The 57671-nt window shown below is 61.3% G+C and carries 46 protein-coding genes (2 of these 46 cut by a window edge); 13 read left to right on the forward strand and 33 right to left on the reverse strand.

What is annotated here, in order from left to right:
- A protein-coding gene (gene codA, locus B5F98_RS04895) for a cytosine deaminase (protein WP_087369991.1) crosses the window boundary here: on the reverse strand, positions 1-465 show its 5' portion. It extends 774 nt beyond the left edge of the window; 465 of the gene's 1239 nt are visible here — the first part of the coding sequence; it begins with the start codon at positions 463-465; its stop codon lies beyond the left edge, outside the window.
- 21 nt (positions 466-486) lie between these two features.
- Positions 487-1728 carry a cytosine permease gene (gene codB, locus B5F98_RS04900; RefSeq protein ID WP_087369993.1) on the reverse strand — a complete coding sequence of 414 codons (1242 nt, stop codon included), beginning with the start codon at positions 1726-1728 and terminating at the stop codon, positions 487-489.
- Between the two features lie 599 nt (positions 1729-2327).
- Between codB and B5F98_RS04905 the strand changes: the two genes are divergently transcribed.
- Both B5F98_RS04905 and B5F98_RS04910 read left to right on the forward strand, forming a co-directional pair.
- Complete coding sequence (locus B5F98_RS04905; protein WP_087369995.1) at positions 2328-6845, forward strand: beta-N-acetylglucosaminidase domain-containing protein; 4518 nt, start codon at positions 2328-2330, stop codon at positions 6843-6845.
- A gap of 77 nt (positions 6846-6922) precedes the next feature.
- A complete protein-coding gene (locus B5F98_RS04910) occupies positions 6923-10888 on the forward strand; it encodes a family 20 glycosylhydrolase (protein WP_087369997.1) in 3966 nt (1321 codons plus the stop codon).
- A gap of 100 nt (positions 10889-10988) precedes the next feature.
- Here the strand turns inward: B5F98_RS04910 and B5F98_RS04915 are convergent, their stop codons facing one another.
- Both B5F98_RS04915 and B5F98_RS04920 read right to left on the reverse strand, forming a co-directional pair.
- The gene (locus B5F98_RS04915) at positions 10989-11183 is read right to left on the reverse strand and encodes a hypothetical protein (protein ID WP_087369999.1); all 195 of its coding nucleotides are present in this window, start codon (positions 11181-11183) and stop codon (positions 10989-10991) included.
- 171 nt (positions 11184-11354) lie between these two features.
- On the reverse strand, positions 11355-12503 hold the full coding sequence (locus B5F98_RS04920) for a GDSL-type esterase/lipase family protein (RefSeq protein ID WP_087370001.1): 1149 nt from the start codon (positions 12501-12503) through the stop codon (positions 11355-11357).
- Positions 12504-12685: 182 nt separating this feature from the next.
- Between B5F98_RS04920 and B5F98_RS04925 the strand changes: the two genes are divergently transcribed.
- Both B5F98_RS04925 and B5F98_RS04930 read left to right on the forward strand, forming a co-directional pair.
- Complete coding sequence (locus B5F98_RS04925) at positions 12686-14059, forward strand: MATE family efflux transporter (RefSeq protein ID WP_242961601.1); 1374 nt, start codon at positions 12686-12688, stop codon at positions 14057-14059.
- 287 nt (positions 14060-14346) lie between these two features.
- A complete protein-coding gene (locus B5F98_RS04930) occupies positions 14347-15885 on the forward strand; it encodes an ATP-binding cassette domain-containing protein (protein ID WP_087370003.1) in 1539 nt (512 codons plus the stop codon).
- A gap of 48 nt (positions 15886-15933) precedes the next feature.
- On the opposite strand, the gene B5F98_RS04935 is transcribed toward B5F98_RS04930, so the two are convergent.
- From B5F98_RS04935 to B5F98_RS05035, 21 genes are all read right to left on the reverse strand, one after another.
- A complete protein-coding gene (locus B5F98_RS04935; RefSeq protein WP_087370005.1) occupies positions 15934-16290 on the reverse strand; it encodes a hypothetical protein in 357 nt (118 codons plus the stop codon).
- Between the two features lie 53 nt (positions 16291-16343).
- Positions 16344-17579: an MFS transporter gene (locus B5F98_RS04940; protein WP_087370007.1), complete on the reverse strand. Its 1236-nt coding sequence runs from the start codon at positions 17577-17579 to the stop codon at positions 16344-16346.
- A 95-nt stretch (positions 17580-17674) separates the two neighbouring features.
- Positions 17675-18835 (reverse strand): helix-turn-helix transcriptional regulator, encoded by a 1161-nt coding sequence (locus B5F98_RS04945; protein ID WP_087370009.1) that lies wholly within the window; start codon positions 18833-18835, stop codon positions 17675-17677.
- Positions 18819-19379 (reverse strand): TIGR01440 family protein, encoded by a 561-nt coding sequence (locus tag B5F98_RS04950; protein WP_087370011.1) that lies wholly within the window; start codon positions 19377-19379, stop codon positions 18819-18821. The genes B5F98_RS04945 and B5F98_RS04950 overlap by 17 nt, the downstream gene beginning before the upstream one ends.
- A 10-nt stretch (positions 19380-19389) precedes the next feature.
- The gene (locus B5F98_RS04955) at positions 19390-20886 is read right to left on the reverse strand and encodes a carboxypeptidase M32 (protein ID WP_087370076.1); all 1497 of its coding nucleotides are present in this window, start codon (positions 20884-20886) and stop codon (positions 19390-19392) included.
- A 289-nt stretch (positions 20887-21175) separates the two neighbouring features.
- Entirely contained in the window at positions 21176-21472 is a 297-nt protein-coding gene (locus tag B5F98_RS04960) for a hypothetical protein (protein WP_087230954.1), read from the reverse strand.
- A 64-nt stretch (positions 21473-21536) separates the two neighbouring features.
- On the reverse strand, positions 21537-22022 hold the full coding sequence (locus B5F98_RS04965) for a small multi-drug export protein (protein WP_343219393.1): 486 nt from the start codon (positions 22020-22022) through the stop codon (positions 21537-21539).
- Between the two features lie 4 nt (positions 22023-22026).
- Positions 22027-24867, reverse strand: a complete 2841-nt coding sequence (uvrA, locus tag B5F98_RS04970) for an excinuclease ABC subunit UvrA (RefSeq protein WP_087370013.1) — start codon at positions 24865-24867, stop codon at positions 22027-22029.
- Between the two features lie 30 nt (positions 24868-24897).
- On the reverse strand, positions 24898-25908 hold the full coding sequence (locus tag B5F98_RS04975; protein ID WP_087370015.1) for an aldo/keto reductase: 1011 nt from the start codon (positions 25906-25908) through the stop codon (positions 24898-24900).
- A 12-nt stretch (positions 25909-25920) separates the two neighbouring features.
- A complete protein-coding gene (gene ybaK / locus B5F98_RS04980; RefSeq protein WP_087230963.1) occupies positions 25921-26415 on the reverse strand; it encodes a Cys-tRNA(Pro) deacylase in 495 nt (164 codons plus the stop codon).
- Positions 26416-26423: 8 nt separating this feature from the next.
- Complete coding sequence (locus B5F98_RS04985) at positions 26424-26534, reverse strand: UvrB/UvrC motif-containing protein (protein WP_087370017.1); 111 nt, start codon at positions 26532-26534, stop codon at positions 26424-26426.
- A gap of 112 nt (positions 26535-26646) precedes the next feature.
- Complete coding sequence (uvrB, locus tag B5F98_RS04990) at positions 26647-28611, reverse strand: excinuclease ABC subunit UvrB (protein ID WP_087370019.1); 1965 nt, start codon at positions 28609-28611, stop codon at positions 26647-26649.
- A gap of 24 nt (positions 28612-28635) precedes the next feature.
- Entirely contained in the window at positions 28636-29283 is a 648-nt protein-coding gene (locus B5F98_RS04995) for a JAB domain-containing protein (protein ID WP_242955059.1), read from the reverse strand.
- A 65-nt stretch (positions 29284-29348) separates the two neighbouring features.
- A complete protein-coding gene (gene pyrE, locus B5F98_RS05000) occupies positions 29349-30023 on the reverse strand; it encodes an orotate phosphoribosyltransferase (RefSeq protein ID WP_087370023.1) in 675 nt (224 codons plus the stop codon).
- A gap of 115 nt (positions 30024-30138) precedes the next feature.
- On the reverse strand, positions 30139-31137 hold the full coding sequence (locus tag B5F98_RS05005; RefSeq protein WP_087370025.1) for a WYL domain-containing protein: 999 nt from the start codon (positions 31135-31137) through the stop codon (positions 30139-30141).
- 340 nt (positions 31138-31477) lie between these two features.
- Positions 31478-32221, reverse strand: coding sequence for an NTP transferase domain-containing protein (locus B5F98_RS05010; protein WP_087370027.1), 744 nt, complete (start codon positions 32219-32221; stop codon positions 31478-31480).
- A 23-nt stretch (positions 32222-32244) separates the two neighbouring features.
- Positions 32245-33519, reverse strand: a complete 1275-nt coding sequence (locus B5F98_RS05015) for an O-acetylhomoserine aminocarboxypropyltransferase/cysteine synthase family protein (protein ID WP_087370029.1) — start codon at positions 33517-33519, stop codon at positions 32245-32247.
- 69 nt (positions 33520-33588) lie between these two features.
- Positions 33589-34500 carry a GerMN domain-containing protein gene (locus B5F98_RS05020; protein WP_087370031.1) on the reverse strand — a complete coding sequence of 304 codons (912 nt, stop codon included), beginning with the start codon at positions 34498-34500 and terminating at the stop codon, positions 33589-33591.
- Entirely contained in the window at positions 34497-35987 is a 1491-nt protein-coding gene (locus tag B5F98_RS05025) for a HAMP domain-containing sensor histidine kinase (RefSeq protein WP_087230987.1), read from the reverse strand. The genes B5F98_RS05020 and B5F98_RS05025 overlap by 4 nt, the downstream gene beginning before the upstream one ends.
- Entirely contained in the window at positions 35984-36679 is a 696-nt protein-coding gene (locus B5F98_RS05030; RefSeq protein ID WP_087230990.1) for a response regulator transcription factor, read from the reverse strand. The genes B5F98_RS05025 and B5F98_RS05030 overlap by 4 nt, the downstream gene beginning before the upstream one ends.
- 17 nt (positions 36680-36696) lie before the next feature.
- Complete coding sequence (locus tag B5F98_RS05035) at positions 36697-37038, reverse strand: helix-hairpin-helix domain-containing protein (RefSeq protein WP_087370033.1); 342 nt, start codon at positions 37036-37038, stop codon at positions 36697-36699.
- Between the two features lie 131 nt (positions 37039-37169).
- Here B5F98_RS05035 and B5F98_RS05040 point away from each other — a divergent pair, with 131 nt between their 5' ends.
- Positions 37170-38549: a D-alanyl-D-alanine carboxypeptidase family protein gene (locus B5F98_RS05040; RefSeq protein WP_087370035.1), complete on the forward strand. Its 1380-nt coding sequence runs from the start codon at positions 37170-37172 to the stop codon at positions 38547-38549.
- Positions 38550-38946: 397 nt separating this feature from the next.
- Here B5F98_RS05040 and B5F98_RS05050 read toward each other — a convergent pair whose 3' ends face one another.
- On the reverse strand, positions 38947-39534 hold the full coding sequence (locus B5F98_RS05050; RefSeq protein ID WP_087370039.1) for an ECF transporter S component: 588 nt from the start codon (positions 39532-39534) through the stop codon (positions 38947-38949).
- A gap of 126 nt (positions 39535-39660) precedes the next feature.
- Between B5F98_RS05050 and B5F98_RS05055 the strand changes: the two genes are divergently transcribed.
- The gene (locus tag B5F98_RS05055) at positions 39661-41076 is read left to right on the forward strand and encodes a PLP-dependent aminotransferase family protein (RefSeq protein ID WP_158099788.1); all 1416 of its coding nucleotides are present in this window, start codon (positions 39661-39663) and stop codon (positions 41074-41076) included.
- Here the strand turns inward: B5F98_RS05055 and B5F98_RS05060 are convergent.
- Positions 41039-43363 carry a SpoIIE family protein phosphatase gene (locus B5F98_RS05060; RefSeq protein ID WP_087370043.1) on the reverse strand — a complete coding sequence of 775 codons (2325 nt, stop codon included), beginning with the start codon at positions 43361-43363 and terminating at the stop codon, positions 41039-41041. The genes B5F98_RS05055 and B5F98_RS05060 overlap by 38 nt on opposite strands.
- Before the next feature lie 134 nt (positions 43364-43497).
- Between B5F98_RS05060 and dusB the strand changes: the two genes are divergently transcribed.
- From dusB to B5F98_RS05085, 5 genes are all read left to right on the forward strand, one after another.
- Complete coding sequence (gene dusB, locus B5F98_RS05065) at positions 43498-44469, forward strand: tRNA dihydrouridine synthase DusB (RefSeq protein ID WP_275532882.1); 972 nt, start codon at positions 43498-43500, stop codon at positions 44467-44469.
- Positions 44470-44504: 35 nt separating this feature from the next.
- Positions 44505-45074 (forward strand): sigma-70 family RNA polymerase sigma factor, encoded by a 570-nt coding sequence (locus B5F98_RS05070; RefSeq protein ID WP_242961602.1) that lies wholly within the window; start codon positions 44505-44507, stop codon positions 45072-45074.
- Between the two features lie 23 nt (positions 45075-45097).
- Positions 45098-45775 (forward strand): zf-HC2 domain-containing protein, encoded by a 678-nt coding sequence (locus B5F98_RS05075; protein ID WP_087370048.1) that lies wholly within the window; start codon positions 45098-45100, stop codon positions 45773-45775.
- A 288-nt stretch (positions 45776-46063) separates the two neighbouring features.
- A complete protein-coding gene (locus B5F98_RS05080) occupies positions 46064-48133 on the forward strand; it encodes an elongation factor G (protein ID WP_087370049.1) in 2070 nt (689 codons plus the stop codon).
- A gap of 193 nt (positions 48134-48326) precedes the next feature.
- Complete coding sequence (locus B5F98_RS05085; RefSeq protein WP_343219394.1) at positions 48327-49589, forward strand: hemolysin family protein; 1263 nt, start codon at positions 48327-48329, stop codon at positions 49587-49589.
- A 30-nt stretch (positions 49590-49619) separates the two neighbouring features.
- Here the strand turns inward: B5F98_RS05085 and B5F98_RS05090 are convergent, their stop codons facing one another.
- Positions 49620-50135, reverse strand: coding sequence for a nucleoside recognition domain-containing protein (locus tag B5F98_RS05090; protein WP_087370051.1), 516 nt, complete (start codon positions 50133-50135; stop codon positions 49620-49622).
- Between the two features lie 6 nt (positions 50136-50141).
- A complete protein-coding gene (locus tag B5F98_RS05095) occupies positions 50142-50720 on the reverse strand; it encodes a nucleoside recognition domain-containing protein (protein WP_087370053.1) in 579 nt (192 codons plus the stop codon).
- A gap of 188 nt (positions 50721-50908) precedes the next feature.
- Between B5F98_RS05095 and B5F98_RS05100 the strand changes: the two genes are divergently transcribed.
- Positions 50909-51151 carry an AbrB/MazE/SpoVT family DNA-binding domain-containing protein gene (locus tag B5F98_RS05100; protein WP_087231027.1) on the forward strand — a complete coding sequence of 81 codons (243 nt, stop codon included), beginning with the start codon at positions 50909-50911 and terminating at the stop codon, positions 51149-51151.
- Positions 51152-51260: 109 nt separating this feature from the next.
- Here B5F98_RS05100 and rsmI read toward each other — a convergent pair whose 3' ends face one another.
- The 4 genes from rsmI to recG are packed head-to-tail and all read right to left on the reverse strand — an operon-like array spanning position 51261 to position 56801.
- Positions 51261-52091: a 16S rRNA (cytidine(1402)-2'-O)-methyltransferase gene (rsmI, locus tag B5F98_RS05105; RefSeq protein ID WP_087370055.1), complete on the reverse strand. Its 831-nt coding sequence runs from the start codon at positions 52089-52091 to the stop codon at positions 51261-51263.
- Between the two features lie 13 nt (positions 52092-52104).
- Positions 52105-54282: a Tex family protein gene (locus B5F98_RS05110; RefSeq protein ID WP_087370057.1), complete on the reverse strand. Its 2178-nt coding sequence runs from the start codon at positions 54280-54282 to the stop codon at positions 52105-52107.
- Between the two features lie 15 nt (positions 54283-54297).
- Positions 54298-54684: a C-GCAxxG-C-C family protein gene (locus B5F98_RS05115; RefSeq protein WP_087370059.1), complete on the reverse strand. Its 387-nt coding sequence runs from the start codon at positions 54682-54684 to the stop codon at positions 54298-54300.
- A gap of 26 nt (positions 54685-54710) precedes the next feature.
- Positions 54711-56801: an ATP-dependent DNA helicase RecG gene (gene recG / locus B5F98_RS05120; RefSeq protein WP_087370061.1), complete on the reverse strand. Its 2091-nt coding sequence runs from the start codon at positions 56799-56801 to the stop codon at positions 54711-54713.
- A gap of 275 nt (positions 56802-57076) precedes the next feature.
- On the opposite strand from recG, the gene B5F98_RS05125 reads away from it, so the two are divergent.
- Positions 57077-57671 carry the 5' portion of a pyruvate carboxylase gene (locus tag B5F98_RS05125; RefSeq protein ID WP_087370064.1) on the forward strand. 2843 nt of this gene lie beyond the right edge of the window, so the window shows 595 of its 3438 coding nt (coding positions 1-595); it begins with the start codon at positions 57077-57079; its stop codon lies beyond the right edge, outside the window.

Genomic DNA, 57671 nt, shown 5'->3' on the forward strand with positions numbered 1-57671 from the left:
GAGGATGCCGTACTGAGGGAAGGCCACGATCTGGATGTCCATGTAGTCACGGACCTCTTCCCGAATCTCCAGCATGGCCTCCAGGGCGGTGAGCTTGGGGTCGTTGATGTCCACGTGGGTGCGGACGTACTGGATGCCGTTGGCCGCCTGCATGCGGATGGCCTGGTTGACCCGGGCCTTCACGTCCTCATGGGTCAGGGAGGGCTTGTACTCCTCCCAGCACTGGATGCCCTCAAAGAGGGTACCGCTGAGGTTCCAGCGGGGACGGCCAGCGGTGAGGCAGGTGTCCAGGTGCACGTGGGATTCCACAAAGGGCGGCAGAGCCATCTTTCCGGCGCAGTCGGCCACCACTTCCTCCCCAGGCAGGGGCTCCAGGTGGGGAGCGATGGCGTCAAACTTGCCGTCGGTGACTCGAATGTCCACCGTGTCCTGGGCATTGCCCAGGTGAAGCTTTTGAAAGAGCATGGTAAAATCCTCCCTATTTGTTTAGTTGTGTTTTTTACCCAGCAGTTCCCCCAGGAAGAAGCACACCGCCGCCACGATCATGGCGTTGATGGCGGCAATGCCCCAGGGGAGGATGTTGGCTGCCACAGCACCCACCACGATGCCGGCCATGTTGAACCAGTTGACGGTCACTCGCCGATCGGCGTCCCGGAACTTGCTGCGGTTTTTGAAGAAGTCCAGAATGACAATGGCACCGATGGGGGGCAGCGCGCAGTTCAAGATGTTCAGCCAACCAGTGAAGTTCCAGTACAGCCAGATGGCCAAGGCGGTACCCACGATACCGGCAATCCAAGTGGTGAACTTCATGCGCACCCCGGAGACGTTGGAGATGGCCAGGCCGCCGGTGTACAGAGCGTTGTTGTTGGTGGTCCAGATGTTGGCGCCCAGCACGATGAGGGCGGGGATAGCCAGACCCTGGGCGATCATCACATAGAAGATATCATCCTTCCCGGTGAAGGCGCCGCCCACAGCGCCGAAGCAGAACATCAGAGTATTTCCCAGGAAAAAGGCGATGACGGTGGTCCACACCGCGATCTTGCTGTTTTTTGCAAAACGGATGAAGTTGGGGGTGGCGGTGCCGCCGGAGATAAAGGAGCCGATGACGTAGCCAATGCCAGTGACCAGGCTGATGCCGCCGGCAGACTGGGCGAAGATGGCGGTGAGTCCGCCGCCCTCTCCGGTGGCGGTGATCATGGAGTACATGCCCAGTACCACAATGAGGGGCACGGAGATATAGCTGACGATCTCCAGGGCCTTCATGCCGGTGGCCGCGGTGGCGGTCATCAGCAGGCCAGCCACGATGGTCAGAGCCCACGCATTGACCCCCAAGAGCTCGGCAGCAGGAATGGAGAACATGGCCACACCCACACCAAACCAGCCGATCTGGGTAAAGCCCAGAATGGCGGAGGACAGGTAGGAGCCCTTCTCACCAAACGTCTTACGGCACAGCAGGTCCATGTTCAACCCGGTGCTGGAGCCAATGTAGGCCAGGATGCCGCAGTAGGCGGAGAGAATCAGGCCGCCGATGAGGCAGGCCCAGGCAAAGCCGGACAGGTCCAGGCCGTTGCCCAGCTTGGCGCCCACGCTCATGCTGGCAGAAAAGAAGGTAAAGCCCAGCATGACAAAGAACATATTCCAAAAGCCTTTCCGGGCTGAGGCGGGCACCGCCTCCAGGGAATAGTCGGCGTCTACCTGGTGTTGTTTTTCTCGTTCGTGTTTACTCATACGCAATGAATCTCCCTCTCAGTTTCTTATTTCATGGAGTCTACACTCAGTTGAATAATATACCATGCTTTTGACAGAAATGTCCACCTGCCCTTTCCCTAAAAAATGTCGAAAATCCCCCCACCTCTCCCAGCAAAATTATCCTTTACCAGAAGAGGAATAAAATGCACCCATGTAGCCAGTTTGTCTCCACTTCTCCATATAATTCCTCACAATTTTTATATACCATCTTCTATTTCGCATAGTTTCAATTCCATTTTACTTCGATTCTTTTGTTGACTTTTCACAGTTTCCGGTCTACAATAGGTGGGTAAAGGCCTGGAATGGGTATCGTTTCCCCCGTCCCCTTTTCCAGCGCATAATCCTCACAAATTGTCAACCCCGTACCGAACCGCAAGGCACAGTTGGAGGCTTCCCCCAAAGTGTTGGAGTGTCGTTTTCCCTTTCCTGCGTTCTGGTGGGGTTTTCCTTTGTATGGACCAGAGATGGCAACAGGGCGGCCATAGACCCCCTTTTACCATAGATGAGAGCATAGGAGGCGAAAACAGCAAACAAGCGAAAGAAAGAAAAGGAGCAATCTTGACAAAGGAGGAACTATCTTGAACAAACTCGTAAAGTGCATCACAGGTGCAGTCCTGGCGGTATGCATGGTCACCACCGGTATGCCGGGCCTGGGACTGCTCTCCCAAACCGCCCAGGCTGCCGCCGACACCAATCTGGCCCTGAACAAGACCGCCACGGCCAGTGATGTGGAGTCTGGTACCAGCTTCACCGCTGACAAGGCTGTGGATGGCAACTCCAGCACCCGCTGGGCCACCAACGCCGACAGTGCAGGCACCGCTCCCAAGTGGCTGCAAGTGGATTTTGGCACCACCACCACCTTTGATACGGTGGATATCTCCTGGGAGCAGCAGAACATCGTGGAGTACAAGCTGGAGGTGTCTGACAACGCCGACAGCTGGACCACCGTGTTTGAGCGCAACTCCAACCCCACCACCAAGGACGAGAGCATCTCCCTGGAGGCTCCCGCCGTGGGCCGCTATCTCCGGGTGTACGTCAGCCGCTACGACCAGGCCGACTGGAAGTCTGTGTCCATCTTTGAGCTGGCTGTGTACAACTCCAAGGATGACACCCCCGATGTGTCCGGCGGCAACTACACCATCTACCCCACTCCCCAGAAGGTGACCGATGAAGAGGGCACCATCACCCTCACCGACACCATCAACGTCATCCAGGGTGAGGGCATCGACACCGTCACCGCCAACCGCATCAAAGAGGTTCTCACCGACAACGGGTACACCACCCAGGTTGCCGACCAGGCCTCTGAGACCAACACCAACCTGTATGTGGGTATCAACGGCTCCGGCGACGCCGCCGACACCTATGAGGGTGTGCCCAAGGATGTGTTCACCGAGGGCGAGAACAAGTACGACATGCACGTGGTGAAGGTGTTTGAAAACGGCGACATCGTTATCCTGGGCCAGGACAGCGACGCTGCCTACTACGGTCTGGCCACTCTGAATCTGATGCTGGAGCAGACCACCGACCGCCAGATGAAGATCTCCACCTTTGAGGACTACTCCTTCCAGAAGTACCGTGGCTGCGTGGAAGGCTACTACGGCTACCCCTGGAGCGTGGAGGGCACTCTGAGCTGGTTCGACTTCGCCAAGCGCTACAAGATGAACATCTTCCTCTACGGCCCCAAGACCGACCCCTATCACCTGGGTCAGTGGGACGAGCCCTATCCTGAGACCGTCACCGAGGAGGAGTCCGCCATCGGTATCCGCACCCGCAGCGAGATGCAGCAGTTTGCTGAGAAGGCCACCGAGTGCAACGTGGACTTCGTCTGGGTGGCTCACCCCGCCATGAAGAAGCCCATTGACTTCACCAATGAGGAGACCGTCAATGAGGGCGTGGACCGCCTGATGGCCAAGTTTGCGGATATGTACGACCTGGGCGTACGCCAGTTCGGCATCTTCGTGGACGACATCTCCAACTCTGAGGCCGCCCGCACCTGCGACATGCAGATCTACATGCTCAACACCACCCAGGAGCGTCTGTATGAGACCTACAACGGCGAGGGCACTGCAGCGGAAGACCATGTAAAGGGCCTGTTCTTTACCCCTGCTTGGTATACCACCGGTTCCAGCGGTGCTTCCACCTACATGCCCAAGTTCCGCAATGTGCACGAGGACATTGAGATCTGCTTTACCGGCAGCGACGTGTTCTCCAGCATCAGCAACACCTCTGCCACCACCTTTAAGAATTGGATTGGCCGGGACCCCGTGCTGTGGTGGAACTACCCCGTCAACGACAATGTGGACAACGTCTACTACACCAACCCCATCAACCACTACTACTCCCTGGACTCCAACCCCACCAGCCTCAAGGGTGTGCTGTCCAACCCCATGAACTACTCCGAGTCCTCCAAGGTGGCGTTCTTCGGCATCGCCGACTACACCTGGAACCCCAACGCCTTTGACGCCATGGAGAACTGGGAGAACTGCTTCGACGGCATCTTCCCCGACGACCCCGACATGGCACAGGCCCTGAAGGTGGTCTACGGCAGTCTGAACACCAGCTATGAGCCCGCTGAGCTGACCCGTCTGTACGCTCAGTACGGCAGTGGCAGCGCCACCGCCGCCGCCAGCCTCATGGAGAAGATGTATGAGATCGTGGACTCCATCGAGAAGCTGGAGACTCTGAAAAACAGCGACGATCCCGTGGAGCGCCTGCTGGTGGAGGAGGCTCAGCCCGCCTTCAACAAGCTCTATGACATGGCCGCTGCCATCGGCGGCGCTATGGCGGTGGAGTCCTCCGACGATCCTCTGGTGCAGACCCACGGCTACTACCTGGCCAAGGCCGCCTATGAGCGTCTGAGCATCTATCGCAACCCCCGCTATCAGATCATCGCTCTGGAAGGCTCCGGCGCTGACATCTACTACAGCACTTGGGAAGCTGAGCCCTCCAACGGCAAGATGAAGGCCTTTGTGGAGACCGCCATGAATGCCATTGCCGATTTCGACGTCACCTCTCTGGACACCAGCGCCGCGGACATCCAGTCCGTGCAGATTCTGCCCAATGAGAACGTGGAGGTCCGTCAGGGCACCACCTGCCAGTTCACCGCTCAGGTCACCGCCAACGGCGAGAACCTCAGCGACGTGATCTGGACCGTGGAAGGTAACACCGGCGAGAACACCACCATGAACTTCAATGGCATCCTGACCATGGATACCAACGAGCTCTCCCCCACCGTCACCGTCAAGGCTGTCTCCGCCTATGACGAGACCGTGTTCGCCACCGTGGAAGTAAAGGTCACCGACCGCATCTATGTGGATCCCACCATCCCCACCAACCAGGCCTACGGCGCCGCCATTCTGGGTGGCTCCGGCAATCCCGGCGTGGGCGGCGGCCCGGAGAACCTCTTCGACGAGAGCGAGGACGGCTCCAAGTGGTGCCCCGGCGACAACACCCGCTACAACCAGTGGGCCGCCTTCGACCTGGGCGCAGACAAGACCATCTCCTCCTGGCAGACCGTCCACGCAGGTGTGGAGCACGAGCTGGACATCTCCTCCAACTTCTCCCTGCAGGTCCTCAAGGACCCCAATGCCACTGAGGAGCAACTCCACGACAAGTCCTACCTGGGCAACAGCGCCAACTGGGTCACCGTGGCCGAGTATGTGAACAACACCGAGAACATCACCACCTATGAGTTCGAGGAGCCCGTGACCGCCCGCTACTTCCGTCTGTACATCGCCGACGGCTGCCAGCCCGGCGTGCCCTATGCCGCCACTCGTATCTATGAGTGCCGTCTGTTCGGTGTGGACACCGCCACCGTGGAGCGCACCCACAGCCTGACCATCGCCGACGGCATTGCCAACGGCACCATCACCACCGACGCCGCCAACTACGAGGAGGGCGCCAAGGTCAACGTGTACGTCACCCCCGACGAGGGCTACCGCCTGAAGGAGGGCACCCTGAAGTACAACGACACCGTGATGGAGGGCACCAGCTTCCTGATGCCCGCGGAAGACGTGGTCATCACCGCCCAGTTCGAGGTGGATTCCGGCACCGAGCCCACCGTGGACAAGACGAAGCTCCAGGCCGCCGTGGACGAGGCCTCCGCTCTGAAGGAAGCCGACTACACCGCCGAGACCTGGACCGTGTTTGCCGCCGCTCTGGCCGACGCCCAGACTGTCCTGGCCAATGACGAGGCCACTCAGAAGGACGTAGACGAAGCTCTGACCGCCCTCAACGCTGCTGTGGAGCAGCTGGAGAAGGTTCAGGAGCCCGGCCAGGAGGCCAACAAGCTTCTGCTGCAAAAGACCTATGACTACGCTCTGACCCTGGACACCACCGGCGTGGTGGACTCCGCTGTGGCCGTCTTCCAGAAGGCTATGGACGAGGCCAAGGCCGTGCTGGACGACCCCAACGCCACCCAGGATCAGGTGAACACCGCTTGGGACAACCTGCTCACTGGCATCTGGTCCCTGGGCCTGAAGCAGGGCGACAAGACCATGCTGGAGGTACTCATCGTCAAGGCTGAGTCCATGGTAGCCAACCAGAGCAAGTACATGCCCGACCACTGGCAGGAACTGCTGGACGCTTTGAATGCCGGTCAGAAGGTCATGGACGACGGCGATGCCCTCCAGGGCGATGTGGAGACCGCTGTGGAGGCTCTGATGAACGCCATCCTGGCCCAGCGCTACAAGGCCGACAAGTCCATCCTGGAAGACCTCATCGGCAAGGCTGAGAGCATCGACCTGACCGGCTACACCGCCGAGTCCGTGGCCATGTTCCGCTCCGCTCTGGCCTCTGCTCAGTCCGTGCTGGCTGACGAGACCCTCTCTGAGGACGACCAGGCCACTGTGGACAACGCCGTGGCCGCTCTGTCCGCTGCCATGGACGGCCTCACCGCCGGTGGTGCTCCCGAGACCACCGACAAGCCCGTGGCCTCTGAGAAGCCTGAGACCACCGACAAGCCCCAGGCCACTGAGAAGCCCGAGAACGTGCCTCAGACGGGCGACGAGGCCATGATTCAGATTTGGGTGGCTCTGGCCCTGGTCAGCACCGCCGCTCTGGCTCTGGCTGTGACCAAGAAGAAGCACAACGTGTAAGCCCTTCCCCTTCTGTACCGCTCCGCCCACCGGGGCGGGGCGGTATAGAAACCTGACATCGGAAAGGATTTGAAACAATGAAAGCAAAGAACAAACGGGTGGCCGCCCTGGCACTGGCCACCGCCCTGACCTTCAGCCTGTCCGCCCCCTTTACCCTGCCCCAGGCTCGAGCCACGGACAACACCTCCGTGTCCATGAACGTGCGCAGCAGTGAGGACCTGGCCACTCTGGTCAACCCCATTGTCCAGAAGTACACCGTGGACGATTCCCAGCAGACCTGGGTGATGTCTCCCTCCACCCGCCTGGCTGTGCTGGCCACCCAGGAGAACGTGGAGAACGAGCGTCTGGCCGAAGTGGTGAAGCTGGTCAACTCCGAGTTTGTGGAGAAGGAAGTGGTCTCCTCCACCCCCTTCACCATGGTGTACGCCAACGAGGAGGACGTGGCTTCCGCTGATGTGCTCATCAAGCTGGACACCGACAGCTCCCTGTATGACGGCTCTGAGAGCACCGAGGCCTATCGCATTGACATCGGCGCCGACGGCGTGGTCATCACCGCCGCCAGCGAGAACGCCGTCATGTACGCCCTGCGCACCATCCAGAACTACATGGTGGCCAACGACGGTCTGCCCTACGGCACCATCGTGGACTATCCCGACGTGGCCGAGCGCCGTCTCCATGTGGACTGTGCCCGTAAGTACATCAGCAAGGACTGGTTCATCCGCCAAATCCGTGAGATGTCCTTCCTGAAGATGAACGCCATCCAGATCCACTTCTCTGAGAACCTGGGCTTCCGCATTGAGTGTGAGACCGACCCCTCCATCGTCTCTGACGAGTACCTGACCAAGGACGAGGTGCGGGAGATTCTGGCTGAGGCTGAGAAGTACGGCGTGAAGGTCATCCCCTCCTTTGACAGCCCCGGCCATGTGGACCAGATTCTCCGTGCCCACCCCGAGTATGGCCAGATCAGCAACAAGGGCTCTCACTACAAGTCCGGTTTGGACGTGACCAACCCTGAGGCTGTGGAGTACATCTACTCTCTGTACGATGAGTACATGGAGCTGTTTGAGGGCTGCACCGACTTCCACATCGGCGGCGACGAGTACATGGAGTTTGACCGCGCCCCCTTCACCACCGAGTACAAGAGCGTGCTCAACGACTACGCCAAGAAGACCCTGGGCTCTGAGTACCAGTGGAAGGACGTGCTGGCCAACTACATCAACGAGCTGGCCGAGTATGTCCACTCCAAGGGCTTCACTCCCCGTGTGTGGAACGACGGCCTGTACTACGGCGAGAATTCCTGGGAAGGAGCTCAGCGCATTGTCATGCACGACTACATCGGCATTGACTTCTGGTCCCAGATGACCTGGAACCGGGACATCGCCAGACTCCAGACCTTCATCGACAAGGGTCACGACACCATCTACAACATCAACTCCAGCTTCTTCTACTATGTGCTGCGCAACGATAAGCCCACCGACGGCCGTGAACAGCACTCCTTCGATGTCCTGAACCAGGACAAGAACATTTTCGAGAACTGGACCCCCGGTAAGTTCTCCTCCAACACCATTGCCGATGATCACCCCTCCATCAAGGGTGCCGCCATGGGCATCTGGTGCGACAACCCCACCCTGGTGGATGAAGACGTGATCACCGAGGACATCGCCGACGAGCTGCGTGCTCTGGCCTCCAAGGCCTGGAACGTGGAGAGCAACGCCACCATCAACTTCGAGCAGTTCAAGGAGAACTATCAGGTGCTGGGCAACGTGGCTGGCTTTGAGAAGGGCTCCACCCTCCCCGACGCCGGTGAGTTCCAGAGCGCTGAGAGCCTGGGCACCGTCACCCTGCGGTACGTCAGCGACACCGGCAAGGTGCTCAAGGAGGACGTGGTGAAGTACGGCACCATCGGCAACGACTACTCCTTCACCGCCGACGACATCTACGGCTACAAGCTGGTGAGCGAGGGCACCGTCTCCGGCACCTACTCCAAGGAAGGTGACGTGTACACCTTCACCTACACCCTGTTCACCGACAAGACCGATCTGGGCGCCGAGCTGGAGGCAAAGCTCAACGCCGCCGACTACATCCCCGCCACCTTCGCCGAGTACCAGACCGCTCTGGACGCTGCCCAGGCCGTGTATGACCAGGAGGACAGCGAGCAGCTGGCGGTGGACGAGGCTCTGGCCGCCCTCACCGAGGCCAAGGCCAAGGCCGTTCTGCTCAAGAACTTCGCTCTGTATGTGGAGACCCAGTTCCCCCTCACCGACATTGGCTATCAGTCCGGCTACACCGAGTACAAGGCCGCTGTGAACGCTGCGGAAGAGGTTCTGTACTCCCAGGGCAATGACGCCCAGGCTGTGGCCGCCGCCCTGGAGTCTGTGAACACCGCCAAGGCCGCTCTCATGCTGCCCGACGGCAACACTCCCACCGTCACCGCCACCGACAGCTACTATCAGAGCTACAGCTATGACAAGATGCTGGACGGCAACCTGAACACCAAGTGCTGGTTCGAGAAGGACCAGGAGGCTGGCAAGGAGTTCGTGTTCACCTTCCCCCAGGCTGTGAACATGTCTCAGATTCGCGTGGTGCAGCCCAGCAACGTGGGCGCTGACATTCTGGAGGGTGCCGACGTTCAGGTGTCCACCGACAAGGAGACCTGGACCACCGTGGGCCACCTGGACAGCTCTTCTTCTGACACCACCATCGAGTTTGACTCCACCGTGGTCAAGTACGTCCGAGTTCTGCTCACTGCCACCAAGAAGAACTGGTATCAGATCTCCGAGGTTCAGTTCACCTACGAGCAGATTCCCGAGGACACCACCGTCCGGGACATCATCGCCGAGGCTGAGGCCATCGACATCACCGGCAAGGATGTGGCCGCCGTCAACACCATGATCGACGCCCTCATCGAGGTGCAGAAGCTGTACGCCGAGGACAGCAAGGACACTGCTGAGGCCGTGGCTGCCCTGCGTACTGCCATCGACCAGCTGACCGACACCGACGAGCCCGCCACCGAGGCCAGCAAGGCTCTGCTGCAAAAGGTGTATGACTACGCCGCTGCCCAGGATACCAGCAACCTCATCCCCACTGTGGCCGCCAAGTACCAGGCTGCTCTGGACCAGGCCCAGGCCGTTCTGGCTGACCCCAACGCCACCCAGCCCGAGGTGGACAAGGCCACTGAGGACCTGTTCGAGGCTGTGCACCTGCTGGACTTCACCCAGGGTGACAAGGAAGCTCTGAACCTGCTCATTGAGCGGGCCAAGGAAATGGTGGCCAACGAGGACCAGTACATGGACACCAACTGGCAGATGCTGCTGGACGCCCTGGACAAGGCCGAAGCCGTGTCCGCTGACCCCGACGCTCTGCAGTATGAGGTAGACGCCGCTTATGCCGCCCTGCTGGAGGCCATTGAGGCTCAGCAGCTGCGCTGCGACAAGTCCATGCTGGAGCTGCTCATCGACCGTGCCAACGGCATGGTGGAGAATGCCGACAAGTATGTGGAGACCAACTGGCAGATGCTGCTGGATGCTCTGGAGAAGGCCCAGACCGTCTATGACGATCCCAACGCCACCCAGGCTGAGGTAGAGACCGCCTGTGATGAGCTGCTGGAGGCCATCATGGCCCAGCGCTTCAAGGCCGACAAGTCCATCCTGGATGACCTCATCAACCAGGCCGAGAACATGAACCTGGACGGCTATCCCGCTGAGGCTGTGGCCACCTTCCGCACCGCTCTGGCCAATGCCCAGGCTGTGATGGCGGACAACAGCCTGTCTGTGGACGATCAGAAGACTGTGAACGACGCCGTGGCTGCCCTCACCGCCGCCATGGACGGCCTCACCGCCGACGGCACTCCCGAGACCACCGACAAGCCCGAGGCCTCTGCCAAGCCTGAAGCTTCCAGCAAGCCTGAGGCCACCACCAAGCCCGAGAAGGTGCCTCAGACCGGCGACAACAGCCACCTGGCCGCTTGGGCCACGGCTGGCGTGATCTCCCTGGCTGGCGCCGCCTACGTGGTGACCCGCCGCAAGGACGAGGCCGACCAGTAATCCCCTTGCAACGATCTCAAGCCCCCCTTGAGTCGTCAAAAGCCCCCGCCCTCCGGCGCAAACCGAAGGGCGGGGGCTTTTCATCTCTCTACAATTGGTATTACCATACTTGGCGGCGTACCTGGAGGCTCTCCAACTGGTGGACCGCCTGGGTGCACCGGGCCATGTGGTAGCGGAGATAGGCCTTCTTGGCCTCCCGCTGCTCCTTCTGCCTGCGCTGGAACAACAGCCAGTTGGCACAGGTCTTGTGGCACCCCTCCTGGTAGCTGGGACAGGTCTTCTGACAAGGCAGCATAACAATCACCACTCCTAGAGATTCTTCCTAGTCTATGGTCTCCAGTATAGTCTCCCGTCCTGCCACTCGCCATCCAACTTGTGTAAAGTTCCTGTGAAGGTTGTGTGCACCGAACAGCCGGGGCAACAGAGCGGTCCTCTGTCCCCCGGCGTTTGTCTTTCTCATGATTGATCAAGATTCGTGTTTTCCACCCTTGCGTCGGTTCAGCAAAATGGTAACTGCTACCAGACAGGCTCCCGAGATACACACCAGAATCATCCAAATCACCAGATCACTGGTATCTCCGGTTGCCGGAGGCTGCTGTGCCTGGAACACGTCCTGTGTTTGGACTGGGGGTGTGGGTGTCTGGGTTGCGGCAGGATTGCTCACATCTCCCTGGGGCTGATCTTCCACCACCACATCCTCCGTGGGCACGATGACCTGCTGGGCCAGGAGGTCGGTGACCTGCTGGGCAATGAGCCCATGTCCGTATGCATTGGGGTGGAAATCCAGGTTCAGTTTTACAGGAATGGATACAGAGGCATTACAGGGGTTTTCGTGGGCGGTTTCAAAGGCATCATACACCTTGGCCACCGCACACTCCTGCTGCTGTGCCACCGCAGCGATCACGTTGTTGATGTCTGCCACTCCCGCCCCAAAGGCAGCGCACAGGCTCTGGGCCGAACTGGCGAAGATGGGGTTCTTGGACAGCTCCTTGACCAAATAGCTGTACGGGTTGTACTGCTCCACCACCACCAGCTGAACCTGGGGATTCTCCGCGCGGATATCCAAGACCATCTGGGTCAAGTGGGTATGAAAGTCGGCCAGCGCCTGGGTGGCCCGCTCCGAATTGGAAAACCCAGGTCCTACTTCCAGGGCAAAGGTGAGAACGCCCATATCTCCACCCATGACAGCATTCTTCATGTCCTCCTGGGTGGTGGGGTTCTCGGGGTTGCGCTGGTTATACGCATCGGTCAGATAGGCATACAGGGCGTTCATCAGATCATTGCCGCCCACCGTTATGGTAATGATATCCGCCTGGGAAACCGCTGCGGAAACCTGGTCTGTCTGTAGCTTGTCCAGCAGAGAGGTAGCCGTCTCTCCATCCTGGGCCAAATTGGTCAACTCCAGGCCATTGTCCTGGGCCACCCGCTGGGCAAAACTCAACGTGTCCTCTTCCAGCCCGTACCCGGAGGAAATGCTGTCGCCCAGAGCCACATAGCTTGTCCCATTCTCAGACTGCGCTTCGGCCATGAGCACCAGGCACAAAAACAGAGCCGCCGATACCGCCACCCCCAGCAGCTTTTTCACCAGACCACCTTTCCCATTGGTCGATTTCATCAAACAATTGCTCCTTTCTGTTCCAATGCGGGTATTTTAATACACGAAAAGGCGACTCGTAAATCGGCCGAAAGTATGATGCTCCCCTCTTGTGCCACGGGCGCCCCTCCTTATCTTGCCCTTTTCTGGGGAAAGGCGTATAATAAAATAATACAAATTTTCAAAGGAGGGGAGTTTTACCCTTGAACCCCAACGACAAAACCCAGCTCTTTGAATCCACTCCCATTCCCAAGGCCATTGCCACCCTGGCCATCCCCACGGTGATGAGTTCCCTGGTGATGGTGCTGTACAACCTGGCAGATACCTTTTTTGTGGGTATGCTCAATGATCCCATAGAAAACGCCGCCGTCACTCTGGCCGCTCCGGTTCTGTTGGCCTTCAACGCCGTCAACAACCTCTTCGGCGTGGGCAGCTCCAGCATGATGAGCCGCGCTCTGGGACGAAAAGACTACGACACCGTGTATAAGAGCTCTGCCTTTGGCTTCTACTGCTCCATTCTCTGCGGCATGCTCTTCTCGGTGTTCTATTTTCTCCTGCGTGTGCCCCTGTTGACGGTGTTGGGTGCCGACGCCCAGACCGCCGCCAGCACCACCGGGTATCTGACCTGGACCACCGGACTGGGGGCCGTTCCCGCCATTTTGAACGTAGTCATGGCCTACTTGGTGCGCTCAGAAGGCGCCTCCCTCCACGCCAGCATCGGCACCATGAGTGGATGTCTGCTCAACATCATTCTCGACCCCATCTTCATCCTCCCCTGGGGCTTCCACATGGGGGCGGCCGGAGCTGGTCTGGCCACCTGCATCTCCAACTGTGTGGCCTGTCTGTACTTCTTTGTCCTGCTGTGGGTGCGCCGGGGCAACACCTTTGTGCGCATCCACCCCAAGCACTTCACCTTCCAAGGTGACATCGTCAAAGGAGTGTGCGGCGTGGGCATCCCCGCCTCCATCCAAAACCTGCTCAACGTCACGGGCATGACGGTGCTCAACAACTTCACCGCCCCCTTTGGCGCCAATGCCGTGGCAGCTATGGGCATCTCCTACAAAATCTACATGGTACCCATGTATGTGGCTATGGGCCTGTCTCAAGGTCTCATGCCCCTGGTGAGTTACAACTACGCCAGCCGAAACTACCGGCGTATGAAGCACGGCATCACCTTTACTGCCAAAATCTCTGTGTCCTCCCTGGTGGTGGTCACCGCCTGCTACTTCCTTTTCAGTCCCCAGCTCATCACTCTGTTTATGAGCAACCCGGAGGTAGTCTCCTACGGCAGCTCCTTCCTGCGGGCCATGTGTCTGGCTCTCCCCTTCTTTGCCACCGACTTCTTGGCGGTGGGTGTCTTCCAGGCCTGCGGTCTGGGACGGAACTCCCTGATCTTCGCCATTCTCCGTAAGGTAGTATTGGAAATTCCCGCCCTGTACATGCTCAATCGACTCTTCCCCCTGTATGGCCTGGCTTGGGCCCAGTTCTGTGCCGAGGTCATTCTGGCCATTGCGGCCGTGGTCACTCTCAGCCGCCTGTTCCGGCGCTTGGAAGATGGGCTGCACCACACTGCCTGAGCCGCCCTCTCTTGACGGCAGATTTTATCTGTGCTACACTATTTTTAATCTCATACGCAAAGGGTGAAAGTATGAACAAGTAAACTGTTTCCTGTCATGATTGTATACCAGTGTTTGGTCCATGAAGCCATGGGCCTTGGTTTTCGTGACGCGAGGAACAGTTTACTGACCACTCTGTCTGGGGAGATGTTCTCCCTTTGTACAGGGTTTGCCTTTCGTTGCGTCAGTCTGTCCTCGTGTCATGCGAGGACAGACTTTTTTCTTTGCTGCGAAAGGAGCGATTGACCATGATGCAAGTAAAACACCTCACTATCACCCACAAAAAAGACCTCACGGTCCTGGTGGACGACCTGAGCTTCGTGCTGGGTTCGGGAGATCGGGCCGCCATCATCGGCGAGGAGGGAAACGGAAAATCCACGGTACTCAAGCTTCTGTATGACCCCGCCCTGGTGGAGGCCTATGCCGACTGGACGGGAGAGGTCATCGACCACGGATGCCGCAAGGGGTATCTGGCCCAGGAGCTCTCCCCGGAAGCACTGGAGCTATCGGTACTGGACTACTGCCGCTCCACTCCCGCCTTTGAGGATGCCGACCCCAGAGAACTCTCCCGCACCGCCCGACAGCTGAGGCTGGACGAGGGGCTGTTCTACGATTGGCGGCCCATGTCCACCCTGTCCGGGGGTGAACGGGTGAAGCTGCGCCTGGCTCTGCTGTTGCTGGCCCAGCCCGACCTGCTCCTGTTGGACGAGCCGTCCAACGATCTGGATGTGGAGACCGTGGAGTGGCTGGAGGAATTTCTCCTCTCCTGCCCCGTCCCTGTGATCTATGTCTCCCACGACCAGCTGCTGCTCACCCGCACCGCCAACGTGGTCATCCATCTGGAGCGGCTGCGCCGCCGCACCACCGCCCGGTGCTCGGTATCCAATCTGGACTATGCATCCTATACCGCCCAGCGCCAGGCGGCCTTTGCCCAACAGGAGCAGATCTCCCGGAAGGAGCACGCCCAATACCAGGCCAAGCTGGAGACCTATCGGAAGATTCGGGACAAGGTGGACCACCAACAGGCCACCATCTCCCGGCAGGACCCCCACGGCGGCCGTCTGCTGAAAAAGAAGATGCACACGGTGCAGGCCATCGGCCGCCGCTTCCAGCGAGAGGCGGAACAGATGACCCCCATGCCTGAGTGGGAGGAGGCCATCCTGGCCGCCTTTGACCCGGTCAAGGCTGCACTGCCCGCCGGAAAAACGGTGTTACGCCTGGACCTGCCCCAGCTCACCGCTGGAGATCGGGTATTGGCCCAAAACATTCATCTTTGGGTGACTGGCCCTGAGAAGATTGGCATTATAGGCCCCAACGGAGTGGGCAAGTCCACCCTGCTCAAGTTGTTGGCAGACCAGCTTTTGCCCCGGGACGACATTCGGGCCGCCTATATGGCCCAGAACTACTTCGACCAGCTGCCCCGGGGCCTGACTCCCGTGGAGATTCTGGCCCCCTCCGGGCGGAAAGAGGACATCACCCGGGCCCGCACCCTGCTGGGGTCCATGAAGTACCAGGCGGAGGAGATGGACCATCCCGCCGCCTCCCTCAGCGGAGGCCAGTGTGCCAAGCTGCTGTTTCTGGCTATGGTGCTCCGTGGCAGCAATGTCCTGTTGCTGGACGAGCCCACCCGCAACTTCTCTCCCCTCTCCGCCCCAGTAATTCGCCAGGTTCTGGCGGAGTTCCCGGGAGCCATCCTCAGCGTGTCCCACGATCGGCAATACCTCTCCCAGGTGTGCCAGCGGGTGCTGAAACTGACCCCCAACGGGCTGGAAGAAGTAAATCACTAGACAAAATACCCCCGGCTGTCAATACATACAGCCGGGGGTATTTCATCGCTATTTTTTGAAGAGCACAAATTTCAAGTTGCGGTCACACACCGCCAAGAACACCTCTTTGGCCGAGGAAATGTGGCGTTGCTTGAGCTGCTTGTCCAGCCAGGTCCGGTCCAGCCCCATGCGGCGAATGAGGCTCAAAGCCAGGGTGATGCCGCCGTAGATCACCATGGCGATCATGGGTTTCCAGGGCTCCTCCAGCTCAGTGGCCATCTCGGCGGCGATGGAGCCGATGGTGATTCCGGTGATATAGTCGAAAAAGTCCAACTGGGCAATCTGCTTGTGTCCGATGAGTTTCGCCGACAGAAATAAAACGGCAAAGGACCCCACCGTGGTGAGACAGAGGGTGAGAACAGGCATGGCGTGCGCCTCCTTTTCTGGTATTCTGTCTCAAAATCCCAGAAACATGCATTTCATTCTCCATCCCGCCCAGGCTGATAGACCTGCCGCACTTGTGTCCGGTTTTTCCAGATGGTGAGCCAGCACACCACTAGAGTAAAGGCAGCTCCCAGGGTGACACACACCCTTACATCCAGCACCTCCCCCAGTGCTCCCATCCCCAGGCTGCACAGGCTGGAAGCAGCCATAATGCACATGCTCTCAAAGGCGTTGATTCTGGCCCGGAGCCCCTCGGGAAGGTACCGCTGCACCGCCGCCTGGCGCATGGTGGCGCTGTTCACCCCCAGAAAACCTGCACTTGCCCGGTTGAGGAGCATCAGGGGATAGGGCAGCCACAGCAGGCATAGGTCCATGACCTCGTAGAACTGGTAGACGAAGAAGGCAAAGCCGTATTTCTTCTCATCGGGGATACGCACCCGGTACTGTACCACACCACCCAGGCTGCGCCCCACAAACTCCGCCACCGAGAATAGGCCGTACAGGAAAGCGCTCATCCCCGGCATGGTGCGGAAAAAGGCCACCAGCAGCGGGGCATAGCCGCTGGCCACTCCGTTGGTCACCGCCATGTAACTGTAGATGCTGCGCAGGCCCTTCTCCTGTTGGAGGTACCGGGCGGCCTCCCGGATGTCCCCCCACCACAGTGCCAGGGAGAACCGGGCTCCCCCCTTCTCCACCTGCTCCACCAGCTGAATGTGGCTCTCCACCCCCGCCGCCAGCAGGGACAGCCCGGCCTGGATGAGGAGAATCCACGCCACCCCCACCGTGTCCAGCAGCATCGCCGCCACCGGGGTCATGATGACCTTGAGCACCGGGTAGAGGGTGGCGGACACCGCATACCCCTTCTCCTCCAGGCCGCTGGGAAGGAGCTTGGGATAGATGCTGTTGTAGGCCAGTTGGTCAAATGCCTCCAGGGAGGCCAGCAGCAGGGAAAAGCCCAGATAGCCCAGGTAGTGAAAATCCCAGAACATCAGGTAGAGCCCCGCCGCCCCATAGAGCACACCGTTGACCACATCCCCGCCCACCAGGAAGGGCTTGCGGGGCATTCGGTCCATCCAAGGCGCAGCAAACAGGGGGATGACAAAGTAGGGTACCAGCTGAATGGCCAGAATGAGGGCGGAGGCCAAGGTGCTCCCCGTCTCGTCAAAGACCAGAAAGGACAGGGCAAAGCTGCCTACAATACCACCCACAGCCCCCAGGGTTGTGGCCAGGGTGACTAGGGTAAAGTTTTTCGTCCAAAGGGTCTGTCTCATATCTTTCACCTCACATTCATGGTAGCACAGGGTATAAGGGTAGAAAAAGGCCCTTCCTTTGGGAAAATGTTCTCCCAAGGAAGGGCCTTACTGGGTTATAAATCCACTCTGATGGGAAAATTCCGGAGAAGCTCGTAGGCGTTGCGGTACTGTCGGTTTGCCGTGTACCACTCCAGCACCCAGGGCAGGTGGAACGCCGCATAGCCGATGGGAAGCTGGGTCTGGCAGTCCTGGAACACCTGTAAGAGCTGCGCCCCGTATTCCGTGTGGCGCAGATAGTCGGGATACTCCAGGCGGTAGCGCACCAGATGGCACATCTGTCTGCCCAACTCCATGTTCCAGTTTATCCTGTCTGCCCGGTCCAGGGCCTCCAGGGCTTCTCCGATCAACCCCAGCTTCTCACAGCACAGGGCCAGCTTGTGCAGGTCCATCACCGTGGGGTCGTCCACCGTGGAGAAATAGGCATAGGCATTCTGGTATTCCCCGCACTCCAGGTATCCCGAAGCCTGATTATAGGCGATGCTGCGCAGAATGCTCTCATCCCCCAGGGCCTGGGCCAGTCGCCGTGCCACCCGGTACTGCTCCTCCATCTGCTCCAAATGGAGCTGGTTGCAGTAGCAGTTGCCCATATACAGCTTGGCAAGCAGCATCAAACGCACATACCCCTGCTCACTGGCCCGCTGGTAGGCCTGGCTCAGGCACTCCACCGCGGCGGTGTAGCTGTCCCCCCGGACATAGCGCTCCATCCCTGCCCGCAACCAGGTATAGGCGCAGGGGTACAGGTCCAGCGCCTCCTGGTAGCGCTCCTGCTGCACCCGCCACAGGGCCAGCTGGCGGCGGTCCAGATACTCCTCCAGTCCGGTGTCCTCCATGGGCTGTTCCGGGTGAACAAAGCCCCGCAGCACTGCCACATCCAACCCATAGGGGCTGCTTGCCAGCCGGGGCCCCTGGGCATCAAACTCGGGAGCCAGATCACCAGGGTCCTCTGGGTCGCAGGACAGCACCGCCTCATAGCAGCGCTCCACCCACTTCTCCCCCACTTCCATGGTCTCCTGGTCCTCGTACCAGGGCACCTCCAGCCGCTCCAGCAGCAGGCGTATCACATCCGGGCTGCCCTCTGCCTTGCCCTGCTCGATTTTGGAGAGGTAGGACACAGTGCAAATCCCACGGCACAGCCCCTCCTGGCTCCAGTCCCGGCGCAGGCGCTCGCCCCGGATGACTGCCCCCGCAAATAGGCGATTACCGGGGGTCTCCATCGTACACCGCCCGGCTGCCTCCGATGAACTTAGGCCGGGTGCGGGCGCACAGCAGCAGCCCCTCCCCGATATGGTCCAGGCTCAGGCGCACGGGCACCGCCACGTCTTTCAGGTGCATCCCGATGAGGGTTCCGCCAATATCCAGGCCGCCGTGGGCCCGGATGTGCTCCACCGCCACCGGGTGCTCAAAGTTCTGCCAGGCGGTGGTGGCAAAGGAGCCTCCCGCCTTGGGCTGGGGCACCACGCACACCGGCTCATAGCCGTATTTCTCCGCACATGCCGCCTCGATGATCAGGGCCCGGTTTAAGTGCTCGCAGCACTGAGCAGCCAAAAAGATGCCTCTCTCCTGCACCACAGGCCAAATTCCTCGGAAGATGGCCTGGGCAGTCTCCAGGCTGGAGGCCTTGCCGATGTGGCCCCCCACCACCTCAGAGGAGGAACAGCCCACCACCAGAATCTGGCCGGAGGTCATGCCGGACACCTCCAGCAGTTCACAGACGGCCTGACGGCTCTGCTCTTCCATCTGTTCCAAGGTCCACGCCATGTCTGTCACCTCACAAGTTGTAGAGTTTGGAGTATTTCTCCGTGAGATAGTCGGTGTACACCGTGGGGTCGAAGTCTCCACATGCCTGCTGTACCAGCTCCTTGGGGTCCAGCATACAGCCATAGCGGTGGATTTTCTCAGTGAGCCACCCGGTGACCTGGCTCAGGTCCCCTCGGGCCACGCTGCCCCACACGTCCACGTCCTTCTCCATGTTGCGCAGCATCTGGGCCCCGTAAGCGCTGCCCAGGGCATAGGAGGGGAAGTAGCCGATCATGCCGCCGGACCAGTGGGAATCCTGGAGACAGCCGTGGGTGTCGTCGGGCACGTCCACCCCCAGATACTCCTTATACAGTCGATTCCACTCAGCAGGCACGTCCTTCACCGCCAGAGTGCCGCCAATGAGCTGCTTTTCCATCTCATAGCGCACCATCACGTGGAGGCAGTAGGTAAGCTCGTCAGCCTCGGTGCGAATGAGGGAGGGCTGGGCCATGTTCACCGCCCGGTACATCTGCTGGGCGGTCACGTCGGAGAGCTGCTGGGGGAAGAACTCCTGCATCTTGGGGAAGATGGCCTCAATAAAGGGCAAGGAGCGGCCGATGATATTCTCATAGAACCGGGACTGGCTCTCGTGGATGCCCATGGAGGCCCCGCCGGTGAGGCAGGTGTAGTCATAGTCCGGGTTCACGTCCAGCTCATACCGGGCATGTCCCCCCTCGTGGATGACGGAATACATGGAGCTGGCCACGTCATTCTCCAAGTAGTGGGTGGTGATGCGCAGATCCTGGGTATTAAAGCCCAGGGTGAAGGGGTGCTCGGTCTCCCCGATGGCGCAGTGGCCCCGGTCCAGACCCATGACCTCCATGAGGTAGTCGGAGAACTTCCGCTGATCCTCCACGGGGTAGCGGCGGTGGAGGAAGCTCACGTCCGGCTGTTCCTTCTCCCCAATGGCATGGATGATAGGCACCAGCCTGTCCCGCACCGTGGCGAAGAACTGGTCCAGCTGCTCCATGGTGATGCCACGCTCATACTCGTTGAGCAGGGCGTCATAGGGGGCCTTGTCAGGGTCGTAATACCCGGCAAAGCGGCGGTTATAGTCCACCACCTTCTCCAGCACTGGGGCAAAGAGGGGGAAGTCGTTGGTCTCCTTGGCCCGGTGCCACACATTCTCGGCCTCATTGATGAGCATGGCATACTCCATGTACTCCTGGGCGGGAATGCGGGAGAGCTGGCGGTACTCCCGGGTGAGCAGCTCCACCTGGCGGCGCTGCTCGGCGGTGAGCTGCTCCCCGGCCTGGGCCAGGGTCTCCAGCATCTCCCCCACCTTGGGGTCAGAGAAAATCTTGTGCTGCTCCCCGGCCAGAATGCCCAGGGCCACCCCACGGCCAGCGGCGGTATCCCGGGGGGCCACGGTGACCCCGTCTAAGTACAGAGAGGACTGGGCTACCGTGTAAGCGTACAGCTTTTTTTGCAGCTGCTCCAGCTCGTCCATGGCCTGTTGAATTTCCATAACCATCATTCCTTTCATATAAGCCCTCCAGAACAATTCTGGAGGGCTTAGACTGTAAAAACCTCATATCTATGCAAGAAAGTCAGAGCGTCTTGTGTTTGAAAAAAGCCCTCGGCAGAGTTTTCCCATCCGAAGATTGGAAAATAAATTAAAATCCGTTTTTTTCGGGGACATGCGCATCGAAAAAAACACTTCTCAGCCCGCCAGTGTGGCATCGGGTCGTCTTTGACCCGATGATGCATGCAGTGGGCTGCATCCACTCGAAAAAATGCTTGCATTTTTGAGAATCTTAGATGTGTAGTTGTGCGTGGCAGTCCTCCACCAGCCGCCGGGCCACAGCCAGACCACGGGGCGACAGCCCTCCGTCCACGATGCGGATGTCGCCCTGCCACAGTCCAGTGCGGCGCAGCCAGTGCAGCGCCCGCACCCCCTGCTCCAGCCCCTCCCCGTCCCCGTGTCCGGTCAGGGAGACGGTGAGGTTCAGAGGGATAGGGAGCAACAGCCGCCCCAGAAGGAGCCAGCACAGGGCCAGCAGCCCAAAGGCCGCCAACAGTCCCAGCACCGTAAAGGCCAAATACATTCCCATGACCATCCACCACCTTTGTGGCATTCTATGCCCAAAGATTGGAGGTGGTCACAGAAAGCGTTCCTTAAAAGAGGCTCTTCACGCCGTAGGAGAGAATGCTGATGATAAGGCCGGCGGACAGCACACCGCCCATAATGGAGGGCATGGCCTTTTTCAGGCGCATGTCCAGGAAGGCGGCCACCAGGGCCCCGGTCCAGGCTCCGGTGCCTGGCAGGGGGATGGCCACGAAGATAGCCAGGCCCAGATACTGATACTTCAGCACCGAGGCGCTTTTCAGGTGGGCCTTCTGCTCCATCTTATCCACCACGCTGTTGAGTCGGGGCATATTCTGGCGCATGAACATAAAAATACGCTGGATATACACCACAATAAAGGGGACGGGGAGCAGGTTTCCGATCACCGCCGCCAGGTACGCCGCCCAAACCGGCAGTCCCGCCGCCACGCCGAAGGGAATTCCCCCTCGCAGCTCCACCACGGGAAGCATAGACACCAACAGCGTGAGGATGAACTCTCCGTTCAGATCGGTGGTGAGCCATTGCATCAAATCCATTCTCTTATTCTCCTTTGTTTTCTTCCAAAATCTTTTTCAGGTAGCGGCCCGTGTAGCTCTCCGGGCACTGGGCCACCTGTTCGGGGGTGCCGCAGCACACCACCGTGCCGCCCCCGGCGCCCCCTTCGGGGCCCAGGTCGATGAGGTAGTCGGCGGTCTTGATGACATCCAGATTGTGCTCGATGACCACCACGGTGTTGCCCGCCTCCACCAGCCGCTGGAGCACCTCCACCAACTGGTGCACGTCGGCGGTGTGCAGGCCGGTGGTGGGCTCGTCCAGGATATAGATGGTGGACCCGGTGGACCGCTTGGCCAGCTCCGTGGCCAGCTTCACCCGCTGGGCCTCACCGCCGGACAGGGTGGTGGAGGGCTGGCCCAACTTCACATAGCCCAGCCCCACGTCCATGAGGGTCTGGAGCTTGTTTTTCAGCCGGGGCAGGTTCTCAAAGAAGCCCAGGGCCTCCTCCACCGTCATCTCCAGCACCTCGTGGATGTTCTTGCCCTTGTAGCGCACCTCCAGGGTCTCCCGGTTGTACCGCTTGCCCTTACACACCTCACAGGGCACATAGATGTCGGGCAAAAAGTGCATCTCAATCTTCAACAAGCCATCGCCAGCACAGGCCTCGCATCGGCCGCCCCGGACGTTGAAGGAGAAGCGGCCGGGCCCATAGCCCCGGCTCTTGGCGTCGGGGGTAGAGGCGAACAGGTCCCGGATATCTCCAAACAATCCGGTATAGGTGGCGGGGTTGGAGCGAGGGGTGCGGCCAATGGGGGACTGGTCAATGTCAATGACCTTATCCAAAAACTCAATGCCCTCGATGCCGTCGTGCTTGCCCGGCCGGGCCTTGGTGCGGTTGAGCTCCGCTCCCAGCCGCTTGTACAAAATCTCGTTGACCAGAGAGGACTTGCCGGAGCCGGACACGCCGGTGACCGCAATGAAGGTGCCCAGGGGGAAGTCCACGTTGATGTGGCGCAGGTTGTGCTCGGCAGCGCCCAGCACCCGCAGCACCTTGCCGTTGCCCTCCCGGCGGTGTTCGGGAATGGGCACTTTCTTCCGGCCGGACAGATAGTCGCCCGTGATGGAGCCAGGGGTGTTCATCACCTCTTCGGCGGTGCCGCAAGCCACCACCTGGCCGCCGTGGACGCCCGCTCCAGGGCCAATGTCGATGATATAATCGGCGGCCCGCATGGTGTCCTCGTCGTGCTCCACCACAATGAGGGTGTTGCCCAGGTCCCGCAGGTGCTTCAAGGTGCCCAGCAGCAGGTCGTTATCCCGCTGGTGCAGGCCGATGGAGGGCTCGTCCAGAATATACAGCACCCCCATGAGGGAGGAGCCGATCTGGGTGGCCAGACGGATGCGCTGGCTCTCACCGCCGGACAGGGTGCCCGCCTGACGGCTCAGGGTCAGGTATTGCAGTCCCACGCTCTTCAAAAAGCCCAGCCGCTCCCGAATCTCCCGCAAAATGCGGTCGGCAATCATCATCTGGGTCTCGGTGAGGGTGATGGTGTCCAGGAAGGCCAGGGCCTCGTCCACCGGCATCTCACAGAACTGGTGGATGGAGATGCCGCCCACTGTCACCGCCAGAGACTCGGGGCGCAGCCGCTTTCCGTGGCAGTCGGGACAGGGGGACTCGCTCATGCACTCCTCGATCTCCCGCTTCATGGCGTCCGACTGGGTCTCCTTATAGCGGCGTTCCAGGTTGTTGATGATGCCCTCAAAGGGCTGGTACAGAACTCCCTTGCCCCGGGGCTGGTCGTAGTGAATGGTGAGCTTTTCTCCCTTGGTGCCGTACAGAATGATGTCGAGCACCTCGGGGGTGAGCTTTTCAATGGGGTCGGTGAGGTTGAAGTGGTATTTGGCGGCCAGGGCCTCAAAGTACATCCGGGAAATGCCGTCCGACTTGATGTTGTTCCATCCGGAGGCGGAGATGGCCCCCTCCAGAATGGACAGACTGCGGTTGGGGATGATGAGGTCCGGGTCCACCTTCAGCTGAGCCCCCAGGCCGGTACAGGTGGGGCAGGCGCCGAAGGGGTTGTTGAAGGAGAACATGCGGGGGGTGAGCTCCTCAATGGAGATGCCGCAGTCCTCACAGGCGTAGTTCTGGGAGAACACCAGGTCCTCGTCCTCCTGCACCAGGTTGATCAGCACCACGCCGCCGGACAGCCCCGCTGCCGTCTCCACCGAGTCAGTGAGGCGGCGGGTGATGTCCTCCCGGATGACCAGGCGGTCCACCACGATCTCAATGTTGTGCTTTTTGTTCTTCTCCAGCTTGATCTCTTCGGACAGGTCGTAGAGGGCACCATCCACCCGCACCCGGACGTAGCCGGAACGGCGGGCGTCCTCCAGCACCTTGGCGTGTTCGCCCTTCTTGCCCCGGATGACGGGGGCCAGCACCTGGAGCCGAGTGCCCATGGGCAGGGCCATCACCTGGTCGATGATCTGGTCAATGGTCTGCTGGTGAATCTCCTTGCCGCACTTGGGGCAGTGGGGGGTGCCCACCCGGGCCCACAGCAGACGCAGATAGTCATAAATCTCCGTCACCGTGCCCACGGTGGACCGGGGATTTTTGGAGGTGGTCTTCTGGTCGATGGAGATGGCGGGAGACAGGCCCTCGATGTAGTCCACATCCGGCTTCTCCATCTGGCCCAGGAACATGCGGGCGTAGGAGGACAGGGACTCCACATAGCGGCGCTGGCCCTCGGCGTACAGGGTCTCAAAGGCCAGGGAGGATTTGCCCGAGCCGGACAGACCCGTAAGCACCACCAGCTTGTCCCGGGGAATCTCCACATCAATGTTTTTCAAGTTGTTTTCTCGGGCGCCCTTAATGAGAATACGGTCGATCATATTGGATCTCCTTCAAGTGTTGGGCTGGGTTCAGCAGCCAAATTCCTTTGCCACGTCACGGAGCATTTCCCGGATGGGCAGCTCGTAGGGGCAACGGGTCTCACAGGCCCCACACCCCACGCACTCCCCGGCGTGGTGGTCCAGAGCCATGTACCGCTCCACGGCCCAGTCCACCAGGCCATACCGCCGGGCGTAGTTGGCCATGAGGAACTGGGAGGGAATGTTAATGCCCACCGTACAGGGAGCGCAGTAGCCGCAGCGGCGGCAGAAGTGGGTGCCCAGCTCGGCCCGGATGCGCTGGCATTCCTCCAGCTCCTCCTGGGTCAAGGGGGCGGTCAAGTCCACCTGGGCGTTGCGCTGTACTTCCTCCACGCTGCCCATACCGGGAATGGACACGTCCATGACCCCAGAGGCGGCAATGAAGCGCAGAGCCAAGTTCCAGTCGTCCAGGTTGCCCCCCGCCATGGGCTTCATGGCGATGGTGCCCATGCCCTTTTCCCGGGCCAGGGCCAGCACCTCGTGGCCCTGCATCTCCACGATGTTGTAGGGGAACATCACCGTCTCAATCTGGTGGGCGTGCTCCCCCACCAGCAGGCGCAGGGCTTCCAGGGAGTGGGCGGTGGCTCCAATGTGGCGGATTTTCCCCTCTGCCTTGGCCTGGGCCAGGGCCTCATAGGCCCCGTCAGGGCCAAAGACCTGGTCAAAGTCCTTCAAGGGCAGGTTGTGAATCTGGTACAGGTCGATATAGTCGGTCTGAAGGTTTCCCAGGCTGATGCCAATGTCCTTCTCCATAGCCGCACGGCTGCGGGACATAGACTTGGTGGCCAGGATGAACCTGTCCCGGCGGCCCTTCAAGGCAGCACCCAGATATTCCTCAGATACCGTGTAGCCCCGGGCGGTGTCGATGAAATTGATGCCGAACTTCTCCAGCTCGTCCACCACTGCCAGGGTATTGGAGGCGTCGGAGCGCTGGATGGGGATGCCTCCAAAGGAGATGGCGGATACCTTCAGTCCGGTGTTACCTAAGGTTACCATGTTCATAGTTGTACTCCTCTATTCTTCCACAATCACGTCGGCCGTGGTGGCTCGCACCAGGTCCAGAATAGCCTGGGGCGCCACCTCCACTTGAAAGCCAATCTTCCCGGCAGACACGTAGATGGTGTCCTGGTCCAGACAGCTTTGATGGAACACAGTGGGGAACTGCTTTTTCATCCCCACCGGAGAACAGCCGCCGTGGACGTATCCGGTGAGGGGCAGCAGTTCACGGCTGGGCAGCATAGCCACCGACTTCTCCCCCACCGCCTTTGCCGCCTTCTTCAAGTCCAAGGTGGCGGCCACCGGGATGTCAAACACATAATATCCCCCGGAGGCCCCACGGGTCACCAGGGTTTTAAACACGCAGGCAGGGTCCTGGCCTAAACTCCGCGCCACACTCACCCCATCCGGAGCGGTCTCCCCGTCGTGGGGATAGGTGTGGCCCTGATAGGGCACCTTTTTCTGTTCCAGGACCCGCATGACGTTGGTTTTTTCTTCTTTTTTCTTTGCCATGGTATATATCAATCCTTCTCTTTGAGACGAATGATCTGATCACGCAGCTGAGCGGCCAACTCGAACTCCAGCATCTTGGCCGCTATCTCCCCAGACGGCCAGCCGTCCGGGGGCCCCATTCATTTTTATGCGCAGGCGAAGTGAATCCGCCTTTGCGCCAAGGTTTTGCACTGCAAAACACTTGTACGCGCCACTCGGCGCGGCCCGCTTTGCGGGCTAGAAAGAAGCGGCTTATGAGTCTTTCTCTTTGAGACGAATGATCTGATCACGCAGCTGAGCCGCCAGCTCGAACTCCAGCATACGGGCCGCTTCTTTCATTTCCTTTTCCAGGCGGGCGATGGTGGCCTTGCGCTCGCTGTCGGTCAGCTTGCGGGAGCGCTTGGCGGTCTCCTCGCCCTCCTGGGCCACCGTCATCAGTTCCCGCACCGACTTGTGCACCGTCTTGGGCACAATGCCGTGGGCCTGATTGTAGGCGTCCTGGATGGAGCGGCGGCGCTCCGTCTCTGCAATGGCCCGAGCCATGGAGGGGGTCACCGTATCGGCGTACATGATCACCTGGCCCTGGGCATTTCGGGCGGCACGGCCAATGGTCTGGATGAGAGCAGTTTCGGAGCGCAGGAAGCCCTCCTTGTCCGCATCCAAAATGGCTACCAGGGACACCTCGGGCAGGTCCAGGCCCTCTCGCAGCAGGTTGATGCCCACCAGCACGTCGAACTCGCCCAGGCGCAGGTCCCGGATGATCTCGGTGCGCTCCAGGGTGTCGATGTCGTGGTGCATATACCGCACCCGGATGCCCGCCCCTTTCAGGTAGTCGGTGAGGGTCTCCGCCATTTTCTTGGTCAGAGTGGTCACCAGCACCCGCTCGCTCTTCTGGGTGCGCTGGTTGATCTCTCCGATGAGGTCGTCCATCTGTCCCTCGATGGGCCGCACTTCCACCAGGGGGTCTAAGAGGCCCGTGGGCCGGATGACCTGCTCCACCACCTGCCCGGACCGGGTGCGCTCGTACTCGCCAGGGGTGGCGGAAACGTACACCACTTGGTTGAGACGCTTTTCAAACTCGTCAAACTTCAAAGGGCGGTTGTCGTAAGCGCAGGGCAGCCGGAAGCCGTAGTCCACCAGGGAGGTCTTCCGAGCCCGGTCGCCGTTGTACATGGCCCGCACCTGGGGCAGGGTCACGTGGCTCTCGTCAATGAAGAGCACAAAATCTTTGGGAAAATAGTCCAGCAGGGTGTGGGGCGGGGAGCCCACCGGGCGGCCCTCAATGACCCGGGAGTAGTTCTCAATGCCCGAGCAGTACCCAATCTCCTGCATCATCTCAATGTCGTACATGGTGCGCTGTTTGATGCGCTGGGCCTCGATGAGCTTGCCCTCCGCCTCAAACTGGGCCACCCGCTCCTCCAGTTCCTTATAGATCTCCTGGATGGCAGCGTCCATCTTCTCCTTGGGGGTGACGTAGTGGGTGGCGGGCCACACGGGGATGTTGTTCAGCCGCCGAATCACCGACCCGGTCAGGGCGTTGACCTCACTGATGCGGTCGATCTCGTCCCCGAAGAACTCCACCCGCAGGGCGGTGTCCTTCCAGTAGGCAGGCCAGATCTCCACCGTGTCCCCTCGAACCCGGAACATGTTGCGCTCAAAGGCGATGTCGTTGCGCTCGTATCGGATGGACACCAGTCGCTTCAAAAGCTCCGGGATGGGAATCTCCATTCCCACCCGCAGGGAGACCATCATGCTGGCAAAGTCCTCCGGCTCGCCCAGGCCGTAGATGCAGGACACGGAGGACACCACGATGACGTCCCGCCGCTCCAACAGGGAGGCAGTGGCGGACAGGCGCAGGCGGTCAATCTCCTCGTTGATGGCCGAGTCCTTCTCAATGAAGGTGTCGGTGTGGGGAATGTAGGCCTCCGGCTGGTAGTAGTCGTAGTAGGAGACAAAGTACTCCACGGCGTTGTTGGGGAAGAACTCCTTGAACTCGGCGCACAGCTGGGCGGCCAGAATCTTATTGTGGGCCAGCACCAGGGTGGGTCGCTGCACCGCCTCGATGACCTTGGCCATGGTGAAGGTCTTGCCCGAACCGGTGACACCCAGCAGGGTCTGCTCATCCAGGCCGTTTTCAATGCCCTGGGCCAGGGCCGCTATGGCCTGGGGCTGGTCCCCGCTGGGGGTGTATTCCGATACCACTTCAAACCGATTCATCCTTCCACCTCTTCCCTTTCACACTCAAACGGTCAAATAGCCAGATTCTCGCATGGACACCATCTCGTCCTCGGCGATGACAAAATGGTCCACCAGGCATACGCCCACCTGCCGCAGCAGCTGGGCCAGGTACTTGGTGGTGTGCACGTCCTGGGCCGAGCACATGGCAATGCCCGAGACGTGGTTGTGGGCCAGGGCCACCCGGGTGGCTCCGCAGGCCAGCGCCGCCTCCACCACCTGTCGCCCGGTGACCTCCACCTGGTCGGGCACGCCCTCCCCCAGCTTGCGGCAGGAGATGAGCTTCTGTTTCCCGTCCATACACACCACGTACACCATCTCGTTGCGGGCCCCGAAAAACAGGGGCATCAGTAACTCTTTGAAGTGCCAGCTGTCGGTGAGCTGCCCCTCAAAGCTGGAGCGCTCCTCCAAATATCGCCCCGCCAGGGCAGGCATGAGGTGGATGAGGGTGGCAGTATTCTCCCCTATCCCCTTCACCGCCAGCAGCTGCTCCCGGGTGGCGTTGAACACCCCGGCCAGAGAGCCGAACTGTTCCACCAGTTCATGGGCCAGCGGGTTCACATCCCCCTGGGGGATGGAGAAAAAGAGTAACAACTCCAAGGCCCGATGGTCTGGCATCCCTGCCAGACCACGGGCCATGAATTCCTGTTTCACCCGTTGACGGTGCCCTTGGTGCACGCCGCCGGGTTTCTTTTTGGAACTGGAGTCCGCCACGCCCATTAGCCCTTGGCCCCGTAGGTGGCCAGGTACTCCTCCATGCGCTCCAGCATGGCGTCGTCAATGTACACCTTGCCGTCCACAGGCTTGTTGTGCAGGCACTCCATCACGTCCCGGATGGTGACGATGGGGTAGACCTGAATGCCGTAGTCCTCCCGCAGCTCGTCCAGGGTGGTGCACTCCCGGGTACCCCGCTCCATACGGTCCACGGAGACGAACAGGGCGTCGATGTGCACATCGGCCACATGCTTGAACAGCTCGATGGACTCCCGCACGGCGGTACCGGCGGTGACCACGTCCTCGATGATGGCGATGTGGTCCCCGTCCTGGGGCTTGTAGCCCACCATGGAGCCGCCCTCACCGTGGTCCTTGGCCTCCTTGCGGTTGAAGCAGTAGGGCAGGTCCCGGTCATAGTTGCGGTACAGAGAGGCGGCAGCGGTGACCGCCAGAGGAATGCCCTTATAGGCGGGGCCAAAGAGGGCGGTGATACCCTCGGGCATGTGCTCCTGAATGCAGGCGGCATAGTAGTCGCCCAGTCGGGCGGCCTGAGCGCCGGTCTTGTAGTTGCCGGTGTTGACGAAATAGGGGGTCTTACGGCCAGACTTGGTGACGAAATCGCCAAAGGTCAACACGCCAGAGCGCACCATAAAGTGAATGAATTCCTCGCGGTAGTTCATATTCATGCATCCTTTCTCTGCTTTAGGCATTAATCGCTATATTATACCATTCTAGTCTGGTTTTCTCAAGAGGTTCCCGGTTATTTCCCCTGTCAAACCCTCCGAATTTTTGGGCTTATGCCTCCTGGGTTTTTGCCGTGTCGTAGACGGCCCGCACCTGGTCCAGGCGCTGCCGGAACTCCTCCACCGCCCAGGCGGGCGAGAGCACCTCCACCTGCGCCCCCAGCCCGAACAACCAGCCCCAGAAGGGCGGGCTCACCACCAGGTCCAGCGTGACGGTAAAATGCTCCTCATCCTGGGGCACCAGCATGATATCCTGTCCAAATCGATCCAAAAACACTCCAGCCAGGAGCGCCGCACACCGCAGCCGCAGCTGGCAGGGCCGTCCGGCATACATGCCGAAGTGGCGGCGGGTGTACCCCTCCAGGTCCCAGCTGCCCCGGTCCCGGCCCCGCTGGTCGGTGAGGGTGATGTCCGTCATCTTGTCCACCCGGTAGTGGCGCACCTCCTCCCGGTCGTGGTCCCATCCAGCCAGATAGTAGTTCTCATTGTCCCAGATGAGGCCATAGGGGGTCACCTGATACTCCGCCCCGCCCCGGCGGAATACCCGTTCCTTGTTCATATTCATCTCAAAATAGTGAAAGGAGATCACCCGATTGGCCCCGATGGCCCCGTGGAGGCGGTCCACATTGTAGAAAATGCTCTCGTTCATGGTCTTGATGCGCCGGTCCACATACACCTGGCGCTGGAGCTGCCGGGCCTGGTGGACGGAGGCCAAAGACTCCAGCTTGCCAATGAGGGCGCTGCTCTTTTTCTGGGTGAGAAAGCGGCTGGACTGCACCGCATCCACCAACAGCTTCAGCTCCGCCAGTTCAAAGTCCCGCTGTCCAATGAACCAGCCGCCGCCCACTCCTCGCCGGGTCTGCACGTCCAGCCCCAGCTGCCGCAGCTGCTCCATGTCGTCGTAGATGCTCTTGCGCTCGGCGGGGGCGTTCCACCGCTCCAGCTCCTCCTGGAGCTGGCCCAGGGTGAGAGGGTGCTCCTCGTCGCTGTGCTTTTGCAAAAAGCGGGCCAAAACCATCAATTTTCGCTTCTGATTGGTCCCCTTTGGCATAGTCTTCCCTCCTTTTTTGGAATAGTATACCACAAACAAAGTCCCGTTTATAGGACTTTCTGTGAGGATAGAAAAACAGACGCCGTCCTGTGATGACGGCGTCTGTTGCAAACTCTCAAGAAAGCCAACGTCCATATCAACGGACAAAAGCCCTCGGCAGAGTTTTCCCGCCCGCAGGCGGGAAAATCAATTGAAATCTCGTATTTTCCCAGGACATGCGCATGGGAAAATACACTTCTGGAGCCCGCCAGTGTGGAATTGGGTCGTCCTTTGACCCAATTATGCATGCAGCGGGCTGCATCCCCTTCGAGAAAATGCAAGCATTTTCTCGAAATAACATTTACCAGCCCTTGCGCAGCACGTCTTCCACCTGCTGCAGCTGCTCCACGGTGTTGACGCCCAGCATCTCCAGAGGAGAGCAGGTATCACACAGAGCCACCTTGCCCCCAGCCTGAGCGATGAGGGCGGGCACGTCGGTGAGGTAGTACTCGCCCTGGGCGTTGTCGGTGGTGAGCTTGTCCAGCCAGGCCAGCAGATCTCCCACCCGGAAGACATAGGTGGCCACGTTCACCTCGGTGATGGCGGCTTGCTCGGGGGTACAATCCTTGGCCTCCACAATGGCGGCAAAGGTACCGTCGGGGTTGCGCAGGATACGGCCATAGTTGCCGCCCTCCTCCAGGTGGGCGGAGAGCATGGTGCAGGCGCAGCCGCTTTCCAGATGGGTGCGGATGAGGCTCTCAAAGGTCTCACGGCGCATCAGAGGGGTGTCCCCACAGCAGATGAGCACGTGGCTGTCCGGGTCGGTGAGCAGCGGAGCGGCGTAGCGCACCGCGCCGCCGGTGCCGTTGAGCACCTCCTGCTCCACGCTGGGATAGTCGGGAAACCGGGCGCGCACCTTATCCCCCATCCAGCCCACCACCAGAATGGTGTCCTCCTTGGGGAGGAAGTTCAGAGACTTCAACACGTAGTGCAGCAGAGGCTTTCCATCCGCCTCCCGCAGCACCTTGGGCAGGTCGATGCCCTCGGTTTGCAGCCGGGTGCCCTTACCCGCTGCCAAAACCACTGCTTGAATCTTTTCTGCCATGGGAATCACGTTCCTTTCTCTCGTTATACGCCCGCCAGAGCCTGCTCCACGTCGGCGATGAGGTCGTCCAGATCCTCAATGCCCACGGACAGCCGGATCAGGTCGGGGGACACTCCAGCGGCCACCAGCTCCTCGTCGCTCATCTGACGATGGGTGGAGGAAGCAGGGTGGAGCACGCAGGTTTTAGCATCTGCCACATGGGTAGCGATGGAGCACAGCTTCAGCCCGGCCATAAACTTCTCGGCCGCAGCCCGTCCGCCCTTGACGCCAAAGGACACTACGCCGCAGCTGCCGTGGGGCAGGTACTTCTGGCCCAGTGCATAGTAGGGGTCGCCGGGCAGGCCCACATAGCGCACCCACTCCACCTTCTCGTGGTTGGACAGGTACTCGGCAATGCCCTGGGCATTGGCGCAGTGCTTGGCCATGCGCAGAGGCAGGGTCTCCATGCCCATGCCCAGCAGGTAGGAGTTCATGGGGGCGGGGGTGGCGCCCAGGTCCCGCATCAGCTGCACCACGCACTTGGTGATGTAAGCGCCGCCCTGGCCGAAGGCCTGGGTGTACACCAGCCCGTGGTAGCTCTCATCGGGGGTGGTGAGGCCGGGGAACTTGTCGGCGTGGGCCTCCCAGTTGAAGTTGCCCGAGTCCACAATGGCACCGCCCACGGCGTTGGCGTGGCCGTCCAGGTACTTGGTGGTGGAGTGGGTGACAATGTCAGCGCCAAACTCAAAGGGGTGGCAGTTGGCGGGGGTGGCGAAGGTGTTGTCCACAATGAGGGGCACCCCGTTTTTGTGGGCCACCCGGGCGAACTTCTCAATGTCCAGCACCACCAGAGAGGGGTTGGCGATGGTCTCGCCGAACACGGCCTTGGTGTTGGGGCGGAAGGCGGCCTGGAGCTCCTCCTCGGAGCAGTCGGGGTCCACGAAGGTGAAGTCGATGCCCATGCGCTTCATGGTCACTGCAAACAGGTTATAGGTACCGCCGTAGATGGTGGCAGAGGACACCACGTGGTCGCCAGCGGAGGCGATGTTGAACACGGAGAAGAAGGAGGCAGCCTGGCCAGAGGACAGGAGCATGGCAGCAGAGCCTCCCTCCAGCTCACACAGGCGGGCGGCCACGGCGTCGCTGGTGGGGTTTTGCAGCCGGGTGTAGAAGTACCCGGAGGCCTGCAGATCAAACAGCTTTCCCATGTCCTCGCTGGTCTCATAACGGAACGTGGTGGACTGGATGATGGGAATGTTGCGGGGTTCTCCGTTTCCGGGCCGATATCCGGCGTGGAGACAGCTGGTATCAAATTTCATGGGAACGCTTCCTTTCTAAACGGTAGGGTAATCTTTGTTATTTTAGCATAGTGAAGTAACCCTGTCAACTCAACTGGGGTCTGGGGAGGGCTGGCTGGACGGGGTGGGCTGAGTGACCAAAATATCGCCGTACCACTCCAGCGGCTGCCCCTCCACCAAAATCTGGACCTGCTCCACATTTTCCAGGCTGCACAGGGTGTTGACCAGGGAGTCAAGGACCAGCTGCTGCTGCCACTCCTCCTGGGGAACCTGTTCCAAAAACACCCCGGACAGGTCCACATAGCACACCCTGCCCTCCTGGCGGGCGGAGAGCACCTTGAGGTCAGCGGGCAGAATCCGCTCCAGTCCCTCGTCCTGGGGCCCGGCAATGAGGGCTTCCACCACCACCTGGGCCACCGAGTCGCTCTCAATGAGGCGGAACACTCGGAACTCAAAGCCCAGCTCCTGGCTGTCCTTCCTCTTGAAGTGGAGGGCGGCGGTCACTTCCACCGGCTCCTCCTCCGCCCCGGTAAACATCACATCTTCCGCGGTGAAGACCTGTCGGTCCCGGTAGGGCAGCTGGCTGCCGTTGGCAGTGATGCACACCTCCTCCACCCCCTCCAGCTGGGTGAGGGTGAGGGTGATGCAGTAGTCGGCCATGGTCAGCTCAATGCCCACCAGGTCCCCATAGGGCCAGGACAGGTCCACGGTCACCCGCTTCCCATCCTGCTGCCACTGCTGCAAATCGGTGCCCTGGGGGAAGGGAGAGACCAGCTTGCTATCCTCCCCTGGCCCCTCCAGCAGGGCCTCCATGAGGGCGGGCACCGTCTGTTCCCCGGTGTACGGGACGGACTCCAGGGCGGTGGTGGCATTGTCCCAGTGGTCCAAATCGGCGGTGTACCACAGGCTGAGGCCGCTCTGGCTCTGGTGGCCACCGCACCCCATCAGGGAGGCCAGCAGCGCCGAACCCAGGGTCAGCGCCCATACTCTGCGCCCTCTCATAGCTCCTCTCCCCCTTCCTCTACAATGCGGGGGAATCGGGCGGTGAACCGGGCTCCCACCCCGTCCGGGCCCCGCTGGGCCATGATATCGCCGCCGTGGAGGCGGGCGGTGTCCCGGGCGATGGACAGCCCCAGACCAGTGCCCCCCGCCTCTCTGGACCGGGCCTTGTCCACCCGGTAGAAGCGGTCGAACACCCGCAGCAGGTCCTCCTCCGGGATGCCCACTCCGGTATCCTGCACCGTCAGGGTAATCCAGTATTCCTCCCGGGCCACCTCCACGGTGACCGAGCCCCCAGGCTGATTGTACTTCACAGCGTTTTCCATCAGATTAAAGGCCACCTGGTACAGGTCGTCCTGGGTGGCCAGCACCATACAGTGGGGCTGGAGCTGATACCGCAGCTCCACCTGGGCAGAATGGGCCAGGGGCAGCAGCATGTGCCCCACCTTTTCCACCACCTGGCCCACGTCCACCGGCACCCGCTCCCGCTGGAGTCGGGCGTCCAGGCGGCTGAGGGCCAGCAGGCGCTGGCTGATGCGGGTGAGGCGGTCGGCCTCCTCCCCGATGTCGGAGACGAACTCCCGCACCGTCTCCATGTCCACCGAGCTGTTTTGCAAAATGGAGTCGGCCAGCAGACGAATGGAGGCCAAGGGGGTTTTCAGCTCGTGGGAGGCGTCGGAGACAAACCGCCGCCGCACCTCCTCAATGGTCTGCAATCGGTCGGTGAGCTCGTTGAACTCCATGGCCAGCTGAGCCATCTCGTCCTTGCCCTTGACCTCGATGCGGTGGTTGTACTCGCCCTCCCGCACCGAGCGGATACCACCCAGCAGCCGGGAGGTATTGCGGGTGAGGGCTTTGGATAGAATGAGGGCGGCCACCAGGGCCACCACACAGATCACCACAGAGATGTACCGCAGGGTGGACTGAATGGACAGCAGCACCTCCGCCTGCTCCGTGTCGTATTCATAGAGGTACACCGCCCCCAGGGTGACACCACGGTACACCGTGGGGACGGCCACACGGGTGCGGAACGCCCCCTGCCGATACTCAGACCGGCACACGTCCTCCCCCCGCAGGGCCTTGACCACCTCGGCGGTGATGGCATAGTCTCCGGTGCGCTTTTCCAGGGTGGAGCTGTCATAGAGGATGAGGCCGGACTCGTTGGTCACCAGCACCCGGGTACCCTGCATGTCGTCCAGCAGCTCCATGGCCTGGGCCACGCCGTCCTCGGTGAGCACCTCTGACACCGCCAGGGCGCTGCCGATGGCCAGGGCCTGCCGCTTCAGCGAGGCCTCCTTGGCTGAAAACACCATGTTCTGGGCCATAATCAAAGGGTAGGTGTTGAGCACCAGCACAATGGCCACCACCAACAGCAGATAGGTGGCCACATACTTGCCCTGTAGGCTGTGGAAAAAGGGGACCTCTCCCGCCTTGACCTCCCGATTCTCCCGGCGGGCCCGCTGCCGCCACTGCTTGAACACCTGTCTCATGGGCACTCACTGCTCAGATAGTAGCCCACGCCCCACTTGGTGAGGATGTGGGTGGGGTTGGCGGGGTCGGGCTCCAGCTTCTCCCGCAGACGGCGGATGTGCACGTCCACGGTGCGAAACTCTCCCACGTACTCGTAGCCCCACACCACATTCAGCAGGTTTTCCCGGCTGTATACCCGGCCAGGATTGCGCATGAGCAGCTCCATGAGGTCAAACTCCTTGGCGGTGAGCTCCACCGGATGTCCGTCCCGACGGGCCACCCGCTGGTCCAAATCCAGGGTGATAGCCCCGTGGACCAGACAATTGGTGTGCTTTTTCTGCTGGGTAGAGGTGCCAGCCCGGCGCAGCAGGGCCCGAATCCGGGCCTTTACCTCCAGAATGTTAAAAGGCTTGGTGATGTAGTCGTCGGCGCCGCACTCAAAGCCCATAATTTTGTCCGCATCCTCGCCCTTGGCGGTGAGCATGATGATGGGCACATTGGAGAACTCCCGAATCTTCATGCACGCCTGCAAGCCGTCGATTTTGGGCATCATCAAATCCAAAATAATCAGGTCAAACCGTCCGGTCCGGGCCAGCTCCACCGCCTCTTCCCCGTCGCTACCCGTCTCCACCTCATATCCTTCATTTTCCAAGTTAAATTTAATACCCTTCACCAGCAGACGCTCGTCGTCCACCACCAGTATCTTGGGCATGTCATCCCCTCCCTCTATTACACCGCAATCAAATCCAACAGGGTCTCCATCATCTTCTCGCTGATGCCCGGCACCTCAATGAGGTGCTCCGGGTACTCAAAGGGGCCGTGGATATCCCGGTAGCGCACAATGGCTGTGGCCAGCGCTGGACCGATGCCGGGCAACTCCTCCAGCTGCTCCCGGGTGGCCAGGTTGATGTTCACTTTTCCCCGGTCCAGTCCGGCAAATTCCACCCCGGACTGGGGGCCTGGGCGCAGCTCCAAGGTCTCGATGCGCCCCTGTCGCATGAGCCAAACGGACACCGTGGCCAGGAGCATCCCGCACAGCACCAGGCAAAGGATACGGCCTATGTACTTCATGCCGGAACCTCCTCTTTTTTCCCGTGGCTTTGGTTGCGTTTTCGTCCGATTTCTGCTATAGTATTTCTGCTGCAGCAGGGCTTAGCCCGTCGTCTGCCCCCACATTATAACATAGATGATTGGAGAATCCTATGAAAAAATACATTCGTCGCGCTGCGGCTCTGGCCACAGCTCTTGTTCTCACCCTTTCTCTGTGTCTGCCCGCCGCCTTTGCTCTGGACGACCCGCAGCCCCACTGCACCGCCGCCATTGTGGTGGACGGGGACAACAACGAGGTCTTGTATGACTACAACGCCTACGAAAAACGCTACCCCGCCTCGGTCACCAAGATCATGACCACCCTGGTGGTCCTCCGGGCCATTGACGCCGGAGAGCTCACCCTGGAGACCCAGGTAACAGCCTCCAAAGAGGCGGTGACCCTGCCCGAGGGCAGCTCCACCGCCGGCATTGTGGAGGGCGAAGTGCTCACCATCGAGCAGCTGCTGTACTGCGATCTGGTGCCGTCGGGCAATGAGGCCTGTAACATTCTGGCCGAAGCCCTGTGCGGCTCGGAAGAGGCCTTTGTGGAGCGCATGAATGAGACTGCGGAAGACCTGGGCATGACAGGCACCCACTTTGCCAACCCCCACGGTCTCCACGACCCCGACCACTATACCACCGCCTATGACATCTACCTCATGGCTTCCGCCGCTATGGAGTACGAGATTTTCCGCGAAATCGTCTCCACCCCCACCTACACCCTGGAGCCCACCAACAAGGTCTCGGAGCCCCGGATTCTCCACAGCACCAACGCCCTGATTAGCAACTGGTATGTGTCCGGCGTGACCTACTCCAAGGCCATCGGCATCAAGACCGGGTACACCGAAGAGGCAGGCCGCTGTCTGGCCTCCGCCGCCACCGACGAGCAGGGCCGCACCTTCTACTGCGTGGTGCTGGGCTCGGAATACGCCCAGGACGAGTCGGGCAACTGGCACTTCTACTCCTTCAGCGAGAGCTCTCGCCTGCTGGAGTGGGCCTTTGACAACTTCACCCGCACCACGCTGCTCAGTGAGACCTCAGAGAACGTCATCCGTGAGGTCCCCGTCACCCTGTCTGGGGACACCGGCCACGTGTTGGTCCAGCCCGTGGGCTCCATTGAGGCCACCGTGCCGGAGTACGACCCCGCCAAGGCAGAGCTGAAAATGGACTTGCCCGAAAGTCTGGAGGCCCCCATCCAAAAGGGCCAGGTGGTAGGCAGCGTCTCCCTGGTCTACAACGGCATCAACTACGGTTCCCTGGACATGGTGGCCACCGATGATGTGGCCCGCTCGGATTTCCAGTACACCATGAAGGTCATCTCGGACACCTGGGCCCTGTGGTGGGTGAAACTGCTGGTCATCCTGGCCGTGGTGCTCATCCTGGCTCTGGTGGTGTACCTGATCTTCATCCGGCCCATGCGCCGGGGCGGTCGGCGTCGGTATGGTTACACCGGTCCCCGCCGTGGGGGCGGCTATAAGGGCCGTCGGAGATAATTCCAGCTATTCATGATTTTTTCATAATTTCGTTTCAATTTGGACAACACTTTCCCCGCCAAGTCTGGTACTATCATGGTGTCAGGAAGAAAGACACCAGACATTTTCAAAATCCTCCCTCTCTCTTTTCTCTTTTCAAGCAAACCCCCTCCGGTCGCCCAGCCGGAGGGGGCTTTCCTTTGTGCGAAAAGGCGCAGACGCTTCTCGCACATGCACATTCACAGTTCCTTCATAAAAGATTCGTATTTTATCCATCACTCCCCCATGGGGGTCTGCTATGATGTACGTGTCAGGAAGAAGTGAATATGCTTTCATTGAACATCCTCCCTCTCTCTCTTTTCTCTTTCAAACAACGCACAAAGCCGCCGGGGTCCACACCCCGGCGGCTTTGTGCGTTTTACTTTTCTGATGGGTTCAGCGCATCGTCCAGGCGGGCCATGCGCAGCGCCCGCAGCACGGCAAAGGCCAGCAGAGGAGCCAGCACGATGGCCACACCGCCGTTGAACAGGGAGGAGGGCACCTTGAGCACCGTGGCCACCCACGCCGCAGAGGCGCTCATGCCCTCCAGCAGCATGGAGTTGTAGAAAAAGGTCTTGGCCAGATAGATGATGATATAGCTCACCGCCGCGCACACGGTGGACACCGCCATGGCGGGATAGGTGGCCTTGCGGCGGAACACCGCCACAAACACTGCTCCGGCAATCACTCCGTACAAGCCCTTGGTGACAAAGGTGATGGGGGCCTCGGTGATGTAGAGCACATTGGTGCAGTCATACAGGGCTGAGCCCAGGCCGGCTGCCAGCCCGCCCCACCAGGGTCCCAGCAGGATGCCACTGAGGGCGCACATGATGTTGCCCAAATGGAACCGGGAATAGCCCCCCACGCTCAGAGGCAACACCACTTCAATCTTACTTCCGCAAAACACCAACGCCACCAGCAGGGCGGTGATCACCAGCCGCAGCAGCTTTTTGTGTTCTTGACGCATAATCTTCCACTCCTCTCCCGCCGCCCACGTTGACGGCGGCTGTTATTGAGTGGTATTATACTCCCATCTGACATCATGAAAATGGCCAGTTTTTATCTTTTTTATCAGGTCAGTTTGGAGGTGCCTATGGAATATCCCATTCACATGCCCGTCTTTGCCCCGGGTCATCCCCTGTATTTGCAGCTGTACCAGCACCTGGCCCGGGAAATTCAACAGGGCCGCCCGGGGCCTGGAAAGAAGCTGCCCTCCAAGCGGCGGCTGTGCGCCCTGCTGGGGGTGAGCATGAGCACCGTGGAGGGGGCCTACTCTCTCCTTCTGGCAGAGGGGTACGTGAAGAGTTTGCCCCGCAGCGGCTATGTGGCCGCCCAGCTCCACGACGTGCCGGTGCAGTCTGTCCCCGACCTGCCCGCTCCTCCAGAGCCCCCCTCCCAGTGGCGGTATGACTGCTCCACCTCGGCGGTGGACACCTCGGTGTTTCCCTTCTCCTCCTGGGCCCGCATCAACAAGGATTCGGTGTACCAAAACCCCGGCCTGCTCCAGCCGGGGCACCCTCAGGGGGACGAACCGCTGCGGGTGGCCCTGGCGGGACTGCTGGCCCAATACCGTGGCGTACGCTGCTCCCCGGAACAGATCGTGGTGGGGGCGGGGACCGACTACCTGCTCTCCCTCCTCCTCCAGCTCTTTCCCCAGGGCAGCGCCGTGGCCCTGGAGGACCCCGGCTACCCCACCGCCTGGCAGGCGGTGGAGCGGCACGGACACCGCCCCATCTCCATCCCGGTGGACGCCTCGGGGATGTGTCCCAAGGAGTTGGAGCAGTCCGAGGCAGTGCTGGCCTACGTCACCCCCTCCCACCAGTTCCCTCTGGGGGTGACCATGCCGGTGGAGCGGCGCAGCCGCCTGCTGCGCTGGGCCGCTCAGAGGGAGGGGCGGTATGTGCTGGAGGACGACTACGACAGTGAGTTCCGCTACGCCTCCCGGCCCATCCCCGCTCTCCAGGGGCTGGACGCCGGGGGCCGGGTCATCTACCTGGGCACCTTCTCCCGGTCCATCGCCCCCGCCATCCGTGTGGCCTACCTCATCTTGCCCCCGGAGCTGCTGGCCCGATACCGCCAGGTGTTCCCCCAGAGCGCCTGCACTGTCTCCCGGTTTGAGCAAGAGACCCTGCGCCAGTTCCTGGTCCAGGGGCTGTACAGCCGCCATCTGCGCCGGTCCGGCAACCGCTACCGCCGCAAATGCTCCATCCTCACCCAGGCCCTGGGCCGCTTCCCCCACCTGTCCCTGTCCGGTCAGGGAGCAGGGCTGCACTTTCTCCTCACCGCCCCCCACCTCACGGAGGGAGAGATGGTCCAGCGGGCCGCCTGCAGCGGCATCCGGGTCTCTCCCCTCAGCCGCTACTGCCACCAGGTCTCCCCGCCCCCCTCCACTGTGGTGGTGGGCTATGCGGGGCTGCCCCTGGAACAGCTGGAGGAGTGCGCCAACCTGCTGGGTCAGGCCCTGGACCCGGTCACCCCTCTTCCCGAGGACGCACGTCCAAACGAATGACCATCACAGTCCGGTCGTCCTCCTCGCCCTCCCGCTGTCCGCTCTCCTGGAGGATGCGGGCGGCCAGCTCCTGGGGTGAGGTGCCCTCATAGTCTGCCAACAGGCGGCGCAGCCAGCCGTCCTCCCGGGGGCTCACCACCCCGTCGCTGACCAGCACCACCCAGTCTCCCGCCCCCAGCTGTTGGGGGAAGGAATCCGCCTTCATGCCGGGGGCCACCCCTGCGGGCATGGACCGTCCCACCACCCGCTCCACCCCGCCGGGCTTGCGGAAATAGGTGGGTGCAGCTCCCAACTTATACACGGCGCTACGGCCGGAAAACAGGTCCAGCTGAAAGAGGTCCACCGTGGTAAAGCCCCCCTGGTCTTCGCCCCGCAGGGCCAGTGCCTCCCCCACGGTGGCCAGAGCGGCCTCCACCTCCAGCCCTGCCCGGAGGAATTTTTCCAGCAGTCCCAAGGCGCAGTTGCTGTCCTCCCGGGCGGCGGGGCCGCTGCCCATGCCGTCGCAGAGCAGGAAGTTCAGCCGCCCGGCCTCGTCCTTAAACCAGGCCCCGCAGTCTCCGCTCACCGACTGGCCCTTGCGGTCGGCCGCCGCCAGACCCGCCACCGCCACCAGGGGCTCCTGCTGCACCAGCACCACCTGGCCCCTGGGGGCAGCGGTGTCTTGGCGCAGAGGGCACCCCAACAGGGTGGACAGCTTTTCCAGCTCGCCCCCCTGCACCAACCGCTCCACCTCCGGGCCCTCCAGCTGGATGTGCACGTGGCCGTTGGGGTCCTGGGTCACCGAGCACTTGCCCCGGATGCCCAGGGCCTTCATGCGCTGGGCCATGAGCCGTTGACGGCGGGCGTCCACCGGGGGATGCTGGTCCAGCCGCCCAGCCGCCCGGTCCAACACCTGGGCCAGCTGCCCATACTGGGCACACACCGCCGCACGGCTCTCCCGCACCCGGCTGTCATACCGCCGCCGGGCCAGCAAGCTGCGCAGCTCCCGGTTGGCTGCGCCTAAAAAGGCGTCAAATTGGGTGCACCGCCCGGCAAAATGGAGGGGAAAGTCCTCCCGTATCCCCTCTCCCCGCTCCAGCATGGGGGTCATGGCGTCGGACAGGGCGGTGCGGGTGGCCTGGTACTCCTGCTGCCAGCACCGCTCCCGCTGGCGGCAGCGGACGCACACCTCTTCGGCAGCCCGGTCAAACACCCGGCTGGTGTCTTGGTCGTTGGGGACCACCGGGGTGAACGCCTCCCGCAGACCCCCGGTCACCGCCCGGAAGGCGGTGGCGGTGCGGCGCAGCTGCTGGGCGGCCAGTTCCCGGCCCAGCTGCCCCATGTCCTCCCCCTCTTCCCGGCGGAGGACCGCTCCCAGGCGGTTGACCAGGGCCTCCGGCTGGAGGAGGAACAGCACCGCGCCCAGCACAATCTCCAGCCCCACCGCCTGGAGGTTGTCCCCCGGCTCCATCCACACCAGGGACACTCCTCCTGTCAAGACATACACCAGGGCGCACACCAGCCGCCCCCGCTCCCAACAGGCCCCGGCCAGCAGGCCGGGCAGGGCGAAGAGGAGGGTGCCGTAGGGCAAGGTGCCCTGGGCAGCGTCCATAGCCACCCCCGCCACCACACCGGCGGCGGCGCCTACCCCAACGCCCCCCTTCCAAGCAGCGGTCATCACCGCCAGCACGCACAGCACCCGGCCCAGGGACACCACCCCGCCCAGCATCACCCGGGCCAAGGTCATCATCACCGTGCCCCCCAGTACCAGCACCCCTGCCGTCTGGGCCGGGGTCCAGGGTCCGCTGTGGCTCTGGGTGCGCACCGTCATGGCCTGGCGGTAGCAGTACACCACCACCGCCGTGAGGGCCAGCTCGGCCAGATAGGAGGCAGCGGTGGCTCGGTCCCACCCTATCGGGGACTGGTAGACAAACCCCACCGCCCCATTGAGAAGGGCGGCCATCAGGGGCATAAACCAGCTCTTCCGGTAGAGGCGGAACTCCCCCATGGCCAGGGCCACGGCGTACACCATCATGGAGGCGGCTATGTACCGCAGTCCGCCCACAAAGCCCAAAAAGCACAGGTAGCCCAGGGAGGCGCCCAGCAGGGCACACACCCCCTCCCATCCCGGCCCCCACACCGCCACTAGGGCCAGAGCGAAGAAGGCATGTCCCTCCAAAAATTCCGCCCCGGTGAGGGTAGCGGTGAGCAAAAACGCAATGGCGCACTCTCCCAGTCGTGCCTTCAGCGGCATCTCCCGCCGCCCCTTCGACCAAACCCGGCCCAGTGCTCCTTCTTTCCCCGTCATAGTGAATCCCTCGCATTCGTCCAGTTTGGGCCATTATAGCCCCCAATTGTCAAGAAGGAGGTCGTAACCTGTCTTGCCCGGTGGTGCAATCTGTGGTATGATGGGTGGCATTGATGAGCAAAGGAGAACGCTTTGTGAAAATAGGCAATGTTGAACTGAACACCAAAATCGTGTTGGCTCCCATGGCGGGGGTCACCGACGTGGCCTTCCGCACGGTGTGCCGGGAGCTGTCCGGCTGTTACACCGTCACCGAGATGGTCAGCGCCAAGGCCCTGTGCTATGGAGATAAAAAAACCGCCTCCCTCCTCACCCTGGGCGAGGGGGAGCACCCCTGCGGGGTCCAGATTTTCGGCAGCGACGAGGCCGCCATGGAAAAGGGCGCTGCCCTGGCTCTGGAGCAGTCCGGGGCGGATATCATCGACATCAACATGGGCTGTCCCGTGCCCAAAATCGCCGGGTCCGGGGATGGCTCCGCCCTCATGAAGGACCCGGAGAAAGCCGCCCGAGTGGCCGCCGCCGTGGTACGGGGGGCCGATGGAAAGCCGGTCACCGTCAAGTTCCGCCTGGGCTGGGACAAGGGCTCCATCAACTGTGTGGAGTTTGCCCGGCGCATGGAGGATGTGGGGGTAGCCGCTGTGGCCGTCCATGGCCGCACCCGCACCCAGATGTACTCCGGCACCGCCAACTGGGACTATATCCGGGAGGTCAAACAGGCCGTATCCATCCCGGTGGTGGCCAACGGGGACATTTTTTCCGCCAAGGACGCCGTGCGGGCCCTGTCCTACACCGGGGCGGACATGGTGATGATTGGCCGGGGCTGCTTTGGAAACCCCTGGCTGCTGGAGCAGTGCGCCGCCGCCGTGGAGGGCCGGGAAGTGCCGGAGACGCCCCCCCTGGCCCAGCGCTGTGACGTGGCCGTGCGCCAATTTGAGCTGGCCATGGCCCACAAGGGGGAGCGCATCGCCTGCCTGGAGATGCGCCGCCACTACGCCTGGTACCTGAAAGGGGTGCCCTACGCCGGGTACTGGAAGGAGCAGATCTGCTCCATGTCCACGGCAGAGGATTTTTACAAGGTCACGGCAGGTATTCGCCGGGACCTGTGCTGATGGAGTAAAAGACTTCCACGCAGGAGGTGAGGAATGTGGAAGAACAGGAATGGATCAGCCAGGCCGCCCAGGGAGATACCCAGGCCTTCGCCCACCTGGTGGAGCGATATGAGACGGTGGTCTACCACCAGGCCCTGCGCCTGGTGGGCAACCGGGAGGACGCCGCCGACGTGACCCAGGAGGTCTTTTGGAAGGCATGGCGGGCCCTGCCCACCTTCCGCAGGGAGAGCAGCTTTTCCACCTGGCTCTACCGCCTCACCGACAACGCCTGTCTGGACCTGCTGCGCCGGGAGAAAAAGCGGCGGGGAGATGCCTCTTTGGACGATGAGGAGAGCCTCTCTCTGGCCCAACAGCTGCCCCACCCCGGCCCCTCCCCTCAGGAGCACCTGGAGCGGGGAGAGAGGATGACTGCCCTGGAGCAGGGGCTTCAGCAGCTGTCCCAAGAGCACCGCCGCATCCTGGTGCTGCGGGAAATAAACGGCCTGTCCTATCAGGAGATTGGGGCCATTCTGGGCCTGTCCGCCGGGACGGTGAAGTCCCGGCTGGCCCGGGCCCGGCTGGCTCTGGCAAATTATTTGCGTCAAAGCGGGAACTTTTCCCCCTGAGATGCGTCTAACGAAACGAAGAGATGAAATTTGCCCACGAAAGGACGGTGAAGGGCATGGAACATGAGACCTATCTGGAGTGGATCAGCGCCGACTTGGACGGCGAGCTGACTCCTGCCCAACACGCCCAGCTGGAAGAGCATCTGAACACCTGCCCTTCCTGCGCCCAACTATATGGGGAGCTGTCCCAGCTCAGCGGGGACCTGCACCGCCTGACCCCGGATGTGCCCCCCCAGCTGCACCAGCAGATTCTGGAGGGCCTGCCCCAGCAGACTGCCCCGGTTCTCCGCTTCCCCCGAGCGGGAAAGGCCTGCGGCGCTCTGGCCGCCTGTCTGGCCCTGGTGGTGGCTCTGGGCTATTCCTCCTTCCACCAAAGCCAGGAGAATGCTTCTCCGATGGCCGCCCGTTCCAATCCCGGTATCGCCCCCGCCGTCTTCTCCGTCCAGCCCCAGGAGTTTTCCGTCCCCGGCGGCGACACGGTGTTGCTCCTCTCCACCCCTCTGTCTCAGGAGAGCCAGGAGCTGTTGGGCGACCTCCCCGTCACCACCCTGGAAGGGGGATATCTGTGCTGTGTGGCCGACCCAGACACTGCCACTGCCCTGGCCTCCCATCTGGACCAGTCCGGCGTAGCCTACACCCAGGTGGATGCCGCCCAGCCTGACGGCAGCGGCAACATCGCCGTGGTCTGGCCCCAGGCCTGAGGCGGAATCTTTCGTCATTCTCCCCAATTTTCCACCCATCGACAACCGAATTTTTACCACTCTCATACAGGTTTTGCCACCAGGCAAAGCCTGTATTTTTTCTTCTCCCCCAACGTGAGTAAACCGTTTCCCCTTTACTGTCTTCGCACTATTTTTCACAGTAGTGTTAAAAAGTTTTCGTCATTTTGTCAAATTACCATTGCATTTTATGGAACGCCATTGTATAATTCATTCAAGCCCATTCCCCAGGGATGGCGCAAATGGCAAAGATTAAGGAGTGGAACAAACATGAGCTATTCTCCGCATGCAATTCGAAACATCTGTCTGTTGGGTCACGGTGGTAACGGAAAGACCACTCTGGTGGAGAGCTTCCTGCGTACGACCGGCGTCATCGACCGTCTGGGTAAGACCTCCGACGGCAACACCGTCAGCGACTACGATCCCGAGGAAATCAAGCGTCAGATCTCCATCTCCGCCTCTGTGATTCCTGTGGAATATAACGGTTGTAAGATCAACGTGCTGGACACCCCCGGTAACTTCGATTTTGCCGGTGAAGTGGTGGAGTGCCTGTCTGTGGCCGACGCCGGTATTCTGGTGTGCGCAGCCAAGGGCGGTCTGTCTGTGGGCACCGAGCGGGCCTGGAAGCTGCTCAATGAGCGGAAGATGCCCCGGTTGATCTACATCTCTAAGATGGACGAAGACAATGTGGATTTTAACTCTGCCTTCGATACCCTCCGCGAGCACTTCGGCAAGAACATCGCCCCCATGGTGGTCCCCATCTGGGACGAGAACAAGCGTGTCACCGGCATCGCCGACGTGCTCCACAAGAGAGCCTTCGAGCTCCACGACGGCAAGCGTGTGGAGATCGAGGTCCCCGAGGACAAGGTCCCCGTTATTGAGGAAATTTACGAAAAACTCATGGAGTCTGTCGCTGAGACCAGCGAGGAATTCATGGACAAATACTTCTCCGGCGAGCCCTTCACCTACGCCGAGGTGGTGCAGGGCCTGAAGGCCGGCGTCAAGGACGGCTCCATCGTCCCCGTGCTGTGCGGCTCTGCCTACACCGGCCTGGGCACCATGATGCTGCTGGACTTGATCATCGACCTGCTCCCCACTCCTCTGGAAGGTATTCCCGCCATGGGTACCGACCGTGAGGGCGAGCCCGCCGAGTTCATCGTCTCCCAGGGCGCTGTGCCCGCCGCCTACGTCTTTAAGACCGTGGCCGACCAGTACGGCAAGTTCTCCTTTGTCAAGGTGCTCTCCGACCACCTGTCCCCCGACATGACTCTGGTGAACACCAACACCGGCAACAATGAAAAGCTGGGCCGTCTGTATGTGATGAGCGGCAAGAAGAACACCGAGGTCAAGGAGCTCATGTGCGGCGACATCGGCGCCATTGGCAAGATGGACAAGGTGAAGACTGGTGACACCCTGTGTGACGCCCGTAAGTTTATGAAGCTGGACCCCCTGCCCTTCGCCGAGCCCAACTACTCCAAGGCCATCGCCCCCAAGGTCCGTGGCCAGGAGGATAAGATCGCCGCAGGTTTGGCCCGCCTCAACGAGGAAGATCCCACCTTCCGGGTGGTGAACAACGCCGAGACCCACCAGATGGTGGTGACCACCGCCGGCGACATCCAGATGGACGTGCTGGTGAGCAAGCTCAAGAGCCGCTTCGGCGTGGAAGTGGAGCTCAGCGAGCCCCGTGTGGCCTATCGCGAGAAGATTCGCAAGAGCGTGTCCAAGCAGGGCCGCCATAAGAAGCAGACCGGTGGTTCCGGCCAGTTCGGTGACGTGTGGATTCGCTTCGAGCCCGGTCCCAACGAAGAGCTGGAATTCTGCGAAGAGGTGTTCGGCGGCTCCGTGCCCAAGAACTTCTTCCCCGCCGTAGAAAAGGGTCTGCGGGAAGCCTGCCTCCACGGCGTGCTGGCTGGCTACCCCGTGGTGAATCTGAAGGCCACTCTGTATGACGGAAGCTACCACCCGGTGGACTCCTCCGAAATCGCCTTCAAGACCGCCGCTCAGCTGGCCTACAAGGCCGCTCTGCCCGAGGCCTCCCCCGTGCTCATGGAGCCTGTGGGTGAGCTGAAGGTCACCGTGCCCGACAACTACATGGGCGACGTCATTGGCGATTTGAACAAGCGCCGTGGCCGTGTCATGGGTATGGACCCCACCGACGACGGCAGCCAGGTGATCACCGCTGAGGTGCCCATGGCCGAGATGATGACCTACGCCATCGACCTGCGGGCTATGACCCAGTCCCGTGGCTCCTTTGTGTTCCACTTCGTCCGCTATGAGGACTGCCCGCCCGCCGCCCAGGAGAAGGCCATTGCCGCTGCCAAGGCCATGGCGGAAGAATAAACTGAAATTGACATCCATCCTCTTGTGCCATGCCGTGTTCCTCTCACGGCATGGCACAAATTTTTCTCCGCTCTTCCCTGGTCTCGCCTTTCCTTTACACGACTTTTTCTTGCATATTGTCCAAGGATGTGGTATATTTGGTGACAATACCCAAGCACATAAGAAAGAGAACAAATGGAGGAGTGATGATTCCGTGTTGGGTGATGACAGTATAGTTCTGCTAATCGTATTGATTTGTATGGTGGTGATGAGTGCGTATTTCTCCGCCACCGAAACGGCATTTACCTCTCTCAACCGCATCCGGCTGAAAAGTCGGGCGGACAACGGAGACGCCCGGGCCGCTCGTGTGCTGGCTCTGGCCGACAAATACGATCAGCTCCTGTCCACCATCCTGATTGGCAATAACATTGTCAACAATGTGGCCACGACCCTGTCCGCCGTGCTCTTTATCGACCTGCTGGGCAAGACCAGCGGCCCCGCCGTATCCACGGTGGTGCTCACCATTGTGATTTTGATTTTCGGCGAGGTCTCCCCCAAGAGTCTGGCCAAAGAGTCCCCTGAGAGTTTCGCCCTGTTCTCCGCCCCCATCCTGCGGTTTTTCATGGTGATTCTCACCCCCGCCACCTTCTTCTTTTCCCTGTGGAAGAAGCTGCTGTCCAAAGTCTTCCACACCAAGGAGGACGTGGGCATTACCAACGAGGAACTGGTGACCATGGTCACCGAGGCGGAGGACCAGGGCGGTCTGGACGCCGAAGAGAGCCAGCTCATCTGTTCCGCCATTCGCTTTGACGATCTGGAGGCCTCGGACATTCTCACCCCCCGGGTGGATATCGTGGCCCTGGAGGACACCGCCACCATGGAGGAGGCCACCGCCCTGTTTGCCCAGGAGGGGTACTCCCGGATGCCGGTGTACCATGAGTCCCTGGACAACGTGGTGGGCGTCATCCACCAGAAGGACCTGTTTGCCGCCCGCTACCACGGGCGCACCCAGCTGGTCCCCCTCATTCACCCGGTGCTCCATGTGACCACCGGCACCAAAATTGACGACCTGATGCGCCAGTTCCAGCGCACCAAGACCCACATGGCCATTGTGGTGGACGAGTACGGCGGCACCGAGGGCCTGCTCACCATGGAGGACGTGGTGGAAGAACTGGTGGGCGACATCTGGGACGAGCACGACGAGGTGGTGGAGCAGTTCCGCCCCCAGCCGGATGGCGGCTACCTCATTGCCTGCTCGGCCAACCTGGACGACATGTACGACCTGTTCTCGGTGACCGGCTCCTGTGACGCCGCCACCGTCTCCGGCTGGGTGCTGGAGCAGATGGGCCGCATTCCCGACGTGGGAGACCACTTCGTGTGGCAGAACCTGGATGTCACGGTCACCAGTGTGGAGCACCATCGGGTGCTGGAGATTCTGGTGAAGAAACTCCCCAAAGAAACCGAAGAAGATGCATAAAAAAGAACGGGCTTGGTAGCCCGTTCTTTTTTATGCCCCAAACAGCCACTTCACCGCCCAGCTGGCGGCCAAAAAGCCCGCCACATCCCCGCACAGGGCCGCCGGAATGGCGTAGCGGGTGCGGCTGATCTTTGCCGCCCCAAAGTACACCGCCACCGTGTAGAAGGTGGTCTCGGTGGAGCCCAGCATCACCGCCGCTGTGCGCCCCACCAGGGAGTCCGGGCCGTAGGTCTCTATGAGCTCCGCCCCCAGTCCCAGAGCCGCCGAGCCGCTGATGGGCCGCACCACCAGCAGCCCCACCGTCTCCGGCGGGATGCCCACCAGACCCAGAACCGGCGCAATGAGCCCCTCCAGCAGCTCCAGCGCCCCAGAGGCCCGCAGCATGTACACCCCACACAGCAGCCCCACCAGGGAGGGCACCATGCGCACCGCCGTCTGGAGCCCCTGGGCGCCCCCTTCCACCAGGGTGGACCACACGTCCACCTGGCAAGCAATGCCCCACACCATGACCCCCAGCATGATGACAGGCACCACCATGGACATCATGTCCTCTCACTCCCTCCACACACGGGCCATCACCTTGGCCGCCACAATGCCCACCGTCACCGACACCGCCGAGGCCAGCCACACCGCAGGCAGAATGTCAAAGGCCGCCCCGCTCCCCGCCGCCTGGCGGATGCTGGCCACTGTGGCGGGGATGAGTTGGATGGAGGCGGTGTTGCACACCACCAGCATGCACAGGCTGTCACTGGCCACGCCTCCCGCCCCCTGGGCCATGAGCTGGGCCGCCCGGATGCCCAAGGGTGTGGAGGCGTTGCCCAGCCCCAACAGGTTGGCCGCCACGTTGGCGCTCACCGCCCCCATCACCTGCGCATCATCCCGGTGCTGGGGGTAGAGCCGGGAGAGAATGGGGTGGAGACACCGGGACAGCCCGCCCACCAGGCCGCTCTTCTCCATCACCCGCATCACACCCATCCACAGGCACATCACCCCCGCCATGGCCAGGCTCAGCTCCACCCCGGTGTTGGCCCCCTCCAGGGCCGCCCCGGCCACCGCATCCATACGCCCGGTGGCTGCACCGCATAAAATGGACGCTCCCACCATCACAACCCAGATCCAAGACATCGCCATGGTCCATTTTCCCTCCTTCTTCCCCCATGTTTATGCCCCCTTTTCCCTCTCCATGCGCCTTCGACAAATTTCTTGGAAAAATATTATAGTTCTATTAATTTTATACTTTTGCGATTGACAAGATTATACCCTGTGTTATAATGAAGGAGGTTTGTGAAAGTGTACATTTTGTAAGGAGGACTTCACATATGAAATCGACTGGAATTGTTCGCAAGGTAGACGAGTTAGGCCGCATCGTGTTGCCCATTGAGCTCCGCCGCACCCTGGACATTGCAGAACGTGACGCCCTGGAAATCTACGTAGATGGTGGCTCTATCGTGCTAAAGAAGTACGAGCCCGCCTGCATTTTCTGCGGAGAGTCTTCCGAAATCACCACCTTCAAGGGCAAGAACATCTGCGCATCCTGCCTGCGGGAGCTGGAAGGAAAGTAACTACTTTTTCGAGCAAAAAGTCCGGTGGAAACTATTTCCACCGGACTTTTTTGTCATTTTATGTCTAAATTCTCCAGAAAATAAAGACGTCTTTTTATACTATTCGTAATCACTTTCCCAGGCTCATATCGTACAATTGACGCTTCTTGATTCCAAATTCTTCCCCTGCTTTGGCGCAGGCCTCTTTGAGAGACAGGCCCTCGCCTCGCAGCTGGGCCACCCGCTCCAGGGCTGCCTGGGGGTCTGCCTCTTGGGCCGGAGCCTCGGGGGCTCCCTCCACCACCAGCACATACTCCCCCCGGGGCGGGCGGGTGGCGCAGTCAGCCAGGGCCTGGCCCACGGTGGTGCGCACCACCTCTTCGTGGAGCTTGGTCAGCTCCCGGCACAGGGCAATGCGCCGCTCTTCCCCGAACACCGCCACAAAGTCCTCCAGGGTGTCCTCCAGCTTATGGGGGGCCTCATAGAAGACCATGGTCCGCTGCTCCCCCTTCAAGCTATCCAGGTGGGAGCGGCGGTTTTTCTTGTTCTGGGGCAGAAAGCCCTCAAAGGTGAACCGGGCGGTGGGCAACCCGGAGACGGACAGGGCACAGATGAGGGCGCAGGGGCCGGGCACCGCCTCCACCGGGATGTCGTGCTGGGCACACAGGGCCACCAGGTCCTCTCCGGGATCGGAGATGGCGGGGGTGCCCGCATCGGTGACCAGGGCGCAGCTCTCCCCGGCCAGCAGACGATCCACAATGGCGGGCCCCGCTGTGGAACAATTGTGGCGGTGGTAGCTGACCATGGGCTTTTTCAGCCCCAGGTGGTTGAGCAGCTTCACCGTCACCCGGGTGTCCTCGGCGGCCAGAAAGTCCGCCTCTGCCATGGTGTCCGCCATGCGCCGGGAGATGTCCCCCAGATTGCCGATGGGAGTGGGAACCAGATACAATTTACCGCTCATGATCGGTCTCTCCTCACTTTCCCGGCGTGGCCGCCGCCGCTCCCTTCATGGTCAGGGAGATTCTCTTTTTCTTCTCGTCCACCTCTTTGACCCACACCGTCACCACGTCACCCACAGACAGGACCTGAGAGGGGTGCTTGATGAAGCGGTCGCAGATCTGGCTGATGTGCACCAGGCCGTCCTGGTGGACGCCAATGTCCACAAAGGCCCCGAAGTCGATGACGTTGCGCACGGTGCCCTTGAGCTCCATGCCCGGCTTCAGATCCTTGATCTCCAGCACATCGGTGCGCAGCACCGGGGCGGGCAGCTCGTCTCGGGGGTCACGCCCCGGCTTCATCAGCTCGGAAGCCACGTCCAGCAGGGTGGGTACACCCACGCCGCAAGCCTCCGCCGCACGCTCCACGCCGTAGGCCTTCACCTTGTCCATCAAGTCCTGGAGGGTACCCGCCTTCACCTGCTCCAGGGTGTAACCGCACAACTCCAGCAGCTTCTGGGCGGCGGCGTAGCTCTCCGGGTGGACGGCGGTGTTGTCCAGGGGGGAGTTGCTCTCCGGCACCCGCAAAAATCCGGCGCACTGCTCAAAGGCCTTGGGGCCCAGCTTGGGCACCTTCAAAATCTGCTTGCGGGTGGTGAAGGGGCCATTCTCCTCCCGGTACTTGACCATGTTCTTGGCGGTGGTCTGGGTCAGACCCGCCACCCGGGCCAGCAGCGGAGCCGAGGCGGTGTTCACATCCACGCCAACGGCGTTGACGCAGTCCTCCACCACCCCGTCCAGGGCCTCGCCCAGGCGGGCCTGGGGCATATCGTGCTGATACTGGCCTACGCCGATGCTCTTGGGGTCGATCTTCACCAGCTCGGCCAGGGGGTCCTGGAGGCGGCGGGCGATGGACACCGCCGAGCGGAGGTTCACGTCAAAGTCGGGGAACTCCTCGGCGGCCAGCTTGGAGGCGGAGTACACCGACGCCCCCGCCTCGTTGACCATCATATAGGTGACGCCGCAGTTGAGTTTTCCGATCATCTCCACCGCCATCTGCTCGGTCTCCCGGCTGGCGGTGCCGTTGCCAATGGCGATGTGCTGCACGTGGTGCTTCTTCACCAGGGCGGAGAGCTTGGCAATGGCCTCCTGCTTGCCCCGCTCCCCGTGGGTGGGATAGACCACGGTGGTATCCAGCACCTTGCCCGTGGGGTCGATGACCGCCACCTTGCACCCCATACGGTAGCCGGGGTCCAGGCCCATGGTCACATGGCCCTTCACCGGGGGCTGCATCAGCAGGGGCTTGAGGTTTAGCGCAAACTGGCCGATGGCCCCCTCCGAGGCCTTCTCGGTGAGGTCGCTGCGCACCTCCCGCTCCAGAGAGGGGGCAATGAGGCGGCGGTAGGCATCCTCCGCGGCGGCTTTCACAAAGGCCATGGCAGACGTGCCCGGGCGCACCACCTGGCGGCGCACCGCCACCAGGGCCTCCTCCTCGTCCATGTCCACGGACACCTTCAAGATGTCCTCCCGCTCCCCCCGGTTGATGGCCAGCACCTGGTGGCCCATGACCTTGCTGACGGGAGCGGAGAACTCATAATAGAGGCGGTAAACGGTGTCCTCCGGCTCCTTGGCGGCGGCTTTGGACACCAGCATGGCCTTTTTGCCGTAGAGGGTTCGCAGGGTCTTGCGGATGTCCGCATCGTCGGAAATCCACTCTGCCACGATATCGGACGCCCCTTGCAGGGCTGCGGCCACGTCCTCCACTCCCAAGTCCGGGTTGATAAAGTCCTGAGCCAGGGTCTCGGGGGCGGGGCAGTCCCGCTTCTGGTCATAGAGGGTCTGTGCCAGAGGCTCCAGCCCCTTCTCCTTGGCCATGGTGGCACGGGTGCGCCGCTTCTGCTGATAGGGGCGGTACAGGTCCTCCACCTCCGCCAAAGTCTGGGCGGCGTCGATGGCCTGGGCCAGCTCGTCGGTGAGCTTGCCCTGGTTCTCAATGGCGGTTTTCACCTCCTGACGCCGCTTATCCAGCCCCCGCAGGTATTGCAGGCGGTCAGCCAGCTGGCGGATGAGCTGGTCATCCATGCCGCCGTGCATCTCCTTGCGGTACCGGGCGATGAAGGGGACGGTGTTCCCCTCGTCCAGAAGGTTGATGACGTTTTCCACATGCTTGGCCGGGACGGAAAACTCCTGGGCCAGGCGTTGAATGATGGCTTCCACTTGTGTCTCGCTCCTTTACTCCAAGCCGCTCTCCCGGCTGACCCAGTCCATACACCAGGCCACCATCCGGTCACAGTGGCATTTTCTCTCCTCGCCCCGCTCCACAGCGCCTTTCAGCAGCTGGGCACAGTGGACATCTCCATGGGCCGCTCGGAACTCCCGCAGCAGCTCCACCCGCTTCTCCTGGGGCATCCCCAGGCCGCCCATGGCCACAAAGGCCCCGGAGATGGCGCCGCACACGGCGCCGCAGCCCATGCCAGCCCCGAAATTCAGGGTCAGGGCGTTGGCCTGCTCCGGAGTCAGCCCCATATCCCCGGCAAAGGGGATGAGCACCGCCTGGGCGCAGTTGTAGTGCACCTGGGGGTGTGCCCGCAGGGCCTTGCTATGTTCTTTTCTCGTCATGGTTTGTACGCTCCATTTCGGATGAATTAATGAAAAATTTCCGGGTTGTCCCGGAACATGTGCTCCACTCTCCGGCGCAGGGGCTGGTGCTCCGGCCTGGATAGCTCTCCATCCCCCTCCACCAGGGTCTGGGCGGCCTGGCGGGCCTGATTCAAAAGCTCCAGGTCGGAGGCGAAGTCCGCCACCTTCAACTGGGGCAGGCCGTGCTGCCGCTGGCCGAAGAAGTCGCCGGGGCCACGCAGCCGCAGGTCCTCCTGGGCAATCTGGAACCCGTCGGTGGTCTGGGTGAGCACCCGCAGCCGCTGGCGGGCGGTGTCGCTGCGGCTGGCGGTGACCAGCACACAGAAGCTCTCGTGCTTGCCTCGTCCCACCCGGCCCCGGAGCTGGTGGAGCTGGGAGAGGCCGAAGCGGTCGGCATTCTCCACGATCATCAAGGTGGCGTTGGGCACATCCACTCCCACCTCAATGACGGTGGTGGACACCAGAATCTGCACCTCTCCCGCGGCGAAGGCGGACATGATGGCCTCCTTGTCCTTGGGCTTCATCTTGCCGTGGACAAAGCCCACGGTCAAATCGGGGAATACCTGCTCTTGCAGGCGCTTGGCGTAGGTGGTCACCGCCTTCAAATCCATGGCGGGCGAGAGGGCCTCTCCCCCCTCCTCCCCCTGGGACTCCTCCACGGCGGGGCACACCAGATATACCTGCCTGCCCTGCCCCACCTGGGTACGGACAAAGCCGTACATCCGCTGCCGTTTGTCCTCCCCCACCACATAGGTGGCCACAGGAGTGCGGCCAGGGGGCAGCTCGTCAATGATGGACACCTCCATGTCCCCGTAGATCATCAGGGCCAGGGTGCGGGGAATGGGGGTGGCAGACATCACCAGCACATGGGGTGGAATTTCGCCCCCCTTGGCCGCCAGCGCCCCCCGCTGGGCCACGCCGAACCGGTGCTGCTCGTCGGCAATGACCAGGCCCAGCTTGTGGTAGGTCACACCCTGGGAGAAGAGGGCGTGGGTGCCCACCAGCACCTGAATGTCACCCCGCTCCAGCTCCTGGAGCAGTTTTTTCCGTGTCGCTCCCTTCACCGATCCGGTGAGCAGGGCCACTTTCACCCCCACCGGCTCCAAGATGGAGGACAGGGTGCGGCAGTGCTGCTCGGCCAGCAGCTCGGTGGGAGCCATGAGGGCGCACTGCAGCCCGCTGAGGGCGGCACACCACGCCCCGTAGGCGGCCACCGCCGTCTTACCGGAGCCCACGTCTCCCTGTACCAGGCGGTTCATGCTCCGCCCCGAGGTGACGTCGTGGAAGATGTCTTCCATGGCTCTCGTCTGGGCCCCGGTGGGGGTGAAGGGGAGCAGGGCGCAGAACTGCCGGGGGGTGTGCTGGCCCAACACCAGCCCCTCCCCCTGTTTCCGCCGTCCTTTCAGCATGGCCAGGCCGCAGGTGAGGGTCATGAGTTCCTCGAAGATGAGCCGCTTTCGGGCGCTGGCCAGCCCCTCGAAATTCTGGGGAAAGTGGATATTCGCCAGGGCAAACTCCTGCTGACACAGGCCGTACTCCCGCCGCACCCAGGTGGGGAGCACCTCCTCCACCGTGGGGGCCACCTGGTCCACCGCCAGCTGGGCCAAGCTCACCATCAGGGCGTTGTGGATGCCCGCCGTCAGGGGGTAGACCGGGACGATGCGCCCGGTGTAGCGCTCCTCCCCCTCCTTCTCAAAGAGGGGGTTGACCATGGCAAGCCCTCTGCCCTTCCGCTCCACACGCCCGTAAAAAATATACTGGTCCCCGGGAGAAAAGGCCCGGCGGAGGTAACTCTGGTGAAAAAAAGTCAGGTGCAGTGTCCCGGTCTCATCCACGCACCGCACCTTTACAAGCTCCACGCCGCTGCGCGCCCGGGACAGCTGGGGGTCCTGGGCCACCATGGCCTTCACACAGCAGGTCATCCCCTCGGGAGCCTCCCGCACGGTGTACAGCTTCCTGCGGTCCTCATACCGCAGCGGGAAGTGCCACAGCACATCCCCCAGCCGCTCCAGGCCCAGCTTGGCCAGCTTGCCGCTGCGCACCGGACCCACGCCAGACAGAGCGGACAGGGCCACATTGACCTCCTTGTTTCCCACCTTCACCACCTCCTGGACAACACCTGCCGCTTGCGCGGCATATGGGATACATTGTACCACACTTCCCCCCGGATGAACACCCCCAACTCCCGGCCATTTGTCCGCAGGGCGTGGACTCTTGTGTGTTTACCACAACTTCTTTGCCGAGATAAAGCATTTCATGTCAGAAATGCCAAGTTTATTTTTTCACATAGGTTCTCCGTTGCAAAAGGGAAAAACAACCTCTATAATGTACCTTATCATCCAATATGTTTCAAGGATAAGGAGGTAGGACAGTGGCACAACAATTCTCCAAGGTGCTCGCCGCCAACCGGGGCGAGATCGCCATCCGCATCTTCCGCGCCTGTCACGACTTAGGGCTGCACACGGTGGCCATGTACTCCAACGAGGATACCAATTCCATGTTCCGCATCAAGGCCGATGAGGCCTATCTCATTGGGGAGAACCAGTCCCCCTTAGGGGCCTATCTGGACATCCCCGCCATCATCGACCTGGCCAAGCGCCGGGGTGTCACCGCCATCCACCCCGGCTACGGCTTTTTGTCGGAAAACGCCGATTTTGCCCGGGCCTGTGAGGCAAACGGCATCAAGTTCATCGGCCCACCCTCCCAGGTGCTGGCCCAAATGGGCGACAAGTTGGCGGCGAAGGCCACCGCCATCGCCTGCAACGTGCCCATCATCCCCGGCTCCACCCAGCCCTTGAAGGACGCCGACGAGGCGGTGGAGAAGGCCCTGAGCTACGGCTTCCCCATCATCCTCAAGGCCGCCGCCGGCGGCGGCGGACGTGGCATGCGCCGCTGCGACAGCGAGGAGGACGTGCGCCGGGAGTTTGAGCTGGTGAAAAACGAGGCCCGCAAGGCCTTTGGCAACG

This window comes from Pseudoflavonifractor sp. An44 (genome assembly GCF_002161675.1).
Taxonomy (GTDB): domain Bacteria; phylum Bacillota; class Clostridia; order Oscillospirales; family Oscillospiraceae; genus Enterenecus; species Enterenecus faecium.

What these genes read in the sequence shown, in the direction of transcription:
- codB (WP_087369993.1), bottom strand. Translation starts at nt 1,728, where the DNA reads ATGAGTAAACACGAACGAGAAAAACAACACCAGGTAGACGCCGACTAT.
- B5F98_RS04910 (WP_087369997.1), top strand. Translation starts at nt 6,923, where the DNA reads ATGAAAGCAAAGAACAAACGGGTGGCCGCCCTGGCACTGGCCACCGCC.
- B5F98_RS04915 (WP_087369999.1), bottom strand. Translation starts at nt 11,183, where the DNA reads ATGCTGCCTTGTCAGAAGACCTGTCCCAGCTACCAGGAGGGGTGCCAC.
- B5F98_RS04920 (WP_087370001.1), bottom strand. Translation starts at nt 12,503, where the DNA reads ATGAAATCGACCAATGGGAAAGGTGGTCTGGTGAAAAAGCTGCTGGGG.
- B5F98_RS04930 (WP_087370003.1), top strand. Translation starts at nt 14,347, where the DNA reads ATGATGCAAGTAAAACACCTCACTATCACCCACAAAAAAGACCTCACG.
- B5F98_RS04935 (WP_087370005.1), bottom strand. Translation starts at nt 16,290, where the DNA reads ATGCCTGTTCTCACCCTCTGTCTCACCACGGTGGGGTCCTTTGCCGTT.
- B5F98_RS04940 (WP_087370007.1), bottom strand. Translation starts at nt 17,579, where the DNA reads ATGAGACAGACCCTTTGGACGAAAAACTTTACCCTAGTCACCCTGGCC.
- B5F98_RS04945 (WP_087370009.1), bottom strand. Translation starts at nt 18,835, where the DNA reads ATGGAGACCCCCGGTAATCGCCTATTTGCGGGGGCAGTCATCCGGGGC.
- B5F98_RS04950 (WP_087370011.1), bottom strand. Translation starts at nt 19,379, where the DNA reads ATGGCGTGGACCTTGGAACAGATGGAAGAGCAGAGCCGTCAGGCCGTC.
- B5F98_RS04955 (WP_087370076.1), bottom strand. Translation starts at nt 20,886, where the DNA reads ATGGAAATTCAACAGGCCATGGACGAGCTGGAGCAGCTGCAAAAAAAG.
- B5F98_RS04960 (WP_087230954.1), bottom strand. Translation starts at nt 21,472, where the DNA reads ATGGGAATGTATTTGGCCTTTACGGTGCTGGGACTGTTGGCGGCCTTT.
- B5F98_RS04965 (WP_343219393.1), bottom strand. Translation starts at nt 22,022, where the DNA reads ATGGATTTGATGCAATGGCTCACCACCGATCTGAACGGAGAGTTCATC.
- uvrA (WP_087370013.1), bottom strand. Translation starts at nt 24,867, where the DNA reads ATGATCGACCGTATTCTCATTAAGGGCGCCCGAGAAAACAACTTGAAA.
- B5F98_RS04975 (WP_087370015.1), bottom strand. Translation starts at nt 25,908, where the DNA reads ATGAACATGGTAACCTTAGGTAACACCGGACTGAAGGTATCCGCCATC.
- ybaK (WP_087230963.1), bottom strand. Translation starts at nt 26,415, where the DNA reads ATGGCAAAGAAAAAAGAAGAAAAAACCAACGTCATGCGGGTCCTGGAA.
- B5F98_RS04985 (WP_087370017.1), bottom strand. Translation starts at nt 26,534, where the DNA reads ATGGGGCCCCCGGACGGCTGGCCGTCTGGGGAGATAGCGGCCAAGATG.
- uvrB (WP_087370019.1), bottom strand. Translation starts at nt 28,611, where the DNA reads ATGAATCGGTTTGAAGTGGTATCGGAATACACCCCCAGCGGGGACCAG.
- pyrE (WP_087370023.1), bottom strand. Translation starts at nt 30,023, where the DNA reads ATGAACTACCGCGAGGAATTCATTCACTTTATGGTGCGCTCTGGCGTG.
- B5F98_RS05005 (WP_087370025.1), bottom strand. Translation starts at nt 31,137, where the DNA reads ATGCCAAAGGGGACCAATCAGAAGCGAAAATTGATGGTTTTGGCCCGC.
- B5F98_RS05010 (WP_087370027.1), bottom strand. Translation starts at nt 32,221, where the DNA reads ATGGCAGAAAAGATTCAAGCAGTGGTTTTGGCAGCGGGTAAGGGCACC.
- B5F98_RS05015 (WP_087370029.1), bottom strand. Translation starts at nt 33,519, where the DNA reads ATGAAATTTGATACCAGCTGTCTCCACGCCGGATATCGGCCCGGAAAC.
- B5F98_RS05020 (WP_087370031.1), bottom strand. Translation starts at nt 34,500, where the DNA reads ATGAGAGGGCGCAGAGTATGGGCGCTGACCCTGGGTTCGGCGCTGCTG.
- B5F98_RS05025 (WP_087230987.1), bottom strand. Translation starts at nt 35,987, where the DNA reads ATGAGACAGGTGTTCAAGCAGTGGCGGCAGCGGGCCCGCCGGGAGAAT.
- B5F98_RS05030 (WP_087230990.1), bottom strand. Translation starts at nt 36,679, where the DNA reads ATGCCCAAGATACTGGTGGTGGACGACGAGCGTCTGCTGGTGAAGGGT.
- B5F98_RS05035 (WP_087370033.1), bottom strand. Translation starts at nt 37,038, where the DNA reads ATGAAGTACATAGGCCGTATCCTTTGCCTGGTGCTGTGCGGGATGCTC.
- B5F98_RS05040 (WP_087370035.1), top strand. Translation starts at nt 37,170, where the DNA reads ATGAAAAAATACATTCGTCGCGCTGCGGCTCTGGCCACAGCTCTTGTT.
- B5F98_RS05050 (WP_087370039.1), bottom strand. Translation starts at nt 39,534, where the DNA reads ATGCGTCAAGAACACAAAAAGCTGCTGCGGCTGGTGATCACCGCCCTG.
- B5F98_RS05055 (WP_158099788.1), top strand. Translation starts at nt 39,661, where the DNA reads ATGGAATATCCCATTCACATGCCCGTCTTTGCCCCGGGTCATCCCCTG.
- B5F98_RS05060 (WP_087370043.1), bottom strand. Translation starts at nt 43,363, where the DNA reads ATGACGGGGAAAGAAGGAGCACTGGGCCGGGTTTGGTCGAAGGGGCGG.
- B5F98_RS05075 (WP_087370048.1), top strand. Translation starts at nt 45,098, where the DNA reads ATGAAATTTGCCCACGAAAGGACGGTGAAGGGCATGGAACATGAGACC.
- B5F98_RS05080 (WP_087370049.1), top strand. Translation starts at nt 46,064, where the DNA reads ATGAGCTATTCTCCGCATGCAATTCGAAACATCTGTCTGTTGGGTCAC.
- B5F98_RS05090 (WP_087370051.1), bottom strand. Translation starts at nt 50,135, where the DNA reads ATGATGTCCATGGTGGTGCCTGTCATCATGCTGGGGGTCATGGTGTGG.
- B5F98_RS05095 (WP_087370053.1), bottom strand. Translation starts at nt 50,720, where the DNA reads ATGGCGATGTCTTGGATCTGGGTTGTGATGGTGGGAGCGTCCATTTTA.
- B5F98_RS05100 (WP_087231027.1), top strand. Translation starts at nt 50,909, where the DNA reads ATGAAATCGACTGGAATTGTTCGCAAGGTAGACGAGTTAGGCCGCATC.
- rsmI (WP_087370055.1), bottom strand. Translation starts at nt 52,091, where the DNA reads ATGAGCGGTAAATTGTATCTGGTTCCCACTCCCATCGGCAATCTGGGG.
- B5F98_RS05115 (WP_087370059.1), bottom strand. Translation starts at nt 54,684, where the DNA reads ATGACGAGAAAAGAACATAGCAAGGCCCTGCGGGCACACCCCCAGGTG.